At 34.6% G+C, this 57671-nt stretch carries 39 protein-coding genes (2 of these 39 cut by a window edge); 8 read left to right on the plus strand and 31 right to left on the minus strand.

Features of this window, described 5'->3' with window-relative positions; translation table 11 throughout:
- From EYY60_RS07985 to EYY60_RS08045, 13 genes are all read right to left on the minus strand, one after another.
- Positions 1-449 carry the start of a glycosyl hydrolase 115 family protein gene (locus EYY60_RS07985; protein WP_132988857.1) on the minus strand. It extends 1993 nt beyond the left edge of the window, so the window shows 449 of its 2442 coding nt (coding positions 1-449); the start codon lies at positions 447-449; its stop codon lies beyond the left edge, outside the window.
- A gap of 266 nt (positions 450-715) precedes the next feature.
- Positions 716-2044: a rhamnogalacturonidase gene (locus EYY60_RS07990; protein WP_132988858.1), complete on the minus strand. Its 1329-nt coding sequence runs from the start codon at positions 2042-2044 to the stop codon at positions 716-718.
- A gap of 11 nt (positions 2045-2055) precedes the next feature.
- A complete protein-coding gene (locus EYY60_RS07995) occupies positions 2056-3468 on the minus strand; it encodes a family 43 glycosylhydrolase (protein WP_132988859.1) in 1413 nt (470 codons plus the stop codon).
- A 60-nt stretch (positions 3469-3528) separates the two neighbouring features.
- Positions 3529-4863: a hypothetical protein gene (locus EYY60_RS08000; protein ID WP_132988860.1), complete on the minus strand. Its 1335-nt coding sequence runs from the start codon at positions 4861-4863 to the stop codon at positions 3529-3531.
- Positions 4864-5096: 233 nt separating this feature from the next.
- Entirely contained in the window at positions 5097-6446 is a 1350-nt protein-coding gene (locus tag EYY60_RS08005; protein ID WP_132988861.1) for a glycoside hydrolase family 88/105 protein, read from the minus strand.
- Positions 6447-6477: 31 nt separating this feature from the next.
- On the minus strand, positions 6478-7746 hold the full coding sequence (locus EYY60_RS08010; RefSeq protein WP_132988862.1) for a DUF4861 domain-containing protein: 1269 nt from the start codon (positions 7744-7746) through the stop codon (positions 6478-6480).
- 42 nt (positions 7747-7788) lie between these two features.
- The gene (rhaM, locus tag EYY60_RS08015; protein WP_132988863.1) at positions 7789-8118 is read right to left on the minus strand and encodes an L-rhamnose mutarotase; all 330 of its coding nucleotides are present in this window, start codon (positions 8116-8118) and stop codon (positions 7789-7791) included.
- 3 nt (positions 8119-8121) lie between these two features.
- Positions 8122-9141 (minus strand): family 43 glycosylhydrolase, encoded by a 1020-nt coding sequence (locus EYY60_RS08020; RefSeq protein ID WP_132988864.1) that lies wholly within the window; start codon positions 9139-9141, stop codon positions 8122-8124.
- 135 nt (positions 9142-9276) lie between these two features.
- Positions 9277-10812 (minus strand): sialate O-acetylesterase, encoded by a 1536-nt coding sequence (locus EYY60_RS08025; RefSeq protein WP_132988865.1) that lies wholly within the window; start codon positions 10810-10812, stop codon positions 9277-9279.
- 316 nt (positions 10813-11128) lie between these two features.
- Positions 11129-13072: a RagB/SusD family nutrient uptake outer membrane protein gene (locus EYY60_RS08030; RefSeq protein ID WP_132988866.1), complete on the minus strand. Its 1944-nt coding sequence runs from the start codon at positions 13070-13072 to the stop codon at positions 11129-11131.
- Positions 13073-13092: 20 nt separating this feature from the next.
- Positions 13093-16230, minus strand: a complete 3138-nt coding sequence (locus tag EYY60_RS08035) for a SusC/RagA family TonB-linked outer membrane protein (RefSeq protein WP_132988867.1) — start codon at positions 16228-16230, stop codon at positions 13093-13095.
- 450 nt (positions 16231-16680) lie between these two features.
- A complete protein-coding gene (locus tag EYY60_RS08040) occupies positions 16681-18783 on the minus strand; it encodes a RagB/SusD family nutrient uptake outer membrane protein (protein ID WP_132988868.1) in 2103 nt (700 codons plus the stop codon).
- A 42-nt stretch (positions 18784-18825) separates the two neighbouring features.
- Positions 18826-21981, minus strand: coding sequence for a SusC/RagA family TonB-linked outer membrane protein (locus tag EYY60_RS08045; RefSeq protein ID WP_132988869.1), 3156 nt, complete (start codon positions 21979-21981; stop codon positions 18826-18828).
- Between the two features lie 447 nt (positions 21982-22428).
- On the opposite strand from EYY60_RS08045, the gene EYY60_RS08050 reads away from it, so the two are divergent.
- Genes EYY60_RS08050 through EYY60_RS08065 form a run of 4 tightly spaced genes read left to right on the plus strand, consistent with a single transcriptional unit; the run spans position 22429 to position 31130 of the window.
- Positions 22429-25227, plus strand: a complete 2799-nt coding sequence (locus EYY60_RS08050; protein WP_132988870.1) for a glycosyl hydrolase — start codon at positions 22429-22431, stop codon at positions 25225-25227.
- A 23-nt stretch (positions 25228-25250) separates the two neighbouring features.
- Positions 25251-26375 (plus strand): glycoside hydrolase family 88/105 protein, encoded by a 1125-nt coding sequence (locus EYY60_RS08055; protein ID WP_132988871.1) that lies wholly within the window; start codon positions 25251-25253, stop codon positions 26373-26375.
- Positions 26375-29341 carry a glycoside hydrolase family 2 protein gene (locus EYY60_RS08060; protein WP_132988872.1) on the plus strand — a complete coding sequence of 989 codons (2967 nt, stop codon included), beginning with the start codon at positions 26375-26377 and terminating at the stop codon, positions 29339-29341. The genes EYY60_RS08055 and EYY60_RS08060 overlap by 1 nt, the downstream gene beginning before the upstream one ends.
- Positions 29325-31130, plus strand: a complete 1806-nt coding sequence (locus tag EYY60_RS08065; protein WP_132988873.1) for a prolyl oligopeptidase family serine peptidase — start codon at positions 29325-29327, stop codon at positions 31128-31130. The genes EYY60_RS08060 and EYY60_RS08065 overlap by 17 nt, the downstream gene beginning before the upstream one ends.
- Before the next feature lie 344 nt (positions 31131-31474).
- Here EYY60_RS08065 and EYY60_RS08070 read toward each other — a convergent pair whose 3' ends face one another.
- From EYY60_RS08070 to EYY60_RS22275, 3 genes are all read right to left on the minus strand, one after another.
- Entirely contained in the window at positions 31475-31681 is a 207-nt protein-coding gene (locus EYY60_RS08070; protein ID WP_132988874.1) for a hypothetical protein, read from the minus strand.
- A gap of 190 nt (positions 31682-31871) precedes the next feature.
- The gene (locus tag EYY60_RS08075; RefSeq protein ID WP_132988875.1) at positions 31872-32426 is read right to left on the minus strand and encodes an LURP-one-related/scramblase family protein; all 555 of its coding nucleotides are present in this window, start codon (positions 32424-32426) and stop codon (positions 31872-31874) included.
- Between the two features lie 128 nt (positions 32427-32554).
- Complete coding sequence (locus tag EYY60_RS22275) at positions 32555-32818, minus strand: YcxB family protein (protein WP_162847862.1); 264 nt, start codon at positions 32816-32818, stop codon at positions 32555-32557.
- Between the two features lie 669 nt (positions 32819-33487).
- On the opposite strand from EYY60_RS22275, the gene EYY60_RS08085 reads away from it, so the two are divergent.
- The 3 genes from EYY60_RS08085 to EYY60_RS08095 are packed head-to-tail and all read left to right on the plus strand — an operon-like array spanning position 33488 to position 35470.
- Positions 33488-34162: a histidine kinase dimerization/phospho-acceptor domain-containing protein gene (locus tag EYY60_RS08085; RefSeq protein WP_132988877.1), complete on the plus strand. Its 675-nt coding sequence runs from the start codon at positions 33488-33490 to the stop codon at positions 34160-34162.
- A 56-nt stretch (positions 34163-34218) separates the two neighbouring features.
- Positions 34219-34578, plus strand: a complete 360-nt coding sequence (locus EYY60_RS08090) for a sensor histidine kinase (protein ID WP_162847863.1) — start codon at positions 34219-34221, stop codon at positions 34576-34578.
- A 7-nt stretch (positions 34579-34585) separates the two neighbouring features.
- Complete coding sequence (locus tag EYY60_RS08095; protein WP_132988879.1) at positions 34586-35470, plus strand: sigma-54-dependent transcriptional regulator; 885 nt, start codon at positions 34586-34588, stop codon at positions 35468-35470.
- A gap of 961 nt (positions 35471-36431) precedes the next feature.
- On the opposite strand, the gene EYY60_RS08100 is transcribed toward EYY60_RS08095, so the two are convergent.
- The 7 genes from EYY60_RS08100 to EYY60_RS08130 form a co-directional block, all read right to left on the minus strand.
- Positions 36432-37175 (minus strand): rhamnogalacturonan acetylesterase, encoded by a 744-nt coding sequence (locus tag EYY60_RS08100; protein ID WP_132988880.1) that lies wholly within the window; start codon positions 37173-37175, stop codon positions 36432-36434.
- Between the two features lie 224 nt (positions 37176-37399).
- Positions 37400-38749 (minus strand): glycoside hydrolase family 28 protein, encoded by a 1350-nt coding sequence (locus tag EYY60_RS08105; RefSeq protein ID WP_132988881.1) that lies wholly within the window; start codon positions 38747-38749, stop codon positions 37400-37402.
- A gap of 25 nt (positions 38750-38774) precedes the next feature.
- The gene (gene pelA, locus EYY60_RS08110; protein WP_132988882.1) at positions 38775-40775 is read right to left on the minus strand and encodes a pectate lyase; all 2001 of its coding nucleotides are present in this window, start codon (positions 40773-40775) and stop codon (positions 38775-38777) included.
- A 236-nt stretch (positions 40776-41011) separates the two neighbouring features.
- Positions 41012-42613 carry a glycoside hydrolase family 43 protein gene (locus EYY60_RS08115; protein ID WP_132988883.1) on the minus strand — a complete coding sequence of 534 codons (1602 nt, stop codon included), beginning with the start codon at positions 42611-42613 and terminating at the stop codon, positions 41012-41014.
- 54 nt (positions 42614-42667) lie between these two features.
- Positions 42668-43888 (minus strand): glycoside hydrolase family 88/105 protein, encoded by a 1221-nt coding sequence (locus tag EYY60_RS08120; RefSeq protein WP_132988884.1) that lies wholly within the window; start codon positions 43886-43888, stop codon positions 42668-42670.
- Positions 43889-43929: 41 nt separating this feature from the next.
- On the minus strand, positions 43930-44865 hold the full coding sequence (locus EYY60_RS08125; protein WP_132988885.1) for an alpha/beta hydrolase family protein: 936 nt from the start codon (positions 44863-44865) through the stop codon (positions 43930-43932).
- 209 nt (positions 44866-45074) lie between these two features.
- The gene (locus EYY60_RS08130; RefSeq protein WP_132988886.1) at positions 45075-46514 is read right to left on the minus strand and encodes a glycoside hydrolase family 28 protein; all 1440 of its coding nucleotides are present in this window, start codon (positions 46512-46514) and stop codon (positions 45075-45077) included.
- Positions 46515-46801: 287 nt separating this feature from the next.
- On the opposite strand from EYY60_RS08130, the gene EYY60_RS08135 reads away from it, so the two are divergent.
- Positions 46802-47830, plus strand: coding sequence for a LacI family DNA-binding transcriptional regulator (locus tag EYY60_RS08135; RefSeq protein ID WP_132988887.1), 1029 nt, complete (start codon positions 46802-46804; stop codon positions 47828-47830).
- 295 nt (positions 47831-48125) lie between these two features.
- Here the strand turns inward: EYY60_RS08135 and EYY60_RS08140 are convergent, their stop codons facing one another.
- The 8 genes from EYY60_RS08140 to EYY60_RS08175 form a co-directional block, all read right to left on the minus strand.
- Complete coding sequence (locus EYY60_RS08140; protein WP_132988888.1) at positions 48126-49745, minus strand: UxaA family hydrolase; 1620 nt, start codon at positions 49743-49745, stop codon at positions 48126-48128.
- A gap of 18 nt (positions 49746-49763) precedes the next feature.
- Positions 49764-51212: a tagaturonate reductase gene (locus tag EYY60_RS08145; RefSeq protein ID WP_132988889.1), complete on the minus strand. Its 1449-nt coding sequence runs from the start codon at positions 51210-51212 to the stop codon at positions 49764-49766.
- A 220-nt stretch (positions 51213-51432) separates the two neighbouring features.
- The gene (locus tag EYY60_RS08150) at positions 51433-52104 is read right to left on the minus strand and encodes a bifunctional 4-hydroxy-2-oxoglutarate aldolase/2-dehydro-3-deoxy-phosphogluconate aldolase (RefSeq protein WP_132988890.1); all 672 of its coding nucleotides are present in this window, start codon (positions 52102-52104) and stop codon (positions 51433-51435) included.
- Positions 52105-52111: 7 nt separating this feature from the next.
- Complete coding sequence (locus EYY60_RS08155; RefSeq protein ID WP_132988891.1) at positions 52112-53134, minus strand: sugar kinase; 1023 nt, start codon at positions 53132-53134, stop codon at positions 52112-52114.
- A 174-nt stretch (positions 53135-53308) separates the two neighbouring features.
- Positions 53309-54712 (minus strand): glucuronate isomerase, encoded by a 1404-nt coding sequence (gene uxaC, locus EYY60_RS08160; RefSeq protein ID WP_132988892.1) that lies wholly within the window; start codon positions 54710-54712, stop codon positions 53309-53311.
- 25 nt (positions 54713-54737) lie between these two features.
- Positions 54738-55529: a gluconate 5-dehydrogenase gene (locus EYY60_RS08165; protein WP_132988893.1), complete on the minus strand. Its 792-nt coding sequence runs from the start codon at positions 55527-55529 to the stop codon at positions 54738-54740.
- A gap of 4 nt (positions 55530-55533) precedes the next feature.
- Positions 55534-56373, minus strand: coding sequence for a 5-dehydro-4-deoxy-D-glucuronate isomerase (gene kduI, locus EYY60_RS08170; RefSeq protein WP_132988894.1), 840 nt, complete (start codon positions 56371-56373; stop codon positions 55534-55536).
- Positions 56374-56471: 98 nt separating this feature from the next.
- Positions 56472-57671, minus strand: the 3' portion of a protein-coding gene (locus EYY60_RS08175) for an MFS transporter (RefSeq protein WP_132988895.1). It continues 117 nt past the right edge of the window; only the last 1200 of its 1317 coding nucleotides appear in the window; its start codon lies off the right edge, out of view; the stop codon is at positions 56472-56474.

The following is a 57671-nucleotide window of genomic DNA, read 5'->3' on the forward strand; positions in this document are numbered from 1 at the left end:
TTGATCGGATGCACATCTGCCCACCACTTCCAAGGCGAAATTCCGAGGCGATCTGATATTTCAAAAATGGCATAAACGGTTCCGCGAACATCAGAGCCAGAAATTATTAGATTATCTTTTTCTTTTTGAATCGAAAATTTTTCCCATTGATTCGAAAGTTCTTTTTGATCTTTTCTTGTTTTAAACAAATCATCTGAGATTTCTCCAATATAAATTCCGTTTTTAGAAAATGAATTTGTTGGAACTATTTCTGGGCGTTTTCCGGTTAATTCCTGAACGTCATCTGCCAATTCATTTACCGCCCAGACAATTAATGGATCTGTATTTTTATCTATGAAAATAGTTACTGCATTGTTTGAATCTGCAATTAAGAATTCGGTTGTGTTTTTCTTTTGGCAGAAAACATTTATGGATAAAATCGAGAAAATTAATAGCAGTATTTTTTTCATTTTCGGATTATATTATTGGTATTTTGTTGGGCCACGGATTTTACTGATTTGCACCGGTTTTGTCATTCCGAGGAACGAGGAATCACACTCGGGAATCGACAAAGATTGGCGATATTCTTTGCGGAGTTACTAGTGTGATTCCTCGTTCCTCGGAATGACAAACTTTATGGTTACTTTGTGTTAGACGCACTGCTGTGCGCCTCTACAGAAAATCTTTGAACCTTTGCTACTTTTAACCTTAGTATCTTAGAATCTTAGAACCTTTTTCACTCAACAACCTTATTATTCACATAAACATTTTTAAAAGTCACATTTTTAATCAAACTTTTATCAATGTCCGCTTTCGCAGATTCAATATTTAAATTTTCGAAAGTGAAATTTGACAAGCGTACATTTGGATCGTTTTCTACTTTATAAAACATTTCGCATTTAAGATCAATATTTTTTAACGTAACATTATCTCCATACGACAACGGAATATCAGGACGACCTTTCAAATCAAAAAACTGTTTCCATGCCAAAATTGCAAGACCGTTTTTAGTCTGTCCTTTAATGTCTTCCAATCTGATATATTCGTAAAGTTGTGGCGTATCAGGTCTCATTTTAAGATGCAACAATATTGACGGTCCATCCACTTCGCAATTGCGCATAATGATGTTTCTGTTATGAATTGCTTCACTTCCATTCGTTAAAGCCGAATGACAATATCCGAATTTACAGTTTTCGATAATAATATTGGTATTTGCTCCATTGTTTTTATCCTGATCTGCATACGGTCCTTTACCGCCTTTTAATGCAATAGCATCATCATTTACAGACATGTTAGATCCTTTTATAAGCACATTGTTGCAAATATCAAGATCAATTGCATCTGTACTTGGCGCATCGCCTTTTTTGTGAGGAGAATAGATATAAGCGTCTAGTATTTTTATGTTATTGCATTTATAAAAATGATTCGTCCAAAAACCTGAATTAATGAATTTTACATCTTGAAATTGCACGTTATTCGAATTCCAAACAAAAACCAATCGCGGTCTTGAAACTTCAAGATTGGTACATTTCGGATTCTCTTTTCGGCGTGCCCAAAAAGCATCCCAATATTTTCTTCCGTTTCCGTTGATTGTTCCTTTTCCTGAAATCGAAAAATTATCAACTCCATAAGCATTTACCAAAGCCGGAAAATAATCCAAATTCTGGCCTTCCATTCTTGAAGGCATAATTGGATAATTGGTAATATCATCGGAACCTTTTAAAACACCACCTTCAGTTATGTACAAAACTGTTTTTGGTTTAAAGAATAAAGCACCGCTCAAATAAACGCCTTTCGGAATTATGATTACACCTCCACCATTCGCCGCCGCTTTATCAATTACTTTTTGAATAGCAACTGTCTGTAATTTTGTACTGTCTTTGCTTACGCCAAAATCTGTAATGGTATATTTTTTACCTAAATCTTTTAACTGAAGTTTTTTGTAATCTTTAAACCAAGATCTAATTTCAGTTCCATCAGGAAATTTGTCGTTGCTGTATTTTTGTGAAAATGTGCTTTGCGATATTCCCAAAACACATACAATCAAAGTGAAAAACTTTTTCATTATGTCTGTTTTTATTTTTTAATTTCAATCTGAGTGACAGAAATATAATATCCTGTACTTCCGTAATTTGATTTTCTTTTATCGGACCAATTTGGTCTTTCTCCTGTTCCTGAAACCGTTAAAATGTAATTTCCACTTTTCAAAATTGCAGATTTGTAAACGGCTGTTTCTGTCGCATTTTTACTGTACAAATCAACAATCGCTGAAGTTATGATTTTTCCTTTTTCATCGGTCAAAATAACTTTCGCATAACCATTTTCCGTTCCGACAAAACTTGAAAGACCAATTTGCTGTCCTTTGAATTTTATTGAAAAAGAGCCGTTTTTGTCATCCGATTTGCTTTCTTTATCTGTATGACTCCAATTTCCAGAATATTTAATTTCTTTATTATTACTTTTCAGATTTTTATTCTTGTTTTTTGGTACCGATGCAATTCCGGTTTCCAAATCAATTTTCCATGTTTCCTGATAAACCGGAATTGAAAGCGATTTCCCTGAAATTGTCAACGGTTGCCAAACATAAGTTGCCGATGAAGCTTGTTTTGGAAACGACCAACGATCGCCCATAAACATATAAGTGGTTTCTTTTGAACCTTGAATTGGCAAAACAAAAGTCGATTGTGAATTCCATGTTAAGGTTTCTTTTGGCGCAATTAAACCTTGAAATTCCCAAGGCCCTTTTATTGAATTTGATGTATAATAATAATTGTCATTTTTCTCCCAACTCGTTAAATGCGAACCAATAAAATAATACAGATTCTCTTTTTTCAACATCGTTGGAGATTCAAATCCGGTTGTAATATTCTCGTTTACTTTTTCGGTAACCGATTTATAATCATCACTCAATTTGTAAATTTCACCTCCGTGAACCAAAATATATCCTGAACCATCATTATCTTGAAAAGTTCCCATATCCCATTTTTTTATAGGTTTTCCGTCAAATAAAACCGGACCTTTGAATGTGTATGGGCCTTCAATATTTTTTGAAACCGCATAACCCACAAACTGATCTTTATAAGTCAAAGTATCAGCATGCATATACATTACAAACTCATTTGTTTTTGGGCATTTCATGACTTTTACGCGTTCGCCAACACGATTTGGTCCCAGTTTTCCAGATTCCTGCAGAGGAAGCGCCTGACGTTCAAATTTCCAATTATAAAGATCTTTTGAAGAATAACAATTAAATCCTGCAAAAGCGTTGCTGGTGTCACTGTGGGCTTCTCCAAACAAATAAAACGTATCTTTTTCTTTTATAATATTTGCACCGTGCGCACTTACAATATTTCCGTTTTGGTCAAGCCAAGGAACACCAGAATAAATGGCATCTATTTTTCCTGTTTCCTGCGCAAAAGAAACCATCACATTGCACAAAAAAACAATGAAAATTAAGCGCCCCAAAACAAAATAATTTCTATTAAACATCTTACAACTCACTTTTCACAATTCACAACTCACCATTCACAATTAACAATTCACAATTAATCATTTGCGTTTAAGCCATTCTTTCGGCACATTTACAATGCAGATATTAAGCGTTCGATTATCCTCAGAAAGCATTGCCGACTGAATCTGAATTTTTGTTCCGTCTCTGTTGAAAGTAGGATGAACGTGATCTGCAGCGGTTTCTTTATGACCCGTTGTCAGCATTTTCATTTCGTTCGTTTTTCGGTCGATCAAATATAAACTTCTTGAAAAATCATCTCCTACAGCCCATCTTCCGTCAGAAGAACCGTGAACGTGCCATAAGCCACTACCGCTTTTAGTTTGTCCGGCAATAATCATTTCTCTAGTTCTTAAATTCACAATCGCTAAACCTGTTGGTTTTTCACGCGTTCCAGCTTTTCCCCAATTGCTTTCCTGTCCAGGATTTTGCGGTTTTCTAACTTCTGTGCTAGCAGTAACTTCTACTGGAGTTTCTTTTTCAATATCAATTTTTCTGTGTCCCATGATGGCCATTGCAACCTCATCTTTAGAAATAACAGCTTCGTGCGTCACCCATTCAAAATCCGATTCGGGATACAATGGTCTTAATCCTGTTCCATCTGCCATTACTGTCCAAGTACGTTGTGGAGATTTTCCTCCGGTTTCCCAGCAAAAAACCAATTCACCCGGATTCCAGATATTAGACTGAATATGTCCAACTTGAAATGGCACCGAAACAACATGTTTTATTTCACCTGTTTTTATATTCATACTACTGATTCCGCCCGGACCAGCGCCCATATTTCTTGGGCCAAAACTTTTTTCAATTTTAATATTCGGATCTAAATGCCTTGCTGCTTCTTCTTTTCCAATTCTGAAATAAACTCGGTCTTCATCAGCATCTAAAGCCATATCTCCCGAAGCACCCATTTCTGGATTTGTTGTCCCGCATACACGCTCGTAAGCGGAAACGGGTTTCATTTTTCCTTTTTCACTATCAGCAAAAACAGCTTCTAAATTCACTTCCATAATCTGCATTTTATCGGCTTCGCCTTTTCTCATAAAATACAATTTCATAGATTTTTGCGCCATGCATAATGTTCCGGTATAACCACCTTCGGTTACCTGCACCATCACACCAGATTTTTCGTTTACTGCTACAGCTTCTCCGTTGGCTCTTTTGGTTCTAAAAATAAGCCATTCGCCGTCTGCCGTCCATTGTGGATGTGTTGGATATGTTTTTGAATCTCCTGCTGATTTTGTTGTTAAAAAGATCAAATCGATACCTGTAATGGGATCTTTGATTATCTTTTTTTCTGATGGAAATCGGGTTCCTATTTGGGCAAAAGCGATTGTGCCGATTAATAAGAAAAGTATATTTATTGTTGATTTCATATTTTGTTGGGTGTTTTGCCAGGAAGGCGCTAAGTTTTTTTAATACTTTGTCAATGAATCTCGCAAAGACGCAAAGTCGCAAAGTTTTTTTGCTATGAACACAGAATTGGCTAAAGCCGATTATGATGACTTATATTTTACCTCCAGTTAAAACTGGAGACAATTCAAATTTTAAAACTTGGCGACTTGGCGACTTGGCGAGATTAAAATTTTACTAAGAGCCTTAATCGATTTTACTTATGCAGATTATCTTTTCCTTCAATTTTTAACTGAATAGAACTGTCATTTATCTGAAACTGACTGTCTTTTAAAAGCATAATCACTTCAGCTCCAGCCAATAAAACTGGGCCATAACCATGCGCTGCAAAAACACTTATTGGACGATAATAATAAAACGCTGGATCAAATCCCATTCCAGTTCCTACGCAGGTTCCTTCTACTTGGCCTTTATCATTTACTTTTGTTGCAACGGCATTCCAAGCCAATAAAACTGCTGGAGCATACGTCATTTTGTCCACATAACCGCGATTGATTGCTCTAGCAATAGAATAGGCATAAATTGCCGTTGCCGAAGTCTCTAAATAAGAATCATTTCTGTCTAATAATTGATGCCAGAAACCTGTTCCGTCCTGATATTGAACCAATCCTGCAATGTGTTTTTGCAATTGAGTTAAAACTTGATTATAACCTGGATGATTTTTTGGAAGAACTTCTAATAGCTCCACCATCGTCATAACCGCCCAACCATTTGCTCTAGCCCAATGAAACTGCGGATGAACCGTCATAGATTCTACCCAACCGTGCATGTAAATTCCTTTTTGGCTGTTAAACATTCTTTCAGAAAATTGATTGACTTGTTTCACAGCATCATCATAATATTTTGCATTTCCGGTATAACTTCCCATTTGTGCTAAAGCAGGAACACTCATAAACATATCATCCAACCAAAGTGTGTTGTCTTGAGGTCTGTTTCTTGCCAGAGTTCCATCTTTTAAGCGGAATTGTTTGTTGCTGATAAAGTCGATATAATTATTTACCAAAGGATCAATATTAGCTTTCAAACCGTCTTTTTTGGCTTTAATAAAAGCGGCACAAAGCGCTCCGGCGAAGTCCAATGCTTCAGGATGAAGCGTTTTCAGCATGTCTTTATCCTTTATGTTTTTTTCATTATAATTTTGAGCAATATCAGCAATTAACTGTATTCTTTTATTGGAGTAATCTGCGAAGTATTTTTCACCAGTCGCTTTGGATGCCAAAAGCATTCCGGCATACGTCACACCCCATTCATAACTCGTCAATCTGAAAGCGCCCGGTTCAAAAACAATATCTTGATTTCCTTTTTTATAATCTGTGATGACCGCTTTTGTATTTGCGTCGATAATTTTTGAAGCCGAATTTTTATCTAAGAAATTATAAACTCTGTCCAAAACTTCTTTAATGTTTTCTTTTTGCGGAATAACATACGGCGTTGGATAATCAGGTTGCATTAAATGCAATGGCGCTGTTGCATCTGTTTTTTGCGCATTTGCATTTGTAAATGATGCAAACGCCAGCATTGCTAAAAGGGTTGATTTATAGTTCATATGGTTAGTGTGTTAGTTTTACGTGTTAGTTTTATTTGCTGATTTCAACCGTTATTTTGGCAGAAAGCTGTTTTGCCAAAGTGGTTACATAATTGCTGAAATAGGCGGCATCTTTAAAGTTTTTATCGGCACTCAATTCCCATCCGGCAATCGCATAGTAACTTATTTTTTTATTGTTCTCAACTTTTAATTTTGCTAAATAAGAATCTGTTAGCTGCCCCGTTTTTGGAGCTTCGATATAACCTTGATAAATTTTCTTCGGAACCAAAATTGCAGTTCCTAAAATCCATTCGCGGTTGTAGGTCAAATGATCATGCTGAATAAAACAAACCCAATCACCAGCTTCGATAACTTGAAGCGGATTTTTGTTGTTTATGTTTGAAATTGCTGCCAGAAAAGTTTCACCGCCTTTAAGTCCGCTAATTGAAACCGTGTTTTCATAACCATACATTCCAGGCCAAATTGAAGTTGTTTCCTGAACTTGATAATCATTTCCTGAAGCTTTCCAATTTTGGTATTTATAACTTAAAACCGAATTCACCGGCCCTTCACTCACGATTTTGAAAGTTGTTTTTTCGACATTGTTCAAGGTATCGTTTGTCAAAATTCCGAGTCGGTTGATTTTGCCGTTTATCAATAAAGCATAACCTCCCAAACCTGCAGAATTTCCAACTGGAAAAATATCTCTCCCCCAATCGTACATTACATGATAATTATCTTCCACAGCGCCTTTGCTGTTTATTCCAACATTTTCTGGTGTTATTGCAGGGATTTTTTTTCCGAAAACATCTTTTGAATTTCTTCCGTCTAAATAATGTCTGAAACCAACTTTGTCATTTTCCCAAGTTGGGCCGTCAGTTTGATATTTTTGAAAACCTAATTTTTTATGTACTTGATTCGCCATCAAAACTTCTTCTGTCGCTGGCTGAACCGGCAAATCTTTTGCTTCTCTTTTTCCAAATCTTACACTAGTTTTTATTGGAAATTTAGGATCTTTCAAAGACCAGCTTAATACTGCAGTTATCTTTTCTTTGGAAGCAAAATCAGTTACCAAGAAGAGTTCGTCCCATTTTCCATCACCGTCTAAATCATTCAATTGTGCCGGAATAGTATCGTTTTTAGCAATCAAAATTGGAAAACTGTCAGCAACATATTTAGCACCGATTTGACTTCTTTTTATACTAATGGCTTTTTGAGGAACTGCTAAATCAGACGCATTTTTTAATGTGATTTTTTGTGCATTGCAAGTCACTAAAATTGCTGTTACAAAAGCTATTGATAAATAATATTTTGTTTTCATTTTTCTTTTTGTTTCAGGTTTTCTTTGTTTCAAGTTTCCGGTTTAATCCAAATGAAAAACCTCTTTTAACGAAACTAAAATTGGCGAATTATCAGGATTTGTATCCATGATATCGCCCATATATGCCCACCATTTTTTTACAATTGGATGATTTGGCAAATAATCGAAGTCAAAATCTGGACTGATTTTCTGCACGGCAAATAAAATCAACGTTTCTTCATCTAAAAAAATACTATAATCCTGTATTCCTGTTTCTGAAAGCAAAGCCGATAATTCAGGCCAGATTTCGTCGTGTCTTTTTTTGTACTCAGTTTCAAAACCAGGTTTTAATTTCATTTTGAAAGCGTTTCGAATTGTATTTTTATTTGCCATTTTTTAATGTTTTAGATTGATTTGAACCTGATTGTCTCTATTGCAGACAATTTCTCCATTTATATATTCGAGTTCTGCTACTTGAATAGAGCTTCTTTTTGTTTCGTAGCTGTCGACTCCTTTATTTTCGGGAGTTCTACCGGGATGTGTGAAATAAAAAATATACGCTTTTCCATTATTCACAACCACATCCGGATGTCCGCCAATCACTTTATCATCTTCACCTGTTCCGGGAGTTTGAAGAATATTTTTTTCCTGGCGTTTCCAATTTAAAAAATCTTCAGAAGAATAAATATTCAAACCTCTCCAAGAATCTGTTACCATCCAGTTTTTTCCTTTCCAAACAAAGACTTTTGGGCCTTCTCCCCTGTCTTTTATGATTTTCGTTCCGCTATCCGTCCAATTGTACAAATCTTTACTGTCTGCATAATAAATTGATTTTCCATCATTTTCATTATTGTAAAACATTCTCCAAGTTCCGTTTGGCAATTGAAATACCGAAGCATCAATACATCTTTCAGAAGCCAGTTTTAATTCAGATTCAAAATTCCAATCCATTAAATTCGTACTCGTTAAATGAATAATCGAACGCGGATGATACCAATCGTTGAAAATTCCGGGAACAATGGTCAAATACATATGATATTTGTTCTTGTATTTAATGACATCTGGCGCCCAATAGGTTACATCTTTTAATTTATAGTTAATGCTACAAGTATCTTTATAAGTCCATTTTGCGCCATCTTCAGAAGTTGCAACACCAATTTTCGTTCCGTGCACCCATGTAATTCCTTTTGCTGTCGTGTCTTTCGCTCTTCTATTGGTATAAAACATGAACCATTTTTTCTCTTTTTGATTCCAAATAATTGTTGGGTCGGCGGCTCCGTCATAGATTGGATCGCGATATAAGGGTTTTGGCGCAATATGTTTTTTATCTTTTTGAATGTCTTTTTGAGCTGTCATTGTTATGGCGAACAATGCAGTTATTAGGATTGTAAAAAGATATTTTGGTTTAATTTTCATTTTAGTTTTGTTGTTGTTTTGTCATTTCGACGAAGGAGAAATCACACTCGGAATTCGACAAAGATTGGCGACATTCTGCGCGGAGTTTCTTGTGTGATTTCTCCTTCGTCGAAATGACAAACTATGCGTATTTAATTAATTTTTCTTCTCATTTTCTATCACCCATTCATCTGTCCTAAAAGGCGATGCAGGCAAATTCTCAGCGTTGAATAAATTCGGCTCTGGAACTGCTTTCCATGCAAAACGAACTGCAATTGGATCTTTTACTTTTTCAGAAGAAACTACAATAATTTTGCTTTCGATTTTTGCTTTTGCCGGATAAAAAACTTTATCATTTCCTGCTATTTCAAATTCTTTTAAATCTTCGTTGCTCTTTTTAAATCCGTTTTGAACGTCATCAAAAAACAATTTGATTTGCTGTCTTTTGATTTCCATATGATTGTATGTTGGACCGGAATATACTAATTTGCTTTCTCCATATGTTTTAGCTTTTGCAATTAATGCCAAACGATAACCAACAGTTTGTTTGTCAATTGGATGAATATTTTCTGCATTTCCTACATCGGTTGTAACGACCATTCCGCTATTTGCGATTATTTTTGAAGATAATAATTGTGCTTCTCTAATATCTGGATTCTGCCCTTTGTGAGGTGCAATCTGAACAAAATAAAACGGAAAATCTCCTTGATTCCATTCGCTTCGCCAACTTTTTACCATTGCCGGAAAAAGGCTTCTGTATAAAAATGCTTTTTCGGCATTGCTTTCCCCTTGGTACCAAATTACGCCCTTCATTGTGTAATTCGTTATCGGATGGAGCATCGCATTATATAGCACATAAGAGGTTTTATTTTCTTCTTTTTTTGGCTTTTTCAATTGGCTTTTAGAAACGTCTCCATTATTTGCAAGGCGTTCTTTTGCTAAATCTGCATAATAGGTTTCTAATTTTTCCTGAAACAATTTTTCATTTTTTGCGTCTTGTTCTAAAATTGGAAGGAAATCTGTATTTTGTTCTAAAACAGCTTGAGCTGTCCAGGCTTCGGCTTTTGTTCCGCCCCAAGAAGTCGAAATTAACCCGATTGGAATTTTCAGATTTTGGTACAAATCTCTTCCGAAAAAATAAGCAACCGCAGAAAATGTCTTTATAGATGAAGGAGAGCATTCCGTCCATTTTCCTGTCACATCATCTAAAGGTTTTTGAGAAGCTTTTGTCAAAACCGTAAATAATCTGATTGATGGAAAATTCGCATTTTGAATTTCTTCCTCATAATTTTTCACTCCCGTTTTCCACGTTCCTTCTTCTTTCCCAACTGGAAAATACATATTCGATTGTCCAGAACAAATCCAGACTTCACCAATTAAAATATTTTTAAGAATGATTTTATTCGAAGCTTCAATTGTAATGTCATATGTTTTTTCACTTCCTGCTGGCGTCTGTACCGAAGTTTTCCATGTTCCATCAGCATTTGCCGTTATTTCTGATAATGCATTCTGCCACCCTAATTGAATTTTTATTTTTTCATTTGGAGAAGCCCATCCCCATAAATTCACTTTAGCATTTTGCTGCAAAACCATATTATCGCCCACTAATGCAGGCAGTTTTACTTGAGCGCTAACCGTCAGTTTTAATCCTAAAACAATGAATATTAATAATAATTTCTTCAAATAAATCATTCGGAATATAATTTTAATACTAAAACTTTAAAGATAAAGCACTAAAACGATATCGGTATCCTGTGCTTCCCTGTTTTACTGCAGAAATATAAAAAACAAAAAAGGCAGCAACGAGTGTTACTGCCTTCGTAAAATCAAAACCACTTAATTTTACCTTTACCATATTAACGAAAACCAATATCCTTAAAATGATTAGTCAAATATATTTATTAAAGAACTGAAAACTATCCTGTTGTACCCTGCTCAATTATAAAAAAAACCGTCTCAAAAAATGAGACGGTTTCCAACGTGAAAAAACCAAAAAATAAGTTCTTTTTTAATACCCTGGATTCTGCATTGCCGCTTTTTGTTCTGCAGTCAAAGGTTTTCCACTTGCGTAAACTCCATCAAGGAATGTCTGTGGAATTGGGCGCAGGTTATGATATTCTTGAATATTTGGAGCAGCCTCGATATTATAAGCTTTTGCTCGCGCAACTAATGTTTTAGTTCTACTTAAATCTTCCCAACGATGGAATTCCCCACACAATTCTCTTGTGCGCTCATTAAGAACTAAACACAGCATTCTGTCATAATCACTTCCATAACCTAATTTTGCAATTACTGCCATATCTTCTGTTGGCAAAGCCGTAATGCTGCTTATTGTCAAATTCGTTGCAGTCGTTGCAACTGCAATATTATTTGACTCATAATACGAATTTTCAGGAATGTATGAAATTGGAATTCCAGCCTGACCTGTTGTTGTATAAGCCGCTGAACCATCGGCGTAAGCTGCACGATTTTCACCAGCCTTGTAAGCTGCACGCGCACGAACTGTATTAATATATGGCAATGCATCTGCATATGTAGCGCCACCCGCTTTTGCTAAACGGATTTTTGCTTCGGCTGCCATTAAATACGTTTCTGCAGAACGAGCCAAAGTAACGTCACGAGAACCTTTTATATTACTCAAATCGATTCTGTTTCCATCCATATATTTACTTAAAGATGGGAATCTTACATCAGCCATTAATCCAACTTTATCAGCAGCGTACGCTACATAAACACTCGGAATTGTTTTCCCTGTTTTTGGATAAATGATGACATCAGTATTTTTAGTTTTTGCAAAACGTGTATCTGCAGCTGTATTTACAATATACATAATCCCTAAATCGCCATTTTTGTAAACAGCACCTGATGCATTATTGACAATACTTTTTGTTTGGAAACTTTTCCAGAAACGAGAATCATTCACATGATCAAAAGCATCATACACAAAATAAGTTGGGGCCAAACGGCTAAAAGGTCTTCCGCCGGCAAGATTACGCTTCATTTGGGGCAATTGGTCGTAAGTAGAAAGGAAATACAAATGTTGCTGATTCCCTCCAGTTGTCAATGTGCTAGCATTAAACTGCGCAGACAAAATTAATTCTGGAAGTTTTTCATTAGCACCGTCGGCAGTTGTGTATGACCATAAATTATCATAATTCGCCGCTAATGGATGGTGCGAAATCACCTCGTCTGACAAAGTAACAACCTGCTGCAAATCGGCCGTTTTTGTTGTTCCGTTCCAGCTGTCGTTAATTTCGCTGGCACGTGTCAAATAAGCTTTTGCCAAATAATGTGCTGCAGCATCTTTCGTAATTTTTGCAGGAGCACCAGCATTTCCTAATAAATTATAAGCCTGAGTAAAATCAGCAATTACTTGATTTAAAACCTCTTGAGGAGAAGCTCTTGTGAATTCTAATTCAACGGTAGAACTTGTTTTTAATTTTAAAGGAACAGCGCCATATTGACTTACCAATTGCAGATAACTAAAAGCTCTTAAAAAGTAACCTTCACCTAGAGCCGTTTTTTTGATGGCATCATTTGATGAGACAATATTTGTAGCCGATTCAATTAATGTATTAGCATTACCAATTCCGATATATAAATTATCCCAGTGTGTATTTGCTGCAACAGTATTCGCATTCGAAACCGTTACGAAAGCTTTAAAACCAGAAGAATAAGAATTCCAAATCCAGTTTGAAGGGTCACCTCCAGCGTGAAATTCATCAGTTCCAGATTCTGTCGCACAAAGCGGCACTTCTCCTTGGAGTTCTGCCGCAAATACTTGATAATATGTTCCGACAGCCAATGCCTGAATTCCTGCTTCAGTTTTATAATAATCTTGGCTGTAGGCAGTTGTCAACTCTTCGTCAAGAAAATCTTTATTGCATGAGCTGCCTACAGTAAGCGCTGCAACAAGCATTAAATTGATATATAGTTTTTTATAATTTTTCATAATGATGTTTTTAAATTAATTTAGAATCCTACATTTAACCCTAAAGTTATACCTCTGTTTGACGCTGTTGTTTGCGTATCCAAATCAGTCCATTTTACTTTTGTGAAAACCATGCCTGGGTTATTCACCTGGCAATATATTCTCAATTTTGAAAGTCCTAGATTTTGTACTAAATCTTTATCGAAATGATATCCTAGAGAAATATTTCTCATTTTCAAAAATGAACCATTACGGTATCCTAAAATTGGATAATAAGGATCTCCTGTACCTGCAGAATAAATTGGTTTTTGATACTCTGAATTAATGTTGTTGTCATTATAATAATTTATAGATCTCTGACTTCCTTTTGCTCCTTCATTTTCACCGCCTGTATCATATAAATAGCCCATTTTTCCGTAAACAAAAAATGTCAATTCGAAATTTTTGTAATTGAAATTATTGGTCATCCCAAAAATGTATTTTGGATCTTTTGAACCAATGATCACACGATCATTATTAGCATCAATTTTATAATCGCCATTTTGATCAACCGGTCTTGCGTTACCAAAAGAGAAAATATTTGATCCTGCAGCGGCATTGAATTTCGCCATCTCTGCAGCATCCTCAGGCTTCCAAATTCCATTAGATTGGAAACCATAAATTACGTTTTGAGAATTTCCAATGAATAAATTGTTATTGATGTCGTCAAATTTTCCATTTTGAAGCGAAACAATTTTGCTTTGCTGATAGGAAGCGCTGATATTAGTTGTCCATTCAAAATCTTTAGACGTAACGTTTACGGTATTCAACGTAAGCTCAACTCCATGTCCTTCAGTTTCTCCAACGTTTTGGTAAGTATCTTTTACTCCAATAACTGTTGGCACACTACTTTTCAACAATAAATCTGTTGTTTTACTAGTGAAATAATCCAAAGCACCAGATACTCGGTTACTGAACAATGCGAAGTCAATACCATAGTTAAATTGCGCAGTTCTTTCCCAACCTAAATCGACATTTCCTAAAGAGGTATTGTTTACAACTCCAGATCCGTTTGGATATACAATACCAACCAACGGTGGTTGTGTTGCATATGCTGGCACTGCAGCATTTCCAGTTTCACCGTAACCAATTCTCATTTTTAATTGATTGATCCAAGTTACGTTTTCTAAGAATTTCTCTTTATTGATCACCCAGGCTGCAGAAGCACTTGGGAAAAACGCCCATCTGTTTTCTGACGCTAATTGCGAAGCTCCGTCATAACGGCCTGAAGCTGTTAGCAAATATTTATCTGCATACGAGTAATTTACTCTACCCATATAAGAAAGTAAACCTGTATCAGTCAAACCTGAAGAATATCCAGCAAGCGTAACGTTTGCAGGATTTAGGGCATTCCATTTGTTTTCAGGGTTTTTAATATCATTAGCAGACATTGAACTGTTTTCATTGTGATATTCAGTCTGGCTCATTAACAATGTTCCTCCAAAAGTGTGGTTTCCGAAAGTTTTGTTGTAGAAAACTAAATTGTCTAATGTATATGAAATCGATTTTTCATTTGTTAAAGAAGCGAAACTAGTTCCAGAACGAATCGCTGATTTTCCATCCAAATAAACACCATCACGATATGAAGTAAGATCTGGACCAAAATTGATACGGTATTTTAATCCGTCAAGCTTAGAAGAAATTGCCCCTAAATCAAATTGAGCATATAAACTACCAAAAGCACGCAATGTCACTCTTTGATCTTGAGATAATTTATACTCATCAACTGGAGTTCTGATTGTCGAATCTCCACCAGGATTGTCGATTCTGTTTCCGTTGCTATCATAAGGAACCGCGTAAGGAAGGTTGGTACGGGCAGTTGCATAAATTCCTGTTGAACTTGTAACCGCAGTTCTACCTACGTTTGACTGTCCGTATTCATTTATTCCATAACTAGTATTAAGGCTAACACCCATAGAAAACCATTTTGTTGGCGTAATATCAACATTTGCTGTACCGCTATAACGCACATAACTTTGTCCGAATAAAGTTCCAGTATTATCTAAATAACCGAATGAACCGTAACCTTTCATTTTTTCAGTTCCTCCGCTTATACCAATTGTATGCTGTTGCGTGATTCCTGTACGTGATACAAATTTTGTCCAATCTGTTGTTGCTACTTTTGAGCCATCCCAAGTTGTAGTAAGATTTCCATTAGCATCTCTCCATCCTTTTTCAATATTAGCCCACGCAGAAGGATCTGCAGAAGCCAAGAAAATCAATTTGTCATTTTCGATAGTAGGCGCATCTCCTTTTGGAAAAGCAGATGGATTAGAGTAATATCTTCCCCAACGACGAAATTCAATATATTCTCCTGCCGTCATCATAGGTGCATTTTCATGAATTGTTTCTGTCATTAAAGATGTATCATAGTTCAACGTAAATTTTCCGTTTTTACCTTTTTTTGTTGTTACGATAACAACTCCATTTGCACCACGTGAACCATAAATCGCAGTCGCCGAAGCATCTTTTAAAACGTCGATTGTTTCAATATCAGTTGGATTCAAGAAATCGATTCCTCCTGAATTGGCATCAACACTAATTTTTCCTGTTGATGGGTCTGTCACTAATCTTGTATTCAATGGAATACCATCAACTACGTAAAGAGGCGCATTAGAAGCAGAAATAGAACGAGCACCACGAATAGTAATAGCTCCTACAGTTCCAGGACGCTCACTTGAAGCAACATCAACACCGGCGGCTTTACCTTGCATGGCTTGTACAGCATTTACAACAGGTCTCGATGCAATTTCATCAGCATTTACACTCACGATTGATCCAGTAAGATCCTTTTTCTTTTTTGTACCGTAACCTACTACGACTACCTCCTCAAGAGAATTGTCTTCTTCTTTCAGTACTACATTGTAAACAGTTGCAGCGCCAACAGCAACTTCTTGTTTTTTAAAACCGATAAAACTGTAAACAAGAACATTTCCAGTGGCAACATTAATTGAGTAACTTCCATCCAGATCTGTACTTACACCATTTTGGCTTCCTTTGACAAGTACGTTGACACCAGGAATTGGCAATCCTGTAGCATCTTTAATAGTACCTTTGACTACTTTGTTCTGCGCGTAACCAGATGCATGGAATAATGCAAAAATGGCTATGAGCAGCAGCACATTCAATTTGTTTTTCATAAAAGTTAAATTTGGTTAATTAATTAGTTACTCAAATTTATTTAGAAGTTAATTCGGCACTATCCTGTAGTGTCCTGCAAAGTAATTTAGTACCATTCTAATATACAGAGATTTACAAATTACTTTTAAGTTTTTTTTAACCATAAAATCCTTCAAGCGCTTGATTTACAAGGGGAATTGAAGAAACAACCTCTAAATGTGAATATCTGAATTAAACAATATTTTTTTTTCAGATACCGTAATTTTATTCAAAAATTTTTATCGAATATAAGATTAATATCTGAAAATTATGACAATCTGAATAAAAAAATGTAATCGATTGCATTTTTATTTTAAAAAAAATGTTTTGCGCCACCATTTTAGCGTCATTTTTTGTACTTATCCATGAACTTAAAACAAAAAAACCGCCTCAAAAATGAGGCGGCTTCCAAAAACAAAAAATTAAAAAGTTTAGTAACCTGGATTTTGCCAAGCTGCTTTTTGCGCTGGAGATAAATTAGTACCATCATCATTCAACAATCCATCAATAAATGTTTGAGGAATTGGACGAAGTTCGTGTTTATTCGCTGTGATATTAGCTGCTGCTTCAGCATTAAATGCTTTAGCACGCTTGATAAGCATTCCTGTACGAGAAAGTGTTTCCCAACGTTGCCATTCTCCTAAAAGCTCACGAGTAGACTCGTTAAGAATAAAGTTGATTGCACGTTCTTTATCTGATGAAGCTCCAATTTTAGACATAACTGCCTCATCTTCTGCTGGCAAATTATTAGGGAATGAAGTTAATCTTAAATCAGATGCTGCAGTTGTAACCGCAAGTGTTGGATTAGACAAATAATACGTATTCATATCTAAGTTAGAAGCCGTAAAGGCTGTAGCCGAAGTTCCCGTATTTAAAGGATTAACTTTAAATGCTTGAGAACCGTCATTATAATAAGATCTATTTTCACCAGCTTTCCATTGCGCTCTCGCTCTTACTACGTTGATATCTGTCATTGCATTTCCATATTGGCTAAGACGAGCATAACATTCTGCGCGTATTAAATAGGTTTCAGCAAGACGAGCCATAATTACGTCACGGTGTGCATCACCTCTTTCAGCTGTACGAGAACCGTCATCGGTTTTGTTGATACCAGCAAAGAAGTTACAAATTGGCTGATTTTTAAATGTAGGCGCTACATAAACCCCATTTTGATAAAGTACCAAAGAGTTTGGGACAAATTGTCCCTTTTTAACTGCTAAAGTTCCAGTAGTAGCAGTTTGTCTTGCCCCTGTATTCCATTCTGGAAGACGACCGTTAACATCTGTCCAAGTTGGCGCCTGTGCGCTAGCACCAAATTTAGCACCATTATAAGTATTGTCATTTTTAGTATTCAAAATCATCACAATACCAGGATCTCCAACTTTCACCCCCGAAGGATTAGGAGCAACAACAGTATTTGCGCCATAAACAGTTCTAAAAGTTTTCCACATACGTGCATCATTTACGTGATCAAAAATTGCGTACGTATATTCAGTTGGACGACAACGTTGGAAGTCCATGCTTCCGATCCAAACTCCACGTCTTACCCATCCACCAGAAAAACTTGAAAATTGAGGAGCAAAATAGTTGTAAGTACGGTTTCCAAAACGGCCTACAGTAGATGCATCACCATTGTGACCTGCTGCCATCAAAATTTCATTCAACTGCTCATTTGGACAGTCAATTCCAGTCCAGTTTGCATATAAATCACTATAGTTTGCAGTTAAAGGACCACGAGCAGTAATTGCATACGAACAAGCATCGATTGCCTCTTTAAGGTCAGCATCTTTATAAGAAGCATTCCAAGAATCATTACGCTCAGATGCACGGAACAATAAAGCTTTTGCTAAAAAGTGAGCTGCAGTCGCTTTTGTCCAAGTAACTCCTTTTCCATAAGTAAAAACTTCACCTTCAAAAAGCTTGTAAGCCTCACGGAAATCAGATATTACTTGTTCCCAACATTTCTCTTCTGTAGCACGCTCGTAGTTACGAACAACTCCTTCAATAGGTTTAGTTTGAAGAACAACACCTCCGTATTGTGCAACAAGTTTATAATAATTAAATCCTCTTAAAAAGTAAGCATGAGCCAAAATACGATTTCTAGTTTTTAGATCTGGAATTACTTTTTCAGCTTTAGCAATTATCGTATTAGCCGATGCAATACCATAATACATTTCATCCCAAACCGCATTTGGGTTAGTTGCATTTCCATTTGCTGCTCCTGTTGAAGTTGATGCACCTACTGGACCAAAACGATTGTCGTAAGTATTCCACATTTCATTCGTAAGGTCATTTGCATTGGTAAACTCATCTGTACCATACAATGTAGTTCCATAAGACCATTCAAAACCAAAATGCCAACGAATATTACCATATAGAGATACTGTTAATGCCTCAAGACCTTCAGGCGTATCAAAATATGCTGTCGAATATGCATTTGTTTGTTCTTCGTCCAAGAAATCTTTCGAACATGATGAAAAGGTCATCCCTGCCATTATCAAAAGACCGATTCCGATATTTTTTATATTATTCATTTTGTTACTTTTAATGTTATAATTCAATTCGCCAATAATTTATTAGAAACCAACTTCAATGCCCATTACATAACTGCGATTGAAATACGTTCTTTCAGTATCAAAATCATACCATTTTAAAGATTGGTAGATACTTCCAGGATTTACAGCTTGAACATAAAATTTCATGTTAGCTAATCCAATTTTATTTGCAACATCTTTAAATAAATTATAACCCAAAGAAATATTACGAATTTTTACGAATGATGCTTTTTGAAAACCAAGTAGTCCAGAAAAAGGATCTGCTGAACCTGAAGTTGCCTGACCTAAAATTGGTTTTTGGAATTCAGCATCTGGATTATCTGGAGTCCAGTAATCTGTTTCACGTTGGTTAGCATGTGCTGTCAAAGCTTCTCCTCCTAAAGATGCCGTGTAACCTGTACGTCCGATAATATTGATTCCTAAATCAAATCCTTTATATGTAAAACTGTTGTTCCATCCTCCAGTCCAACGAGGGTTGCTATTACCTACAACTACACGATCAGTAGCATCCATTTTGTAATCGCCATTTTGATCTTTAGGTCTTACGTTACCTGGGGTAAATTTGTAACCATTAGCATTCCATTTAGCCATCTCAGCAAGATCTTCTGGTGTGTTTTGCCAAAGACCATCGTTATCGTAACCGTAACGAACAGCGATAGATTGTCCAATAAACCAAGAGTTGCTTACCATGTCTTGCGCACCATTTGCCAACGAAACGATTTCATCTTTTTGGAATGCAGCATTCAAATTAGTCTCCCAAGTAAATCCTGTAGCAGTTTGAATTGGAATAAGATTAAGCGTTACTTCAATCCCATGATTTTTTGTTTCACCAATGTTCGAAACAATATATGGATATCCAGATACTGGTGGTATATCTACTCTTAATAATAAATCTTTAGTATCAGATTTGTATGCATCGATTACACCGCTAATTCTATTATTCAAGAAACTAAAATCAAGACCAAGATTGTATTGAGTAGTTTTTTCCCAACCTAAGTTTTTATTTGGCATTCCAGTTTGATTAGCTGTATAATAAGGTTCATTAGTAGTAAAACCTATAGCATTGCTTTGACCATTAAAAGGAAGGAAAATTTGGCTAATATTTCCTAAAGTTCCATAAGGATCAACAGAAGAGTTACCAGAAGTACCAAAACCTAAACGAAGTTTTAAGTTTTTAATCCAATCAACATTTTTCAAGAATTCCTCATTGTTGATACGCCAAGCTAATGCTGCAGAAGGGAAAAAGTCCCATTTGTGTCCTTCAGACAATTGAGTAACTCCGTCCCAACGTCCTGACACAGTCAATAAATAACGATTGTCATAACCATAATTAGCACGAGCCATATAAGAACTAATAGCACGTTCTGTAAGACCTGAACTCATACGTGCATTATTAGCAGCATTTGTCGCATCTACTGAACCCATTGCATTCCATAAGAATGAAGGCTTAGGAATATTATTAGCACTCATTTGAGAGTTTTCTATATTCCAAGATGATGCTGTCTGTAATAAAGTCATACCAACTTTATGCTTAGCGGCAAATGTACGATCGTAGTTAATGATGTTATCTACAGTCCATGAAAAATCACGACGGTTTGAAAGGCGGGCAAAATTTGTACCTGCACTACCATTTGAATTCACTTTCAAAGATGATGTACCATCTATGTAAACACCTTCTCTCCAGCTACGGAAATCTGGTCCAAAGTTTAATTTATAAGTAAGTCCTTCTAATGATTTTGTCATTTTACCAAAATCTAAATTAGCAGAAAAATTACCTAAGACACGCATTGTTTGAGATTGCTGCGTACTTTTATTCCATTCATCCATGATCGTGTAAACACCTGATTCACCACCTGGATTAATAATCAAATTGCCATTTGCATCATAAGGAACAGCAATGTTGTAAATTTGTTTAGCAGCACCATAAATTGCATCTGGCGCTGTACCACTTCTTGCACTTAAAGTCGACATCCCATAATCTTGCTCACTCCACGAAACATTAAAAGAAGCTGTCATTTTAAACCAATCAACTGGAGTAATATTTGAAGTCAATTTTGCAGTATATCGCTTGTACCATTGTCCTTTTTGAGTACCTTGATTATCTAAATATCCAACAGAACCATATGTATTCACTTTTTCAGAACCACCACTTGCACTAATAACATGTTCTGTACTAACTCCACCTTGAGTTACATATTTAGTCCAATCTGTGTTAGTTACTTTAGAAGCATCCCATGTACCGCTTGCCCATCCTTTCAATACATTATCTCTTGATGTTTGACCGTCTAATGCACTGTCAAAAATCAATTTATCATTTGCAAGCGTAGGTGTTGCTGGATTAGCATATTTAGTTGGGTCAAGATTGTATGCCGCCCAACGTCTGTAAGTAATAAAATCTTCAGCACTCATTGATGGTGATCTATCAACAATTTCAGAAGTAGTTACCGTACCAGTATAATTCAAAGTAAATCTACCAGATTTTCCTTGTTTAGTTGTCACGATAATAACCCCATTTGCACCACGAGATCCATAAATAGCTGTTGCTGAAGCATCTTTAAGAATATCCATAGATTCAATATCTCTTGGATTTAAAGTTTCAATTGCAGATGCAGACATCAATGGCACTCCATCAACAACATACAAAGGATCATTACTTGCAGTCAAAGATCGATTACCACGAATACGCACAGTACCAACACTTCCAGGACGCTCGTTTGTTGTTACATCAACTCCGGCAATTTTACCTTGTAAAGCTTCAGTCGCACTTGCAACAGGTCTATTCATTAATTTCTCAGCAGATATAGTAGAAACTGATCCCGTTACATCAGATTTTTTTGCAGTTCCATAACCAACAACTACAATCTCATTAAGCTGAGACACTTCTTCAACAAGTTTTACATTAATTTCTGAAGAAGTACTTACAGTTCTTTCAACAGTTTTAGAACCAGTTGATGAGAAAACCAACACTTGTCCTGTATTTGCACTGATAGAATATTTACCATCAAAATCAGTACTTGTTCCCTGTTTTGTTCCTTTAATAAGTACATTTGCTCCTGGTATAGGCAGTCCAGCCGCATCAGTGATTGTACCTTTAACCACTTTGTTTTGCGCATAACCTGATGTATGCAGTAATGCAAACAAGGCCAAAATAAGCAAAAGACTAAGTCTATTTTTCATAAAAGTTAAATTTGGTTAATTAATTAGTTTATCCAAATTTATCCAGAACGGTATGGCACAGCATCCTGTAGTATCCTGTTAACTTTCAGGTTTTTATAACAATTTTTAGAATTTCTTTAACTTTAAAAAGTTTCAACTCCTTGATTTACAAGGGCGAATAAGTGTGGAATCCACAAATATTATATCAAAAATTTTATTGAAATATTTTTTTGTAATTCATAGTAATTCGAACACAAAAATGCGAATTGAGAAAAAAATACCACAAATTATTACTCATTTGATTTTTAATAAAAAGACATAAAACAGGACGCTACAGGATAGCAAATTGAGTTTCTACATATACTTTTACCTTATTGCAACTATTAAAAAGTTACTATTGCATGATTCTATACTTATATGAAGTAAGTAAATTAGTAACCGCTACATAAAACTATTGAACCTTAACCAATGAAAATAACCAAATCAAATTTCCTTATTATATTGTCCGTTTGCTGGATTATTAATGCTACAGCTCAGGAAACAAATTCGCCTTGGCCAAAATCATCAAATGTAAATCAGCCATGGGCGCGCTGGTGGTGGATGGGAAGCGCTGTCGATAAACCTAATTTAAAAAGAAGTCTTACTGATTTTCATAATGCAGGAATTGGCGGTGTTGAAATTACTCCTATATATGGAATAAAAGGAGAAGAAAACAATTTCATCGATTATCTTTCTCCTAAATGGATGGAAATGCTGGATTATACGATTCATGTAGCAGACAGTCTTCACATGCAGGTTGATATGGTTTTAGGGACAGGTTGGCCTTATGGCGGATCTCACGTTACAGTCGCTAATGCGGCAACAAAACTAATTATTGAAAAATATCCGCTTAAAAAAGACGAAACATTTGACCGAAATATTTCACTTGAGAATAAAAAAGAAAAAAATCCAGCAGAACTATTATATGTAGTAGCTTATGGAAAAGACGGTTCATACATCAATTTGACAGATCAACTAAAAAAGAATCAAACCAAAACAAAAGATAAAGGTATTGACGGAAAAACTGTTGAAATTCCGAATCAAACTGAACCGAATAAATTAAAATGGAAAGCCAAAAAAACTGATTATACACTGTATGCCGTTTTTAGCGGAAAAACAGGACAGCAGGTAAAAAGAGCAGCGCCTGGCGGAAGCGGTTTTACATTAGATCATTATTCAACAGATGCATTAAATGCTTATGTAGTTCCGTTTAACAATGCATTTAAAGGCCGTGAAGGTAAAATAAGAGCTATTTTTAATGATAGCTATGAAGTTTACGGTACCGATTTTACGCCTAAATTTTTCGAAGAATTTCAAAAACTGCGTGGTTATGATCTAAAAAAGGAGTTGCCAATATTATTAAATGAAACGGATGGCGAAACTGGCAACCGAATCAGAAGTGATTACCGACAAACTATTGGCGATTTATTGCTTAATAATTTTGACAAGCCTTGGACACAATGGGCACATTCAAAAAACTTCAAAACAAAACTTCAAGCGCATGGATCACCAGGAAATCTAATTGATTTATACGCTGCTGCAGATATTCCAGAATGCGAGACTTTTGGTTCTATGCCGTTTGATATTCCAGGATTTAGACGCGAAAAAGAAGATATCCGCGAAGGCGATGCTGATCCAGTCATGTTGAAATTTTCATCATCTGCTGCGCATATTTCTGGTAAAAATCTAGTTTCATCTGAGACTTTTACTTGGCTTAGAGAACATTTCAAAGCAGCTTTATCACAATGCAAACCAGAAGCTGAAGATTTAATGCTGAGCGGTATCAATCATATTTTTCTTCATGGTTCTACTTATTCGCCAGACAGAGCGTCGTGGCCGGGTTGGCAATTTTATGCGTCAGTAAATTTTAACGCCAATAATAGTATTTGGGAAGATGCTCCTTCTCTATTCTCTTATATTTCAAACTGCCAAACAATGTTGCAGCAAGGAAAATCAGACAATGAAATTCTGCTTTATTGGCCAATATTTGATACTTGGGACAAATACCAAAAAGGAACTTTATTTTTTGAATTCAAAATACATTCGCTTCAGGAATGGCTTCACCCAACTTCTTTTTACAAAACAACTAAAAATTTGATGCAAAAAGGTTACGGCGTAGATTTCATTTCTGATAATTTTATTGCCGATGCGAAAGTAACGGATGGAAAAATCATGCTTAACGGAACCTCTTTTAAAGCTTTAGTAATTCCGCCAACTCAAAAAATGCCTCTTGCTACATTGCAGAAATTAATCGAATTGAAAAAAGAGGGCGCAAACATCATTTTTGAAAGCCTTCCAGAATCTGTTCCAGGTTTTAATGACTATAAAAATCAGGAAAAAGAACTTCAAAATCTTTTATCAGCAAATAATGAATTGGTAAAACCTACTGCAGATGTTTTAAAAACTTTGGAAAGTACTCAAATCTATCCTGAAACACTTGTAAACACTGGCTTAAAATTTACAAGAAGAAATGTAGATGGTGAAAAAATCTATTATTTAGTAAATCATACTACAAAAATTATAGATGATTTTATTCCGATTCAAGTTGGAAACAAAGAAGTTATAATTCTAAATCCGTTAACTAGAGAATTTGGAAATGCTATTGTAAAAAAAGAAGCTAATCAAACATTGGTAAAAATTAAAATTGCACCGGGAGAATCTTATTTCTTGAAAACAGAAAATACAGCTTCGCAGAAAAAATGGAATTATTACGAACCAATCGCTGATGCAGTTCCGTTAAAAGGAAACTGGAAAATCAATTTCGACAAAGGCGGACCGCAATTGCCACCAAGCGCAACAATTTCAAATCTAGAATCTTGGACAAAATTAAGTCCAGAAGCCGAAGCATTTTCAGGATCAGCAACTTATACTTTGCAATTTGACAATCCGAATGCAAAAATTGAAAATTGGAGTTTAAACTTGGGTGATGTCCGCGAAAGCGCAAAAGTTTGGTTAAATGGAGAATTCATTGGAACGGCTTGGTCAGTTCCTTATCAACTAAACATCGGAAAATTAAAATCGGGGAAAAACACCTTAAAAATTCAGGTTACTAATCTTTCTGCAAATAGAATCCGCAACAAAGAATTAAAAGGCGAAGAATGGAAGATTTTTTATGAAATTAATATGGTAGATAAAGATTATAAAAAATTCGACGCTACAAAATGGGCTCCAATGCCGTCGGGACTTTTAGGCCCAATCACTATTACACCATTAAAACAGCAAAACTAACTATTAACTTAAGAATACAAAAAATGAAAAAATTAGCTTTATTCTTCTCAATATGCTTTTTGTATACGTGTACAACGAGCGCGCAACAGCCATTTGATAAAAAATTAGTCTTGAAACAAATGATTTTGGCCAATGATTATTTTATGCAAAAATGGCCAGAAACAGGCAAAACAATTATTACCAACAAAGAGCGCCCAAGTAACATCTGGACGCGTGGTGTTTACTACGAAGGATTAATGGCGCTTCACGAAATTTTCCCAAAAGAAGCTTATTATGATTACGCTTACTCGTGGTCAGAATTTCATAAATGGGGATTTAATGGAGGAAATACAACTCGAAATGCCGATAATTACTGCGCTGCTCAAACCTATATTGATTTGTATAATTTAGAGCCAGATGCTAAAAAACTAAAAAACACAAAAGCAAACATCAACATGCTTTTGAATACGCCTCAGTTAGACGATTGGTCTTGGATTGATGCTATTCAAATGGGAATGCCTGTTTTTGCAAAAATGGGCGTTTTAGAAAAAGACAATCGTTATTTCGAAAAAATGTATGAAATGTACATGTACTCAAGAAACAAACATGGCGACAACGGACTTTTCAATGCAAAAGAAGGTTTATGGTGGCGTGATGCTGATTTTGATCCGCCGTACAAAGAACCAAATGGAAAAAATTGCTACTGGAGCCGTGGAAATGGATGGGTTATTGCTGCTTTGGCAAAAGTACTTACCATTATTCCAGAAAATGCACCACACAGAGAGCAATATGTAAAAGATTTAAAAGCAATGGCAGCTGCTTTAGTCCCAATTCAAAGACCTGACGGATTCTGGAATGTGAGTTTGCATGATCCAACAAATTTTGGCGAAAAAGAAACTTCTGGAACAGCTTTATTTGTTTACGGAATGGCATATGGAATCAACAGCGGTATTTTGAAAAAAGAAACGTATTTGCCAGTAGTCCAAAAAGCTTGGGATGCGATCATCAAAGAAAGTTTGCATACCAATGGTGCATTAGGATTTTTGCAATCAACAGGAAAAGAACCTAAAGATGGACAACCACTTTCCTACGATAAATTCCCTGATTTTGAAGATTACGGATTAGGTTGTTTCTTGCTTGCAGGTTCAGAAATTTATAAAATGAAATAATGAAAAAAACGCTCTTATTTCTTGTTTTAATTCTTTTTAAAACCGTGATATTTTCTCAGGAATTTAAGAGAGAAAAATACAATTTCAATTCCGATTGGAAACTAAAAACCGGAGACTCTAAAAATGCAGAGTCTCTTGGTTTTAATGATAGTTCGTGGAAAAAAGTTACGCTTCCGCATGCTTACAATCAAGAAGAAGCTTTTGAAAAAGATATTGAACACCTCACAACCGGAATTGTCTGGTATCGAAAAAAGTTTAAACTTCCAAAGGGAATCAAAGACGAAAAAATTTTCCTAGAATTTGAAGGAATTCGACAAGCCGGAATCATTTATATCAACGGACAAAAAGTTGGAATGCATGAAAATGGCGTAATGGCGTTTGGTTTTGATATTTCAAATTTAATTAAGCCTTTTCCACAAGAAAATATTGTTGCTCTACGAATTGACAACGATTGGAAATACAAAGAACAGGCAACACAAGTCCCTTATCAATGGAATAATATCAACTTCAATGCAAATTATGGAGGGATTCCGAAGAATGTTTTTCTTCATATTACCAGCAAATTATACCAAACGCTTCCACTCTATTCCAATTTAAAAACTACTGGAGTTTACATTTATCCTTCTCAAATTGACATTCAGAGTGAAAGTGCCATTATCAATGCTGAAACAGAAATCAAAAATGAATTTGAATCCTCAAAAACAGTTGAATACAATATCGTTATTGAAGATTTAGAAGGCAAAAAAGTAGCTTCTTTTTCAGGCGGAAAAACTACAATTTCGCCAAACGAAACTAAAATTCTGAAAGCTAATTCGCTAGTAAACAATTTACATTTTTGGAGTTGGGGCTATGGTTATTTATACGCTGTAAAAACCATTTTGAAAGTTGACGGAAAAATCGTTGATGAAATTTCTACTAAAACGGGCTTCAGAAAAACAGCTTTCGCCGAAGGACAATTTTGGCTAAATGATAGAGTTTTGCAGGTAAAAGGTTATGCACAAAGAACCAGCAACGAATGGCCGGCGATTGGAATGTCTGTTCCTGCTTGGATGAGTGATTTCAGCAATAAATTAATTGTAGAAGGCAACGGAAATTTAGTCCGATGGATGCATGTCACACCTTGGAAACAAGATATTGAATCTTGCGATCGCGTTGGTTTGTTGCAAGCCATGCCCGCCGGAGATGCCGAAAAAGACGCTCAGGGCGATACTTGGAAACAACGTGTAAATTTGATGCGTGACGCTATTATTTATAACAGAAATAATCCGAGTATTATTTTTTATGAAAGCGGTAACGAATCGATCAGCGAAGCACACATGCATGAAATGAAAATGCTGCGAGATACGTATGATCCTTTTGGTGGGCGAGCGATTGGTTCTCGCGAAATGCTTGACAGCCAAGAAGCTGAATATGGAGGAGAAATGCTTTACATAAATAAAAGCGCCCGAAAACCATTATGGGCAACCGAATATTCTAGAGATGAAGGAATGCGTAAATATTGGGACGAGTTTTCACCTCCATATCATAAAGAAGGTGACGGACCTTTATACCGCAGCGCTCCAGCATCTGATTATAATCATAATCAAGATCGGCACGCTATCGAAAATGTAGTTCGCTGGTATGATTATTATCGCGAAAGACCCGGAACAGGAAAACGTGTAAATTCTGGCGGTGTAAATATTATTTTTTCTGATTCAAATACACATCATCGAGGTGAATCAAATTATAGAACGAGTGGCGAAGTTGATGCCATGCGAATTCCAAAAGATGGCTATTTTGCACATCAAGTTATGTGGGACGGCTGGGTCGATGTCGAGAAACAACGAACGCATATTATGGGACATTGGAACTATGCTGAAAAGACTGTTAAAAATATTTATGTCGTTTCAACAGCTCCAAAAGTAGAACTTTTTGTAAACGGAATTTCGCAAGGTTTTGGAAAACGAAGCAGTGAATTTTTATTTACTTTCGAAAATATTGCTTGGAAATCGGGTACAATAAAAGCGGTTGGTTACGATGAAAACGGAAATATTTTAAGCCAAGATGAAAAAACAACTGCGGGAGAACCATTTCAAATTAAGCTAAAATTAAATACACAACCGCAAGGAATGCTTGCTGACGGTGCTGACACAGCTTTAATTGATGTTGAAGTAATTGATAAAAACGGAAATCGCTGTCCAATAAGTAATAATATGATTTCGTTTTCTTTAAATGGTCCAGCTACTTGGCTTGGGGGCATTGCTCAAGGTCCAAAAAATTATATTCTTTCTAAAGAAATTCCGGTTGAAAATGGCGTTAATAGAGTAATGATTCAGTCATTGGCGAAAGCCGGAAAAATAACAATTTCTACTCAATCTAACGGATTAAAATCAGCCGAATTATCTTTTGAAACTAAAAGTGTAATTATAGAAAATGGTCTTTCAAAAGAATTGCCAGGGAAAAATCTGCCTTCAAATTTAGAACGCGGACCAACGCCAAAAACTCCGTCATATACGCAAAAAAGAGTTCCTATAAATATCTTAAATGCCGTTTCTCCTTCAAATAGTAATGATACTTACAAAAGTTATGACGACAACGAATTAACCGAATGGCGAAATGATGGAAACATTTCGACGGGTTCTATAACTTATACGCTATCAAAACCATCAATTGTTAATGAAGCTGTTGTGAAATTTACAGGTTGGAGAACTAAAATTTATCCAATCAGAATTTTAGCTGATGGAAAAGAAGTCTTTAAAGGAAACACAACCCAAAGTTTGGGTTATATTACAATTCCACTTGAAGCTGTTTTAGCCGAAAAAATAACAATCGAATTAATTGGTTCCAATACCGAAAAAGATGGATTTTCAAAAATTGTTGAAGTAGATCCAACAAAAGAATTAGATTTATATAAAGATAAAACATCGGTTGATGCAGCCGGTCAATTACGCATTGTTGAAATAGAATTTTATGAAAAAATCAAATAATTTAAATCGTCTGAAAGCTGGATTGCTTTTTGTGTCTTTATCGCTTACAATTCCGGCACTTTCGCAGAAAAAAGAAATTCCGTTATGGGATAAAATTCCGGACGAAATTGTATCCAAAGAATATTCTGAAGAAGTAGATCACAAAAACGAACTTTCAGAAGGAGTTCGAAAAGTAACTTTACCAACATTAACTGTTTATTTAGCAAATCCAGAAAAATCAAACGGAACATCGGTTATCATTTGTCCAGGAGGTGGTTACGGAATGCTCGCAATAAATAAAGAAGGTTATAAAGTTGCCGAATGGTTTAACAGTTTAGGAATAAATGCTTTTGTCTTGAAATATAGATTGCCAAGCGATTTAATCATGAAAAATAAAACTGTTGGACCACTTCAAGACGCTCAGGAAGCGGTGAGACTTGTGCGAAGAAATGCAGTAAAGTGGAAACTAAACCCAAATAAAATTGGTATCATGGGATTTTCTGCGGGAGGACATTTGGCGTCTACATTATCAACACATTACAATGATAAAGTTTACACTCCAACCGACACGACAAGCGCCAAACCAAATTTTTCAATTTTAATTTATCCTGTAATTTCAATGCAGGAAGGCATTACACACCAAGGTTCTAAAGATAATTTGTTAGGAAAAAATGCTGGAAATGAACTGACCGATAAATATTCAAATGAAAAACAAATAACTTCAGCCACGCCAAAAACATTTTTAGTTCATGCAACAGATGACAAAGCTGTTCCTGTAGAAAATAGCATCAACTATTATTTAGGGCTGAAAAAAGAAAAGGTTTCGGCAGAAATGCATTTATTTGAAAACGGAGGACATGGCTTTGGATTAGGCGTAAAAGGAACAAATGCAAACTGGCCAAAAGATTGTGAAAAATGGCTATCAGCAAACAATTACACCCTAAAACCAGATGGTTATGTATTTAGCTATTTTAAAGGAAATGGTGAAGACGGACTTCATTTGGCATACAGTGAAGGTGGTTATAAATGGACTGCTTTAAAAAATGATACATCCTTTTTAACTCCAGAGGTTGGAAAAGACAAATTGATGCGTGATCCTTGCGTAATTAAAGGCGGAGACGGATTGTATCATATGGTTTGGACAGTAAGTTGGACAGATAAAGGAATTGGATACGCTTCTTCAAAAGATTTGATTCATTGGTCAAAACAAGAATTTATTCCTGTAATGGCTCATGAGGAAAAAGCCAGAAATACTTGGGCACCAGAAATTACGTATGATGAAAAATCAAAAGAATATATGATTTACTGGGCATCAACAATTGATGGCAAATTTCCTGAAACAAAATCAGAGGAAGAGAAAGGATACAATCACCGAATTTATTATACCACAACCAAAGATTTTAAAAAGTTTGCCAAAACAAAACTATTGTATGACCCCGGCTTTAATGTAATTGATGCTTCTATCGTTAAGCAAGGTCAGCAATTTGTTATGTATTTAAAAGATGAAACACGCAACCCTGTTCAAAAAAATATTAAAATTGCTCTCAGTAAAAATCTAACCGGCCCTTATAGTCCGGCAAGCAAAGCCATTACTGGCGATTATTGGGCTGAAGGACCTACGGCAATGCAAATCGAAAATAATTGGATTGTTTATTTTGACAAATACACACAAAAAAAATATGGTGCAGTAAAAGAAACATCTAAAGGCTGGGAAGATATTTCAGAACAAATCAGTTTTCCCACCGGTACAAGACACGGCACCATCATAAAAGTTTCTTCCGATGAAATTGCGAATTTAAAGAAAGAATAAAATTGTATTAAAACAAAAAAGCAGGATACTGAGCAACCGATATCCTGCTTTAAAAAATGAATTAATACAATTTTTAAACCTATAAAACTATTATCTTTCAAGCTACATTAAAAAAAACATTGCTTTATAAAAATTCTGAAATCGGGTTTCAAAAATTGAATTATTTGAAAAACCGTCCCCTTTATTTTTATTACTCAACTCTAAATTGTTATTGAAATGCATTTTCAATTCGTCTACTATTTCTGATCTAGTTTTAGCATTATCCAATACAATCAAATTATTCATCTCATTTAAAAAAGATAAACTACTATATAATTGTTTATCAAATAAGCATACTAAAACATTTAGTCCTTTTTATTTATTTTTAAGAATTCCAGCAATTCACTTTTCTCATAAACAACAAATATTGAGCGATCATATTTTTTGGAATCATTTTCATCTTTAAGCAAAAACGATTCTTCTGAAAAGTCAAATTCATCCTTGAATTTACGTTTAAACATCTTTAAAAAAACTCCTTTATTATCACGCACTAACACTTTTTCCTTTTCCATATTGTAATTTTTTTTGCATATTAGTAAAGCTTCAGGCTTCAAAAAAAACCATAAAACACCTAATAATCAATACTTTAAATAACAAAACAAAGATAAAAGGAGAAAATGATCAATATTTACACAATAAGACAAAAAACAAATAAAATAAGATTTATTTTACCTTGCTAATAATAACGCTTTCATTGCACTTCTAGAGTATGCCAAATGTCAAAGCACAAGACACAATAGCCATTTTGTCATCGACACTACGAAAGATTTCCTCAATTACAACATCGTACTTATTACAAGACTGCAAAATAGTTTTTCTGAGACTACATTGTTTTATTTCGCCTATTGTTATATGTTCTTCGATATTAATGGCTAAGCAGGAATCTTTCTTATTTCCTCTAATTTCAGCAATAACCTGATTTTTATTATTTAAAATTTTTATATTTTGTTTAAATAAAGAAAATTGTCGTTTTATGCTCCCAATTTTATTACCATTAAAGTCTTTGATAACAATTGCATCACAGAAAAACAAAAAGCCTCTAGATAATGTAGCTGTTATGACTCCGTTTGCGTTTCTTATTTCAAATAAATATGGAAAAATTTTCAACCCTGCTATTTTCGAAAAGCTCTTTTTTTTCGTAATAAAGCCTATGCACTCCCGATTACCATTGTAGATTTTAAACTGACCTCTAGAGTTGGATTTTTCCTTTTTCTTATATATTAAATAGTTTCTTGTATTAAAAAAAGAAGCACTCATTTAATCATTTTTTATAATTCTCTATTATTGATTGGATTTCTTAAAAAAATAAACTTCAAAATTTGCAATTTGTAATCAGTTAGTATCAGATTTAAAACTCCTGAAGATATTTTTAATTAGCCGTTTTTCTAGCAAAGCTTGACAACATGAGTTACTTTTCGTTCTACAAAATCAATCAGCTTTTCCATATTTCGATATTGATCGTATTTATTTGATATCGAAATAATGTAGCCGTTTCTTTCTTTTACATATAAAAAAAAGAAATCTTTAGTCAAAATTGCTTTTTCAATTTGACTCCATTTATGTGTAATTTCCCCTAAAGGCGAATGAACATTTATGAATGAATTTGTAAAATTGAATTTATACTTTGAGATAAATTTATCAAATTTCAAAAGTCTTTTAATCAATCGAAAAATCAGGCTACATACCGCTTTAACAAATGAATATTGAAACAAAAAGAAAACTATGACGAGTACTAAATTCCTGATAATCCAAATTATATAATCGGTATTCTTGTCTAAAAAAATACTATTAAAAAAGATTGCTGTTATCAAAAGCACGCTTGCAAGAATGCGTATTCTTTTCTCCCATAAATTTTTAAAATACATCTTATTCAGTTTCTGTATTTCTACAGCATTCAATTCAAATTCTAGCGAAAATTTAGCATCATTCATACCAACATACATTAAATTCCAGAAAAATTGTTTTTGTCTTTATTGATAGTTAAAATTTTAAGCAAAATTAGCTCAAGCACAATTCGCCCATATAGCCAATAAGCCACCAAAATATTAGAATAAGACATTTTTAAATAAAAACCACACTTAAAAACTTCTTTGTGACGGTTTCATTTTTTTTAGAAAAAGCAATACATTTTAATGAGAATTTTTTTACTCCAAAAAAGCCCGTAAAAGATTTAAAAATGACAAAATAAGACACAAAAAAATCATTATAATTATTTTATTTCCAAATAGTTAACTATAACAAATCTTTATATTTTTTTCTTTTAAATTTATTTACTTTTGGCCACCATTAAAACAAAATAATGGATAATTTCTTATAAAATGAAACCCCAAGAAATCGAAAAAAAACTGAAAGAACGAATTAAAGAATTGACCTGCCTTTTCGAAATTTCCAAAACAATTTCCAAATCTCATTTTTTTGAAGAAAAGGTCTTGAAAAAGGTCGTTCTAAGTATAAAAAAAGCTTGGCAATTCAATGATGATGCAATAGTTGAATTGCAGGCTGGAATGTATTATTTTGCAACATCTCAAATACCCGAAAACAACATATTTCAAACTAGTATCATCAAACTCCCCTATACAGAGCCCGGATCTATAACCGTTTATTATCCAGCAGACAAATTTAAACCGCATCACTTTCTCAGTTACGAACAAAAACTCTTGAATACAGCTGCGCAGAAAATTAGCTTTTACATCGAAAAATTTCAAATTTTAGAAAAAAAAGCTTCCTTAAGAAGAACCCTTGAACACGTTGACCGATTAACGATCCTCAGCGAAACCATTGCTGGAATAGCGCATGAACTCAATAATCCTCTGGGAAATATTTTAGGATATGCCGAATTTATCAAACTCGCCAATACAGATTCTGAAATTGACTCTGATATTACAACAATTATCAACTCTGTCATTTACACGCGCGAAATTGTAAAAAAGTTAATGTTTTTTCTTGTGAGATGCCCCACCAGTCAAAATTTGAAAACATCAATTCCATTATAAATTTTACCTTTTCAATTTTAAAGCAAAATTTTCAAAAAAAAGAAATCAAAAGCGAATTGATTTTTAACAACTCTATTTCTACTGTAAAAATTGATGCCGTACAAATAACCCAGTTACTTTTCAATTTGCTGATAAATGCCATTCATGCATCGACTAAAAAAAGCCTCATTAAAACTATTATTGAAAATGATGCCCAAAATATCATCATACACATTGAAGATCAAGGCCACGGAATACCTGATGAAATAAAACAGAAAATATTTGAACCTTTTTTCACCACAAAAAACACAAAAAGCGGATCAGGTTTGGGGCTAAGTGTTGTTTATGGAATTGTTAAAAATCACAATGGAAAAATCACCGTTACAAACAATAAACCCAATGGTGCAATTTTTACAATCAGTTTACCAATTAGTTAAAAAATAAATGAACTCAAGAAAAGAAAATATACTAATTGTCGATGACAATTACGAAATGCTGACTCTTTTTCAGCGAACAATCAAAGCATTAAATTATAATACTTACAAAGCTTCGTCTGTGAATGAAGCTATTGAAGTTTTAAAAAGCCATTCGATCAATCTATTAATTACAGATTTAAATATGCCCGAAATAAACGGCATCGAACTATTAAAATATTGCGATGAGCATTTTCCTCATATATCAAAATTGGTCATAACCGGAATGCCATCTATTGATAATGCCATAAATGCAATAAAATCTGGTGCTTTGGAATACCTCATAAAACCTTTTACTAATGATGAACTTTCTAAAGCCATCAAAAGTTCACTTGCAAGAAAAACAAATACATCGGTTAAAAATCCTGATGCTATAAATAGTTACGCCTCAATAATAGGCCAATCATCACATTTCAAAGATTTAATTGATACGATAAAACGCGTGCAAAACAATAAGGCAAATGTATTAATTGAAGGCGAAAGTGGTACTGGAAAAGAGCTGATTGCAAGGGCAATTCACTATGAAGGTGCATTTTCTAAAATGCCCTTTGTGGCAATAAATTGCGGAGGATTACCCGAAAATCTACTCGAATCTGAATTATTTGGGTACGTTAAAGGAGCATTTACTGGTGCTGTTGAATCAAAAATGGGTTTATTTCAAGCGGCATCTGGTGGTACCGTTTTCTTGGACGAAATTGGATGTACCCGGCAAACCAGGAACTCCAATACCCGGAAGTCCTTCAACACCAACTTCGCCTTTGTCTCCCTTGTCTCCTTTGTCCCCTTTTTTACCGTCGATTTGAGTATAAGTGCCATCTGCTCCGTCTTTGCCAGGAACATAAACCCATGTGCCTGAATCATTGATCACAACAGTAGTATCTTTTCCAGGTCCCCCAGGTGTGCCCGGCAAACCAGGAACTCCAATACCCGGAAGTCCTTCGACACCAACTTCCCCATCTTTTCCATTAATTGGCGTCCAAGTTCCATCGGCATTTTGAACGTAAACAATACCAGATGAATAATCTGTATAAATATTTATGTCCTCACCAAGATAAGATGATGATCCTTTTGGCCCAGGAGCTCCATTACCTCCAGCAACACCAACTTTTCCATCTTTTCCATCTTTTCCAGATCCAGAACTTGATTCGCCAGCAACTGCTAATCTGTTCCATCTCTTATCAAACCAGTAGTAGTATCCTGGAGTAATGTCACCAATTGCATCAGTAGCAAATACTAACAAACTATTAGCTTCATCACCTACGATTGGCGCATAAACAACTGTACTTGTTAATCGAACCCTTGGTATCAATATACCTTTTGTACTACCACCAAATCTATCCGTTTCTGTGGTTGTTACCTCAAATTGAGCTGATGAAGTTGGCGCTTTTGCCCCAACCACAACCTGAGAACGAGCCGAAAAGCTAGCCAAAACAACAAATAAAGGGAGTAATCTATTTTTCATAACCTTTCTTATTATCTGTTTAATTATTTTCTTAAGTATTTAAAATTCAAACATCTAAATTTGAAGATGCAAAGTTCCTCTGAAAATCAATTTATTTTTGCCTGTAAAAGTTTTTAAACTTATAAATTAGGGTATATATGAAAAAGCCTGTTAAATTTTAGGGTAGAATTCCTATATTGCGAAAGGCACCACGCCAAATAATACCAATCAAACAATTAAAAATCAATACCTTAAACAAACAATTAAACAAAAAAAAAGAGAGAGCATTTCGCTCTCTCTTTTACTACTATCTATCTTTATTTACACATTACGTGCAATCAGATTTTATACAAATCAAATTACTTTTTTATATTTTTTATTTGATTCCTTTTTTGAGGTTTTCTAAAGATTTGTCTTCTAGAATTTTAATTTGGTTTACCACTATTTGAGCAACAGTTTTTGCCCCTAATAAAGATAAGTGGGTATCATCTTTTTTATCCTCCTTATAATAAGGAATTTCCCCTGCCTTAAAATGTAAATGCAATTGCTTAGACTTTTCCGGCCCATAAGACTGCTCCAGCTGTTCTGTATAATATTCTAAATCAATAAAAGGTACATTATATTCTTGTGCAACCAATCTCGTTTCTAGTGGATAGTCACCATGAGTAGGAACTAATACTCCTTTTTCATTAAAGTTGCGTCTGGCAATGGACGTTAATAAAATAGGAATCGCTCCTTTTTTTCTGCTTTCATTTACAAAACGAATTAAGTTATATCGATATGCAGTATGTGGATTTGTGTAGCGTGTAGAATCTTCAATTTTTTCATCATTATGTCCGAATTCTATAAAAACATAATCCCCTTTTTTTAGTTTATTATAAATTGAATCCCAACGCTTTTCGTTAATGAAGCTTTTAGTGCTTCGCCCGTTTACCGCTTTGTTTACCACTGCTATATTTTCTTTAAAAAATGGCTGCAAAACTTGTGCCCATCCATGCTCAGGATTTTTTTCAGGATCTTTTTTATTTGCCATTGTTGAATCTCCAATACAATAGACCGTTGTTTTTTGTGCAAAACAGCCTGTGGTGATAAGCAATAAAATTAATATGTAATTTTTCATTTTGTATTTATTTTAAATTTCAATTATCAGTCTGAACGATCTTGTCTCCAAGTATTGGAATCTGAAAAAGGTGTTTAACTATATAAAGATCCATCTCCTGAAGTCCAAAGAACAAAAAATTAAACTCTTTACACCTATCAGGCCTAAAGATAGACGCACTGCTGTGCGTCTCTACAAATAAATTTTTGAACCTTTATGTCTATGAAACTATGAACCTGGAAAAACTATTTAGCCGCCGTTGGTACTGTTGCTCTTTGTCCTATAAAAACATCGGTCATCAAAACATTTTCTGCATTTTCATTTGAAAGCGCATTTTTTGCTTCCTTAATTTCTATATTCTTCAAAGCTATATTTTTGATTTTTTTATCTGCGAAACCTTGAATTACAATTCCTGATTCTGTTGCTTTATTGCAAGAAATATTGGAAAAATAAATATTTGAAATTTCTGATTGGTAGCCTTTCCCTTCTCCATGATAATTGGATGTTATATAAAGACAATCTTCCACTTCGTCTAACTGAATATTACGAACAAAAATATTTTTAATAAAACCTCCTCGATCTGCATTAGTTTTCAAATAAATTCCTCTTTTTAAATACCCTATGGTTTTACAATTTTCGATATAAACATTTTGTACTCCAGCTGACATTTCACTGCCTATCACAACACCATGAAGTCCTTTAAAATTGCAATTTCTGATAATAATATTTTCACTTGGCGAATTATTATTTGCGCGTCCTTCATGATCTCGCCCTGCTTTAATAGCCACATTATCATCGCCATTATTAAAAGTCACATTTTCGATTAAAACATCTTTTGCATATTCTGGATCAATTCCGTCGTTATTATAATTTAATGATTTGTAACTAATACCTCGAATGGTAATACTTTGCGACTTTAATAAGTGCAAACACCAAAAAGGAGAATTCTCAATTCTGATATTTTCAACCACTATATTTTTACAATTGAAAAATTGAATCATTTGCGGACGTAAAAAGTAGCCTTCACCAAACTTTCTGTCACTTAGTGCGACATTATTATGATTCATTTCGCGACTTCTATTTTTGCCAGCTTCTTCCTTTGCCTTAAAATTTTTCCACGTTTTTCCTCCCTCTCCATCAATAGTTCCTTCGCCTGTAATCGCAATATTTGAGCAGTCGTACGCATAAATTAACGGACTGTAATTATACAACATAGTACCTTCCCAACTTGTTAAAACCATAGGAAGGTAATCTTCTGGTTTATCACTGAATTTTATTTTCGCTCCCTTTTCTATTTTAAGGTTTACGTTGCTCACAAAATGAATTGGGCCGTTAATTCTATAAATTCCTTTTGGCACAATTATAGTACCGCCATTATTCTTTTTGCACAATGCCATCGCCTTATCAAACGCAGGTTTATTGTTTGAAATTGAATCACCTTTGGCACCTAATTTCACCACATTAATTTGATAAGTAGGAATAACCGGCAACTGAATTCTTTTGACAATTGAATCTACTTTTGCAGTTGGAAATTCATTGTTTTGCGCGAACGAAAACGTAGAAATCAATAAAAATATAAGCTGTTTTAAATTCATTGTAATTGTAATTAAAAACTGGTTTTTATTTTGAGTACCAATTTGATAAATCGTCTTTTAAAATAGTTTCTATAGCATATTTATCAGCTTCGGTTTTACTTAACTGATGTGACCATGTTACTCTTTTTGAAGGTTGAAATCCTTCGCCAGTACAATTATATTCAGCATAAAAAGCCTTTTTTTCAGCTTCAGGTTTTGACCAATTTTCCCAGCCTTCTGGCCTGATTTGTTTTCCCAATTCACAATTTAAGAAAACCGTTTTAGCATAAATACGCCAAGGTCTTCCTAAATACACTGCATCTGCAGTGGCTTCGGCTGTTAATTTGCAATTTTTGAAAACAAAACCAAAAGGAGTTCCTTCTGGAGTTGATGCCGCTGTGATATAAGAGTTTTTAACACTATGAATTTCGCAGTTTTCAAATAAAGCTGTTGCGCTTCCAAAAATAAAATCGGTTGTTCCTTCGATATAGCAGTTTACAAAATACTGTTTTGCATCTTTTCCTGAAAGATATAAAGTATCCTGGTTTCCTAAAATAAGACAATTCGAAACTTTGGCACGATTTGCTACAACAGATAATGCAATACCTTGACCATTATCTCCAGAGGCATTTTTAATGGTTAAATTTGATGCCGAAAAATCATCTCCTTCTACCAAAACTGTATACGTATAAAAAGTACTGTTTCTTCCTAAATTTATTTTCGAGAAATTATCATCAAACGTAATGATGGTTTTTTCTTTGCTTTCTCCCTGCAAAACTACATTTGTATTCCATTCTGGAATTCGAACTTTTTCATTGTAAATTCCATTTTTAATTAAAATGGTTACTTTTTCATAAGGAAAAGCTGGACAAGCATAAACGGCATCCTGAATTTTGGTAAAATCGCCCGAACCATCTTGTGCAACAGTAATTAACGTAACATTTTTTTTATCTGAAGATGAAACTTTTGTTCCATTTTTAACTGCCCAGACCGGATATTTTTTCAATACTTCCTTTGGAGCGTCAGAATACCAAGAATATCCGTTTCGTCTTTCAGAACCAATTTGATCCAATGATTTTTTTCTGATTCCGTCGCGATCACAAAAGAAAGGTTCGTTCGTTTCCAAATCCATAAAACGCGCCCAAATTGGACCTGCATTTGTAGCCGGAATCATTTTTTTATCGACAATTTTTCCTTCGTCGTTTAGAACTCTTTTTTCTTCTAAATTCGTGATTTTTGTCTTTTCAAACCATTCCGTTGCACTCTTTACAGCGGTAACAATTTCGCGAGAAGGTTTGTCTATCGACATTAAAAGCAATACTATTTTTGTAGACTCGTAGCCACTTAATGACGCCAATTCAAAAGCTCTAGCATTTGCAGGAGCCAATGTAAATTCATCATGCTGGGCGCACCACGCGGTTAAAACACCTTTTTGTTTGTATTGTGTTTTTAAAATGCAATCAATTCCTTTATCAAAAGCTTTTTTTGCTTTTTGAACAACTTCTTTTGATGGCTTAATGCTATAAAAATCAGTTTCTTCACTAACTTCTTTCATTACATTTAAAATATTGACCATCGAATCGTCATTGTAGGTAATATGCGTATAATATCCCTTTTTAAGCGGATAAAACTGAGGCCAACCACCATTATTATATTGCGCTTCTAATAAATAATCCAGTCCTTTTAAAAACGATTCCTTGTATCTTTCATCTTTTACCTGCGCATACATTCTAGACATAAAAAGCATTTCCTGGCAAGTTGCACCATTATCGGTTGTTGTTTCTACAGCTGTTTTTTTAAGTGCAATCAGATCTTTTTTTTGCGCTGGCGAAAGTTCATTCTGCATCTGAATATTTTTTGGCCAGCCGCCAATATTTCTTTGGTAAAGCAAAACGTTCTCGGCTATTTTTTTTGCTTCTTCTGAACCAAACCAAGATGATTCATTTTTACGAATAATATCCGACCAATTTTTATAGGTATTTTGAGCAATAAAAGAATTGCTAAATAATAATAAAAAAAGTAAAGCTGTTTTTTTTAGTTGAATCATTTTTATCTGTTTTACTCTTAAGATTTATTTTTTGTGACACTTAAATAATGCCTCTTGTGAACAAAAAAATGTTTTTTTTGAAATCAAATTCATTTTAAGACGCAAATAAAACATCTTTTTCCTACAAAATATAATCTGATATCGAAATTTAAATTTCGTTTATTAGGAATTATCTACAGCAGTCGTTTTTTTAACAAATAGAGAAAAAATTGCATTTTTTGCCATTATTTACTTTTTCACTTCGAAATTCTAAACCAATCCACTGCAACATTTCCTGAGTCGTTTGTAATTTTTTCGCTTAAAGCGAATAAACCAACTTTAGCGCCAATCCATTTTCCTTCTTTTGATACAAAATCATTTCCTATTGCCTGATATTTTTTATCATCTAAACTGTAATAGAAACTACAAATTCCTCCTTTTTTAATTCTAACTCTCAAATAAATTGTATTGTTAGGAATCAAAACGGGAGATGTTTCATTCTCTTCCACCTTTTTATCAAAAGTTCCCGTTTTTTGATTTAAATACAATTTGCCGTTATCATTTTTAAGATTCAAATAGCTGTAATCTAACCCCATAATAATTAAACCAGTTGTTTCGCCATTTAATCTAGTGTTGAACGTCATTTTTGCAGTTGCTGTAAATTCTTCTGCTGGGAACTTTTGAAGCAGTAAATTTGGCGCTTCAAAAATTTTCTTGCTGTCTTTAATTGTTGGCAAACAATATAAATTCAAATAACCTAAACTTGTCGGAAATCCCCAATTATTCTGCGCATTTGCCTGCCATTGCCATTGCAATCCTAATTTCGGTAAATTAAATTCATCTGATTCTGCTGGAGTTTCAATTGGATATTTTTTTCCAACATTTGGTTTTTTAAAGGTTGTAACTGGCTCACCAATTCCATTTTTATCAACATCTATTCCCATTACAGGCCAGTCATTTTCCCATTTCATTGGTTGTAAATGAACAATTCTTCCGTAAGCGCCTTTATCCTGAAAATGTATAAACCAGTCTTCACCTGTTTGTGTCTGCACCCACGCACCTTGATGCGGACCATTAACAGCAGATTTTCCTTGTTCTAAAACTTTTTTCTTTTCGTAGGGACCAAAAACGTTTTTAGATCTTAAAACGGTCTGCCAACCAGTAGAAACGCCTCCCGCTGGAGCAAAAATGTAATAATAACCATTTCTTTTATAAAACTTAGGTCCTTCAATTGTTCCTTCGCCATCATGACCGTCAATTACCATAACTTCATCGTTATTAGTAGTTGTACCTTCGGCATTCATACTACAGACAACTAATAAACTTTTAATTTTTGCACGACTGCCAGCAAAAGCATGAACTAAATAAACCTTACCGTCATCATCCCATAACGGACTTGGATCTATTAATCCGCTTCCAGCTTTTACCAAAACAGGTTCAGACCAAGGTCCTTCTGCTTTTTGCGCTTTTATCATATAGATTCCAAAATCTGGATCTGGATAATAAATATAAAATTCGTTGTTGTGAAAATTTATGCTTGGTGCCCAAACTCCGTTTCCGTGTTGTACTTTATCAAAAGTTTCTGTTGGTATTTGTTTGATTAATGCATGCCCAATAATTTTCCAGTTTACCAAATCTTTAGAATGCAAAATTGGCAAACCTGGAATACAATTAAAAGAAGATGCCGTCATATAAAAATCATCTCCAGCTCTTACAACATCTGGATCTGAATAATCAGCATGAATGATTGGGTTAGTATAAGTGCCATCTCCATTGTCTGGAATCCAAACCTGTGCCGTGTTCTTCTGTATTGAGAATATTGATAATAATATAAAAAGACTGTTTTTTATTCTATTCATTTTATACGCATTATTTATAATTGATAATTAACAATTAATAATTATCAATTAAAACTATCGGTTTAACTCTAAAGCTGCTAAAATAAATGGTCCCGTAGCTTTTGGGTCATTGTCTTTCTTTTTTTCCTTTACATAATACTCATACGAACCGTCTCTATATGGAGTTCCGCCCAAACCTGCCACTTGACAAGCTTGAGTTAGCGTAATTGTACCATCGGCATCAACTTTCATTAATTTTGTTGTTAATCCGTCGAAAGCTTTGTTGGCGATTTTTTTATATTTTGCTGGCAAATAACCTTTGTTTGCTCCTTTTGCAAAAGCGTAGGCAAACATTGAAGATCCAGAAGCTTCTAAATAATTTCCTTCTTTGCCCATTTTATCAGTTACTTGATACCACAAACCTGATTTATCCTGAAATTTTGCAATACTTTCTGCAGCATTATTCAAGTATCCAACCAATTCTTTATGTTTTGGATGCTCTTTTGGAAAATAATCCAACACATCAACAAGTGCCATAACATACCAGCCTAAAGCTCTTGACCAAAAATTTGGCGAATTTCCAGTTTGCGGATTTGCCCATGGCATTTTTTTGCTTGAATCCCAACCATGATACAACAATCCCGTTTTTGGATCTGTTGCGTGAAGCTGAATTTCTTCGAATTGTTTTGCAACATCATCCAAGCTTTTTCCGTTTTCAAAAGTAACCGTGTATTGTGCATAGAATGGTTCTCCCATATATAAACCATCTAACCACATTTGGTTTGGATAAATGTTTTTATGCCAAAATCCGCCTTCTGGTGTTCTAGGTTGTTCTGATAATTGTTTGCGCAACAATTGCATTGCTTTTAGATATTTTTCTTGTTTTGTAGTTTCATAAATATTGAAAAGCAAACGGCCAGAAACAATCATGTCAATATTGTATTTGTCAAACTCGTATGACTTAATTGATCCATCATTTTGAACCAATGCATCAACATAACCTTTTACATAAACTGGATATCTTGGATCTGGATTTTTTTTGTACAATTCTTCAAAGCCGTGCAAAACCAAACCATGAACATAATCCCATTTTGGTGCTTTTGAATCGTCAATCATATACGCTTCAGGATGGCGTTTCATCAAAGTCAAAGCCATTTTATCTGACCATTTTGAATTCTTTGAAATCACAATATCTTTAGCTGCTGTTTCCTGCGAGATTGCTTTTGAGCTTGTAAAAAGCATAAAACAAGCCATTGCTGTCGATGCCAAATATTTAATTCGTTTAGTGTTTTCCATTTGAAAATATATTTTAATTTTTGCTTTCATTCGTTATATATTTATTTAAATATTTTGTCTAAAAATGATATTGTGTAGCTGTTCATCTCATCAAACCAAGGCTGAAAAAACCAAAATGAATGTGGAGAATCTTTTATCGTTTTTACTTCACTATAAATTTTATACTGATTTAAAATCGTAATCATATCATCTCTACCGGCGTGAAATCTATCAAAACTACTATTTATAAAAAGAACAGGAGGCGTGTTTTTATCTGTATGAGTTAAAGCAGAAGCATTTTTCCAATTTTCAGGATTGTCTTCATAAGTACCTTTTAGCCAAAACGATGCCATTTCTCCTTCTTGTGATTCTGGATGCTTGAATGCCAAAATTCCGTCGATATCAATAATGGCATTTACTGTTGACGAAGATTTACTTTTAAAATTTGAATCTTCAAAATCTGGATTGTTATTTGTTGTACCAATCAAAGCTGCCATTTGACCTCCAGAAGAACAGCCTAAAACTGCAATTTTATTTGGATCTACATGAAACTTTTTAGCATTATCCTTTATAAACTTAATCGCATTTTTGACATCAAAAACAGCGTCTGGATATTTTGCTTCTAATGACAATCGATACTCAACGGGAAAACAAGAATATCCTTTTGCAGCAATTTCCTGCGCCATAACCTGCATCTGGCTTTTATTTCCAGATCGCCAGCCTCCGCCATGTATCATGATTACGGCCGGATTAGCTTTTTTGGGACTATAAAAATAAGCATCTAAATGCAATGCTCTTTTATCTATTTGATTATATACTAAATCATTGATCTGATCTACCTTTTGATTCTTTCTCGCATTTGCAATAGTGATAAAAGGATACTTTTTAATCAATTTATTGTAAGTACTTTTAACCGTGTATGAAGTATCAATACTGTATTGGCTCTGGACCGTTACAGCATTTAAAAGCAACAATAAAAACAGTATCTTCTTTTTCATTTCTGAGCTTCTATTTTTTAGTTAAGAAAGGAGTCCGATACTTGATCAAACTCCTTTTTTAACAACTTCAAAAAACAACTTTCAAAAAAACTATCAAATCATTACTAACCAAGATTTTCGAAAAATAAAAAAACTAAACTGTTTTTTATTTCATTTGATAATTAAAGAAAGTTCACAAATTGGTTTGGTTATAAAGTAAATTAAGTGGTTTAATTTTTAACTGATTCTATTTTTTTTCCGTTGATGTAGGTATTTATAAAATTTACCGTTTTTACATTTTTCAGAGAATAAACTGAATCAACTTTTGCGATTGTAACATCTTTAAATGTTATGTTTTCAATTGGCGATTCTTTGTAACCATCGGCTAGAATCCCAAATTTTCCGCCATTTTTGACCTTTATATTTTCAAGGCTGATATTTTTAATTGTCGGAATATAATTTCCAACCTGACTACCATATATATCATAAAACATGGTCACTCTCAAAACACATTCTTTTACCGTTCCCACTTCAATGTTTCTAACATAAATATCTTCCGTAGTACCGCCACGTTTCGAATTTGTTTTTATTCTAATGGCACGATCCAATTCCGGACTGTCCATTATACAATTTTCAACATATACATTATTTACGCCAGCCGTAATTTCGCTTCCCATTACAACACCCCCATGACCGTCGATCATTTTACAATTTTGAACAATAATATTTTTACTCGGAATACCAACTCGTCTTCCATCAGCATCTCTCCCCGATTTAATCGCAATACAATCATCGCCGGTATTAAAAGTGCAATTTTTGATAATTACATTTTGAGAATATTCAGGATCACAGCCGTCATTATTTGGCCCGTGGCTATTTACAGTCACGCCATCAATAATTACATTATTCGATTTAAGCGGATGCAAAATCCAAAATGGCGCATTAATCACCGTAATATCTTTTACTAAAACAGTATTACATTCAAAAAATTCAATAAAATTAGGACGTAAATAATGTCCTTCTCCAAAAACACGTTCAGCTACCGGAACGCCTTTTTCTGCCATTTCCACTAAATTATCTCGATTTAAAGGATCATGCTGTGATGGCTGGCCTTTATCCCAACCGTATCTTTTACTGCCACACCAAGGCCACCATGTAGTATTATTTGCCTGTCCGTTTAAAATTCCTTTTCCAGTTATGGCAACATTAGTTTTATTTTTTGCAGAAATTAGCGGTGAATGATTCATCAATTCTGTTCCTTCCCATGAAGTGTGAACAAGAGGATAATCTTTAGAATTCGTACTAAAAAGAATTTCGGCATTGTCTTCTAAATGCAAATTAACATTGCTTTCTAAATGAATAGGTCCGGTCAAGTATTTCCCGTTTGGAACTACAACTTTACCTCCGCCATTTGCACTGCATTCTTTAATTGCTTTTTCGAACGACAGCGTATTCATGGTTTTTCCATCTGCAACAGCTCCAAAATCATTTATATTATAGGTCTTATTTATGAAGTTTGTTTCAGGTATGCTTTTTACAATTAATTCCATTTTCTTCCATGGATTTGTTTCAGACACGCTAGAAACTTGTTTTCCACATGAAATTAGCAACAAAGAAAACACTCCAAAAAGTGAAATTGATTTTAACGCTATAATCTTATTTGTAATCATTTACGCAGAAATTAATAATTTAAACCGGCAAATCGCCATGAATTATGTAATCGATTACACGAAAGTATAAAAATTGTTTCTACAGAACAAATTTATTTAGAAATAATTTATATATTTAATTTTTATTTGCAATTATATTTACAGTTAACATAAAAAAATACATAATTTTTTATCATTGTAGAACAAAAAACGTTTGAGTTATTAATTATGTAATCGATAACAAAAAATATTGTCATATATAAAAAAAATGTATTTTTGTTTAAAATTAAATCTGAAAACTTTTTTTAATGAGCGAAAAAATAACCATTTATGATATTGCCAAGAAATTGAATATCACTGCTGCGACTGTTTCCAGAGCTTTAAACAACAACCCGAAAATAAAAGAAAGCACTAGAGAACTGGTCATCAAAACCGCTGCATCAATGAACTATAAGCAAAACAAACTTGCTTTAGCATTAAAAAGCGGACGAAGCAACAATATTGGTGTTATTGTTCCTCGTATTGACAGCAACTTTTTTGCATCGGTTATTAGAGGTATTGAAGAAGAACTTCATCCTCATGGTTATCAGGTAATTATTTGTCAGACACATGAAAGTGCAAAAAGAGAGAATGAAAATCTATATACCTTAATAGATGCTCAGGTTGATGGAATTATGATGTCGGTTACTGATGTTGCTGATGAAAACATTGGCGCTTTCAATTATGTTCTAGAAAAAAACGTTCCATTGATCTTTTTTGACCGAAGCAAACATATTGACGGAGTAAGCTCTGTAACAATTAACGACTTCAAGGGAGGTTACGTAGCTACCAAACACTTAATAAATGAAGGGTGTCGTGCAATTGCACATTTTTCTGGAGATCAGTCTCTTGAAATTTTCAAAAACAGGTTTTTAGGCTACAAACAGGCATTATTAGACAACGGAATGACATTTAAGGAAGAATATGTTATTCATACCAAAAGTAGTGTTGATGCAGGAAAAGAAGCAATTAATGCACTTTTAGCTTTAGAAACGCCACCTGATGCCCTATTTTCTGCCAGTGATTTTGCCGCTTTAGGAGCTATTCAGGAATTAAAAGAAAAAAACATCCGTATTCCAGAAGAATTTTGCGTTGCAGGCTTCAGTAACGAGCCTTTTACAAAATTTATGGAATTATCAATCACTTCTGTCGATCAGTCACCTCTTGAAATGGGGAAAATGTCAGCCCGAGTTTTCTTGGAACAAGTTGACAAAACTGATACCATCAAAATCGAAAAAAAGGTTGTTCTTGCACCAGAATTGCATATTCGTAAGTCTTCTTCAAGAACAAATTCTTAATATTTTTTCACCATATAAGTTATATAAGTTATATAAGTTCAATTTAGTTAATAACTTCAGTTTAATAAAAAAGCAGTTCTAAAAGAACTGCTTTTTTGTTGTCATTTCGACCGAAGGGAGAAATCGCACTAGAAATTCCGCACCGATTATCGCCAATCTTTGTAACCAATCTTTGTCGAGCTTCTAGTGTGATTTCTCCTTTCAGTCGAAATGACAAAAAAAGAGACGCACTGCTGTGCGTCTCTACATATAAAACTTTGTCACTTTATATCTCTGTAACTTTGAGCCTAAAAAACTATAGTGAAACTCCTCTTTTCCAAGGAATAAATACATCTTGTTTCAACTGGTCTGCTTTTGTTTCCACGTTTCCACTCGCCAATTCTATAATGTAATCTACTATTTCTGCCCCAACCTCGGTAATGGTTTTTTCACCAGTAATCACCGTTCCGGCATTTACGTCGATAATATCAGACATTCTATTAATTAATGCCGTGTTCGAAGAAATTTTTACAACGGGTGCAATCGGATTTCCCATCGGATTTCCTAAACCTGTGGTAAATAAAACAACTGTTGCGCCCGATCCAACCAATCCTGTGGTACATTCTGCATCATTTCCTGGCGTATTTAAAAGATTTAACCCTGGTTTTGAAATATATTCTCCGTAATCTAAAACATCTACAACAGGTGAAGTTCCACCTTTTTTAGCTGCGCCAGCAGACTTCATTGCATCCGTAATTAATCCGTCTTTGATGTTTCCCGGAGATGGATTCATATCAAACCCTGAACCTGCATCTACAACTGATTTTTCAAAAGCTTTCATTAAAGTTAAGAACTTATCTGCTTTTTCTTCGTCCACACATCTATTCATCAATTCTTGCTCAACGCCACATAATTCTGGAAACTCTGCCAAAATTGTTTTCCCTCCCAAAGCCGCAAAAATATCTGAAACAACTCCTAATGCTGGATTTGCAGAAATTCCTGAGAATCCGTCTGATCCTCCACATTCCAAACCAATACTTAGTTTTGAAAGAGGAGCAGGTTTGCGTTCAATTTTGTTGGCTCTTTTAATGGCTTCATAAGAATCTTTAATCACCATTTGAAACATTTGATCAGTAGTTCCAATTTGTTGTTGCTCATAGATCAAAATTTCTTTATCACTATTCGGGCTAATTTCTTTCAATGCCTTTTTAAAAATATCAACTTGCAAATTTTGGCAACCTAAACTTAAAACAGTTGCACCTGCAACATTCGGGTTGTTCACATATCCTGCAAGCAGTTTTGCCAACAATTCTGAATCTTGTCGAATCCCTCCACAACCACCTTGATGGTTGATAAATTTCACTTCGATATTATCTAAAAGATTTTCATTTCTATTTCTCTCAGCAACTTCTTCTACGCTTTTTTCTTCAATTAAAGAGCGCAACAAATTTTTATAAGAAACTTCTTTTTTTGGCATTAATTCGTTTTCAAAAATATCTTTCAGTTTTTCGATATTTTTGTTTTCGCAAAAAACCAATGGAAAAAACAACCAAACGTTTTTAGTTCCAACTTGTCCATCAGTACGGTGGTATCCGTTGAAAGTCTTGTCTTTCCAACGATCTACATTTGGTGGAGTCCAACCTAAATTTCCGTTTTTACCAAAAACTTTTTCACTTTGATGTTTTACATTTTCGGTGGTAATTACTTCTCCTTTTTTTATAGGTTTAGCAGCTTTTCCAACCAAAACGCCGTACATTATAATATCATCACCAATTGCAAAATCTTTCTCAGTGATTTTATGTTTTGCTTTAACATCAGTTGTTGGTGAGACAGTGGCTCCTTCAAACATAATTTGTTCGTTTTGTACCAAATCGGTCAAAGCGACAATTACATTATCTGCTGGGTTGACTTTTATTAATTTTTTTTGAGTTGCCATAACTATCGTATGTAATTCTTAATTTAATTGTTTTTGAAAATTGATGAAGCCTTGCTCAACGCCGTTTGCATCAATTTCTTCTAAAGCTTTTGCAATTGCATCTGTTAATGAAGGAATCTCAGTCAAATCTTCATCCCAGAAATTTTTGTTTTGCAAAGTAAGTCTCGCTATTTTATTGTAATCATCTGATGTCCAAAGTCCGTTAAAGAACGAAACAATATCCTCACTGTCTTGAACTGGAAGATTTTCACCTTTCCAAGTTCCTTTATAAAAACGAATCAAACATGCAAATGCAAAAGTCAAATGCACTGGAAGTTTTTTATGAACATCAACATATCCTGTCAAACTTGGTAATACACGAACTTTGAATTTAGAAATTGAGTTCAAAGCAATAGAAGACAATAAATGCTTGATAAATGGATTTCTAAAACGGTCTAGAATTTCTTCTGCAAAACTTGTCAATTCTGCTCTATCCATGTTTAAAGTCTCATTAATCTCATCAAAAACCGCTTTATTTACAAATTCACCAGTAAATGCATTATCAACAGTTTCTTTTACCGTTTCGTTTCCATAAAGCAATGAAAATGGCACCATTGCAGTGTGTGCTCCATTTAGGATTCTCACTTTACGTGTACGGTATGGTTGCATGTCTGCAACAATTTTTACATCTAAATCTGTTTTTTCAAAAGGAAGTTTTGCTTTTAGTTTATCATCACCTTCAATCACCCACAAAAAGAAACTTTCAGCACTTACAATCAAGTCGTCTTTGTAAAGCAACTGGCTGTTGTATTCCTCGATTTGATCTTTTGGATACCCCGGAACAATTCTGTCCACCAAAGTATTATGAAAAGAACAATCGTTTGTTAGCCATGATTTGAAATCTTCTCCAAGATTCCAATCATTACAATATTTCAACACAATTTCCTTTAAAGTATCTGAATTATAATTAATTAATTCACAAGGAATAATTGTCAAAGCCTTTGATTTATCGCCATTAAAATGCTCAAATCTTTCATGCAAAAGTACAGTTAATTTTGCAGGAAAAGAAATTGGAGGCGTCATTGAGGGACTATCAGAAGCGATGTATTCAATTCCGGCTTCGGTTGTATTTGAAATGATGAATTCTAATTCTTCTTCTTTGGCTAAAGCCAAAAATTCTTGGAAAGAAGCATAAGGATCTACCGCTTTTACAATATTGGTAATCAATTCTTTTTCCTGAATTTCCTCACCTTTTTTAACACCTTTCATGAATAAAGTATACAGACCATCCTGATCATTAATCATATTCACCAATCCTCTGTCAATAGGCTGTACAACTGCAATACCGGCATTGAAATCTGCTTTTTTGTTTAATTCCTGAAAAGCATATTCTACAAAGGCTCTCAAAAAGTTACCTTCTCCAAATTGTACAATTTTTATAGGAAGCCTATGTGAAAACTCCGTATTTGATCTGTTTATTTTTTCCATTATTCTAAATTTCCATTAACTGTTACAACTAACAACCATATTCATTACCTTATTTTTTTGTGGGGATTTATATTGTAAAAGAAACATTACACCTGAAAGAGTAAAACAAATCCTGCTGTGAGGAGTGACAAGATTTATTTTGCAAGCGTAATGTTCAATTACAACATCTAAAACTCTAAAAAAAACCGCATGCCAAATAAGGAACTGGTATGATTGTTCCCTATTTATTTTTAATATTTTTGATGACATCCAAAACCTGACTTACTTTGGCCTGTAAACCGTCATAGTCTTTTTTATCCAATATATCTTTTGAAATTAACTGCGAACCTAAACCAACACAGGTTGCACCCGCATTAAGCCATGAACTCAAACTTTCAACCGTTGGGTAAACACCGCCTGTAGGCATAATATTCGTCCATGGACATGGACCTTTTATTGCTTTAATAAATTCTGGGCCATAAATATCAGCTGGAAATAATTTTACAATTTCACATCCTAATTCTTCTGCTCTGGCAATTTCAGAAAGCGTACCGCAGCCTGGCGACCATAAAACTTTGCGTCGATTACATGCGATTGCAATATCTTCCCTAAAAACCGGAGTTACAATAAAGTTTGCGCCTAAACTCATATAAAGCGAAGCTGAAGCTGCATCTGTAACTGAACCTACTCCCAACATCATTCCTGGCAATTCAGCTAAAGCGTATTTGTTTAATGCTCCGAAAACTTCATGAGCAAAATCCCCTCTGCTTGTAAATTCCATTAAGCGTGAACCACCATCATAACATGCTTTAAGCACTTTTTTGCTTAATTCTATATCAGAATGAAAAAACAACGGAACCATTCCGTCCTCTTTCATTTGCTGTGCTACTTCAATTCTTGAATATTTTGCCATTTCTTTTTTATCTTGATACTAATGCCGAACCGTCGCCATCAATCATGTTTTCTACTTCTTTCAAAGTCACCAAATTATAGTCACCCGCAATCGTATGTTTTAAACAACAAGCTGCAACCGCAAAATCTAAGGCTCTTTGATTATTATTTTTATACTGAAGCAAACCATAAATCAAACCGCCCATAAAAGCGTCTCCACTTCCTACTCGGTCAACTACTGGTGTAACCTCTTTAACCGCTGCCTGATAAATTGCTTTTCCATCAAACAGAATTCCTCCAATTCTTTGATGTGAAGCACTTACAGAATAACGTAATGTTGTCGCAACCGTTTTTAAATTCGGCATCAATTCAAACAGTTTTGTGTATAAAACTGGCAACGATTTTTCATCTTGATAATTTGGGTTCACTTTTGGAATTCCCAGCATAAAATACGCTGTATCAATATCACCTAAAATAACATTGCTGTATTTCAACATTTCTGGCATTACTTCGCTTGGCGTTTTTCCGTATTGCCATAATTTTGAACGATAATTCAAATCGCATGAAATTGTGATTCCTTTTTTATGCGCTACTTTAATTGCTTCCAAACAAGCTTCAGCAGCACTTTCAGAAATCGCTGGAGTTATACCGCTCCAATGAAACCATTCAGCACCATCCAAAACTTTATCCCAATCAATGCTTCCTTTTTGAATTGTTGCCATCGAACTGTGTGCACGATCATAAACTACATTGCTTCCGCGAGTTCCTGCTCCGGTTTCCAGAAAATAAATCCCTAAACGCTCTCCTCCGTAAACAATATTTTTGGTTTCCACGTTCATTTTTCGCATTTCTTTCAATGCAGAACCTCCAATTTCATTTTCAGGCAATCTTGTTACAAACTCAGCGTTCACACCATAATTTGCTAAAGAAACACAAACATTAAATTCACCGCCACCATAAGTAGCACCAAATGCCGTAGATTGCGAAAAACGCAAATGTCTCTCCGTCGAAAGACGCAACATAATTTCTCCAAATGCAACTACTTTACTCATACTATCTTTTTTATATTTTACCATTAAGGCATTAAGAAAACTAAGCTTTGCTTTATACTCTTTTTGGCTATTAAAATTTAAGTTTATTAAGCCTACTTAATTATCTTTATTATTTAAGTAACTATTTATTAAACTCGAAACTTAATCTTCTTAATGTCTTAATGGTTAGAAAAATTAAAATTTAAAATATTCTTTTGCGTTGTTGTATGAAATATCAGAAACTAATTTCCCAATCCATTCCATATCATTTGGAAGCTCTCCACGTTTGATTTCATCTCCAAGAAGATTACATAAAATACGTCTGAAATATTCGTGTCTAGGGAAAGACAAGAAACTTCTTGAATCTGTCAACATTCCAACAAAACAGCTAATTAAGCCCATGTTTGAAAGTGCGTTCAACTGTTTAGTCATTCCGTCTTTCTGATCTAAAAACCACCATCCTGAACCAAATTGAACTTTTCCGCGAACGCTTCCGTCGTTGAAATTTCCAATCATAGTTGCCATTACTTCATTATCAGCAGGATTTAAGTTGTATATAATCGTTTTTGACAATTTATCTTTACTGTCTAAAGCATTTAAAAAGCTTGATAACTTTTGCGCCTGCGGATAATCTCCAATAGAATCCCAACCTGTATCAGGGCCTAAAATTCTGTGCATACGTGCATTGTTATTTCTCAAAGCACCTAAATGAAACTGTTGTACCCATCCAAATTCATGATAGGTTTCAGACAAGAATAATAAAACTGCACTTTGGAATTTTAACGCTTCTTCTGGAGATAATACGCTGTTTTCTCTTTTCTTTTTGAAAATTGCACTTATTTCATTTTCAGTGAAATTTTCAAAATAAATTTGATCTAAACCGTGATCACTTAATTTACATCCGTTTGCATTAAAGAATTCAATTCTTTTTCTCAATGCTGCACGTAAATCAGTATAAGTTTCAATTGCAATACCAGATACTTCCCCCAAAGTATCTATATATGCATTATATCCGTCATTCGAAATTAAAATTGCTTTATCAGGTCTAAAAGCTGTACTCATTTTTGTTCCAATTGGATTTTGAGCCAGTTTTTGATGAAACTCTAAACTGTCAATTGGATCTTCTGTAGTACAAACCAATTCTGCATTTACTTTTTTAAGAAGATTTTGCGTGCTGTAAGCCGGAGAATTTATTTTTTCAGAAGTTTCGATATAAATTTTCTCAGCCGATTTTTCATTCAAAAGATCATAAATATCAAAATAACGAGCCAATTCTAAGTGCGTCCAGTGATACAAAGGATTACGCATTGTGTACGGAACTGTTTTTCCCCAGTTTAAGAATTTATCTTTATCTGAACCATTTCCTGTTACAAACTGCTCGTTGATTCCCAAAGTACGCATTGCACGCCATTTGTAGTGATCGCCATTAATCCAAACTTGTGTTATGTTGTCAAAGATTTTATCTTCAGCAATAAACTGCGGATTTAAGTGATTGTGGTAATCAATAATTGGCTGGTTTTTAGAATAATTATGATATAATTCTTCAGCAAATTTATTTTCTAGTAAAAAATTATCGTTTATGAATGTATTCGCGCTCATGTCTTTTTAAATAAAATTTTGAGAATTATTCTTCGTTTGATGGTTTCCCGATTGTTGCCAAAATACCACCATCAACGTATAAAATGTGACCGTTTACAAAATCACTAGCTTTTGAAGATAAGAATATCGCCGCTCCAGCCAAATCATTTGGATCACCCCATTTTGCTGCCGGAGTTCTGCTAATGATAAAATCATTAAACGGATGTCCGTCAACTCTGATTGGTTTTGTTTGTTCTGTAGCAAAATAACCTGGGCCAATTCCATTGATTTGAACATTGTATTTTGCCCATTCTGTTGCCATATTTTTAGTCAGCATTTTCAAACCTCCTTTTGCAGCAGCGTAAGCAGAAACTGTATTTCTTCCCAACTCACTCATCATTGAGCAAATGTTGATGATTTTGCCTTGTCTTCTTTCGATCATGCCTTTTGCAACATGTTTCGAAACAATAAACGGACTTACCAAATCAATATCGATTACTTCTCTAAAATCAGCAACTTCCATTTCTAGAAGCGGAATTCTTTTAATGATTCCAGCATTGTTAATCAAGATTGCGATTGGACCAACTTCCTTTTCAATTTTTTGAACCGCTTCTGCAACTTCTTTTTCTTCTGTTACATTAAATTTATATCCAACAGCATTTATTCCTTCGCTTTTCAATTCATTAACAGCATTGTCAATTTTTTCTTGAGAAGAATTTCCGTTCACCACAATTGTCGCTCCCGCTTGACCTAATCCTTTTGCCATCGCCATTCCCAGTCCGTGTGTACTTCCTGTGATAAGGGCAACTTTTCCTTGTATATCAAATAAATTTGTCATTTTCTTATCTTAAATCTGTGATTTTACAAACATCCATATCTCCGTAATCTAAGTTCTCACCTGCCATTCCCCAGATAAAAGTATAATTGCTAGTTCCTGAACCAGAGTGAATTGACCAAGGCGGAGAAATAACAGCTTGATGATTGTTCATCCAGATATGTCTTGTTTCTTGTGGTTGTCCCATAAAGTGGCAAACCGCTTGATTTTCTGGAATGTCCAAATAAAAATACACTTCCATTCTACGATCGTGTACGTGCGCCGGCATCGTATTCCAAACACTTCCTGGATTTAATTCCGTCATTCCCATTTGCAATTGGCAAGTTGTAACTACGCTTCCAATAATCATTTGATTAACGGTACGGTGATTTGCTGTTTCCATTGCACCTAAATTCAATTTATTCGCTTCAGCCAAACTTACCTTTACCGTCGGATAAGATGTATGAGCTGGTGCCGAATTGATATAGAATTTAGCAGGATTAGAAGCATCAGCACTTTTGAAAATCACCTCTTTATTTCCGCTTCCGATATATAAAGCATCTTTAAAACCTAACTCATAAGTAGTTCCTTCAACAACAACAGAACCGCTTCCTCCAACATTGATAATTCCTAACTCTCTTCTTTCTAAAAAATAAGGTGCCTTAAGCGGATCAATTGTTTCTAAAACCAAATCTCCTTTTACAGGAACTGCCGATCCAGCAATATATCTGTCGTAATGAGAATAAACCAAAACGATTTCATCTTCCTGCATTAAATCATCAATTAAGAATTCTTCTCTCAATTGTTGTGTATCATATTTTTTTACAGCTTCTGGGCTTGATGCGTATCTTGAACTATATTTTGTCATAATTTCTAAATTAATGTAATCGATTGCACAAATTTAATTTTTTATATTGAAATACCATAATTGAAACCAAAAAAATATTTCATCACTTCCACTTTTCTTTACAATTCTACTTTTTTCATCTTAGGCACCAGTATATGCATTATAAGCCACGCTAATAAATAAGAGCCTCCACATATACAAAACATAATAAAATATCCTGTTTCAATTTTTCCAATTTTAGTATAATAAACAAACATGTTTTTTTGAACCACCAAAGTCAACAAAATACCGCCTAGTGCACCAAACATTCCTCCTAGCCCAGTAACTGACGCGGTAGCCTTTTTAGGAAACATATCTGAAACCGTAGTAAAGATATTGGCACTCCAAGCCTGATGCGCAGAAACTGCCAAACCAATGACTAAAATCGCCCACCACATATTTATCGTTCCAAGATATTGTGAAAATAAAACCGGCAAAACTGCAAACGCATAGAGCAACATACTTGTTTTACGAGCTTTGTACGCCGGCCAATTATTATTGATTAATTTTAAAGGAAGCCAGCCTCCTCCAATACTTCCGACACTTCCGATCATATAAACAAGTGCACAAGGCCAAATAATCTCAGTTGCTGTCAATTTATATTGCTTCATCAAGAAATCTGGGAGCCAAAACAAATAGAACCACCAAACTGGATCTGTAAGCAGTTTCCCAATTGCAAAAGCCCATGTTTGGCGAAATGACAATAACTTTATCCAAGAAACTTTTTCCTTCGAATCTTCCTCAACAACTTCAACTTGATCTGAAGTAATATATTCTAATTCTGCTTGAGACAAACGTTTTTGTTTTTGAGGCACTTCATACAGTAAAAACCACAATAAAAGCCAAATAAACCCAACAATACCCGTTAGAATAAAAGCCCATTGCCAACCATACTTTTCTGCAATATAAGGAACGGTCAACGGCACTATTATTGCACCAATATTACTTCCCGAATTAAAAATTCCCGTTGCAAGCGCACGTTCTTTTTGCGGAAACCATTCTGCTGTAGCTTTAATTGCTGCAGGAAAATTTCCAGCTTCAGTAACCCCTAAAAATACACGCGCAATTAAAAATCCCCCTGTCCCAGTTGCCAATGCATGCCCAATTGCAGCTAAACTCCACAAACCAGTCGCAATCGCATAACCTAACTTCGTTCCTAATTTATCAATAATTCCACCGGCAACCAGCATTCCAAGTGCGTAAGCAATTTTAAAAGCAAGCTCTATATTTGAATAATCAATAACTTCCTGCTCAGGAGTCCAATGAAAAGCTTCTGCCAA

This window comes from Flavobacterium zhairuonense (assembly GCF_004352915.1).
GTDB classification, from domain to species: domain Bacteria; phylum Bacteroidota; class Bacteroidia; order Flavobacteriales; family Flavobacteriaceae; genus Flavobacterium; species Flavobacterium zhairuonense.

Excerpts from the sequence above, each read along its gene's own strand:
- EYY60_RS08040 (WP_132988868.1), bottom strand. The coding sequence starts at position 18,783 with ATGAATAATATAAAAAATATCGGAATCGGTCTTTTGATAATGGCAGGG.
- kduI (WP_132988894.1), bottom strand. The coding sequence starts at position 56,373 with ATGACAAAATATAGTTCAAGATACGCATCAAGCCCAGAAGCTGTAAAA.
- EYY60_RS08100 (WP_132988880.1), bottom strand. The coding sequence starts at position 37,175 with ATGAAAAATTACATATTAATTTTATTGCTTATCACCACAGGCTGTTTT.
- EYY60_RS08075 (WP_132988875.1), bottom strand. The coding sequence starts at position 32,426 with ATGAGTGCTTCTTTTTTTAATACAAGAAACTATTTAATATATAAGAAA.
- EYY60_RS08065 (WP_132988873.1), top strand. The coding sequence starts at position 29,325 with ATGAAAAAATCAAATAATTTAAATCGTCTGAAAGCTGGATTGCTTTTT.
- EYY60_RS08010 (WP_132988862.1), bottom strand. The coding sequence starts at position 7,746 with ATGAAAACAAAATATTATTTATCAATAGCTTTTGTAACAGCAATTTTA.
- EYY60_RS08035 (WP_132988867.1), bottom strand. The coding sequence starts at position 16,230 with ATGAAAAACAAATTGAATGTGCTGCTGCTCATAGCCATTTTTGCATTA.
- EYY60_RS08050 (WP_132988870.1), top strand. The coding sequence starts at position 22,429 with ATGAAAATAACCAAATCAAATTTCCTTATTATATTGTCCGTTTGCTGG.
- EYY60_RS08120 (WP_132988884.1), bottom strand. The coding sequence starts at position 43,888 with ATGGAAAACACTAAACGAATTAAATATTTGGCATCGACAGCAATGGCT.
- EYY60_RS08025 (WP_132988865.1), bottom strand. The coding sequence starts at position 10,812 with ATGATTTATTTGAAGAAATTATTATTAATATTCATTGTTTTAGGATTA.
- EYY60_RS08030 (WP_132988866.1), bottom strand. The coding sequence starts at position 13,072 with ATGAAAAATTATAAAAAACTATATATCAATTTAATGCTTGTTGCAGCG.
- EYY60_RS07995 (WP_132988859.1), bottom strand. The coding sequence starts at position 3,468 with ATGTTTAATAGAAATTATTTTGTTTTGGGGCGCTTAATTTTCATTGTT.
- EYY60_RS08000 (WP_132988860.1), bottom strand. The coding sequence starts at position 4,863 with ATGAAATCAACAATAAATATACTTTTCTTATTAATCGGCACAATCGCT.
- EYY60_RS08070 (WP_132988874.1), bottom strand. The coding sequence starts at position 31,681 with ATGGAAAAGGAAAAAGTGTTAGTGCGTGATAATAAAGGAGTTTTTTTA.
- EYY60_RS08130 (WP_132988886.1), bottom strand. The coding sequence starts at position 46,514 with ATGATTACAAATAAGATTATAGCGTTAAAATCAATTTCACTTTTTGGA.
- EYY60_RS08165 (WP_132988893.1), bottom strand. The coding sequence starts at position 55,529 with ATGACAAATTTATTTGATATACAAGGAAAAGTTGCCCTTATCACAGGA.
- EYY60_RS08115 (WP_132988883.1), bottom strand. The coding sequence starts at position 42,613 with ATGAATAGAATAAAAAACAGTCTTTTTATATTATTATCAATATTCTCA.
- EYY60_RS08045 (WP_132988869.1), bottom strand. The coding sequence starts at position 21,981 with ATGAAAAATAGACTTAGTCTTTTGCTTATTTTGGCCTTGTTTGCATTA.
- pelA (WP_132988882.1), bottom strand. The coding sequence starts at position 40,775 with ATGATTCAACTAAAAAAAACAGCTTTACTTTTTTTATTATTATTTAGC.
- EYY60_RS08150 (WP_132988890.1), bottom strand. The coding sequence starts at position 52,104 with ATGGCAAAATATTCAAGAATTGAAGTAGCACAGCAAATGAAAGAGGAC.
- EYY60_RS08095 (WP_132988879.1), top strand. The coding sequence starts at position 34,586 with ATGAACTCAAGAAAAGAAAATATACTAATTGTCGATGACAATTACGAA.
- EYY60_RS08145 (WP_132988889.1), bottom strand. The coding sequence starts at position 51,212 with ATGGAAAAAATAAACAGATCAAATACGGAGTTTTCACATAGGCTTCCT.
- EYY60_RS08085 (WP_132988877.1), top strand. The coding sequence starts at position 33,488 with ATGAAACCCCAAGAAATCGAAAAAAAACTGAAAGAACGAATTAAAGAA.
- rhaM (WP_132988863.1), bottom strand. The coding sequence starts at position 8,118 with ATGGCAAATAAAAATACAATTCGAAACGCTTTCAAAATGAAATTAAAA.
- EYY60_RS08060 (WP_132988872.1), top strand. The coding sequence starts at position 26,375 with ATGAAAAAAACGCTCTTATTTCTTGTTTTAATTCTTTTTAAAACCGTG.
- EYY60_RS08020 (WP_132988864.1), bottom strand. The coding sequence starts at position 9,141 with ATGAAAATTAAACCAAAATATCTTTTTACAATCCTAATAACTGCATTG.
- EYY60_RS07990 (WP_132988858.1), bottom strand. The coding sequence starts at position 2,044 with ATGAAAAAGTTTTTCACTTTGATTGTATGTGTTTTGGGAATATCGCAA.
- EYY60_RS08155 (WP_132988891.1), bottom strand. The coding sequence starts at position 53,134 with ATGAGTAAAGTAGTTGCATTTGGAGAAATTATGTTGCGTCTTTCGACG.
- uxaC (WP_132988892.1), bottom strand. The coding sequence starts at position 54,712 with ATGAGCGCGAATACATTCATAAACGATAATTTTTTACTAGAAAATAAA.
- EYY60_RS08105 (WP_132988881.1), bottom strand. The coding sequence starts at position 38,749 with ATGAATTTAAAACAGCTTATATTTTTATTGATTTCTACGTTTTCGTTC.
- EYY60_RS08055 (WP_132988871.1), top strand. The coding sequence starts at position 25,251 with ATGAAAAAATTAGCTTTATTCTTCTCAATATGCTTTTTGTATACGTGT.
- EYY60_RS08140 (WP_132988888.1), bottom strand. The coding sequence starts at position 49,745 with ATGGCAACTCAAAAAAAATTAATAAAAGTCAACCCAGCAGATAATGTA.
- EYY60_RS08005 (WP_132988861.1), bottom strand. The coding sequence starts at position 6,446 with ATGAACTATAAATCAACCCTTTTAGCAATGCTGGCGTTTGCATCATTT.
- EYY60_RS08135 (WP_132988887.1), top strand. The coding sequence starts at position 46,802 with ATGAGCGAAAAAATAACCATTTATGATATTGCCAAGAAATTGAATATC.
- EYY60_RS08125 (WP_132988885.1), bottom strand. The coding sequence starts at position 44,865 with ATGAAAAAGAAGATACTGTTTTTATTGTTGCTTTTAAATGCTGTAACG.